Origin of the sequence: Pseudomonas sp. SJZ080 (genome assembly GCF_007828295.1) — a bacterium.
GTDB lineage: Bacteria > Pseudomonadota > Gammaproteobacteria > Pseudomonadales > Pseudomonadaceae > Aquipseudomonas > Aquipseudomonas migulae_A.
In genome coordinates, this window is record NZ_VIUK01000021.1 from 56,481 (window position 1) to 112,094 (window position 55,614).

General features: G+C 59.0%; 60 protein-coding genes (2 of these 60 running past the window's edge). 7 read left to right on the plus strand and 53 right to left on the minus strand.

Annotated features, from left to right (window positions below; genetic code table 11):
* On the plus strand, positions 1–555 hold the 3' portion of the coding sequence (gene tsaA, locus FBY04_RS23815) for a tRNA (N6-threonylcarbamoyladenosine(37)-N6)-methyltransferase TrmO (protein ID WP_145317298.1). It extends 144 nt beyond the left edge of the window; 555 of the gene's 699 nt are visible here — the last part of the coding sequence; its start codon lies beyond the left edge, outside the window; it ends in the stop codon at positions 553–555.
* Positions 556–737: 182 nt separating this feature from the next.
* Here the strand turns inward: tsaA and fpr are convergent, their stop codons facing one another.
* Positions 738–1,517 (minus strand): ferredoxin-NADP reductase, encoded by a 780-nt coding sequence (gene fpr / locus FBY04_RS23820; RefSeq protein ID WP_003443014.1) that lies wholly within the window; start codon positions 1,515–1,517, stop codon positions 738–740.
* A gap of 122 nt (positions 1,518–1,639) precedes the next feature.
* Here fpr and FBY04_RS23825 point away from each other — a divergent pair, with 122 nt between their 5' ends.
* Complete coding sequence (locus FBY04_RS23825) at positions 1,640–2,566, plus strand: LysR family transcriptional regulator (RefSeq protein WP_084322323.1); 927 nt, start codon at positions 1,640–1,642, stop codon at positions 2,564–2,566.
* Here FBY04_RS23825 and FBY04_RS23830 read toward each other — a convergent pair.
* The 3 genes from FBY04_RS23830 to FBY04_RS23840 all read right to left on the minus strand — a co-directional run bounded on the left by FBY04_RS23830 (position 2,563) and on the right by FBY04_RS23840 (position 4,616).
* On the minus strand, positions 2,563–2,925 hold the full coding sequence (locus FBY04_RS23830) for a diacylglycerol kinase (protein WP_008030027.1): 363 nt from the start codon (positions 2,923–2,925) through the stop codon (positions 2,563–2,565). The two genes, FBY04_RS23825 and FBY04_RS23830, sit on opposite strands and share 4 nt — an antisense overlap.
* Before the next feature lie 75 nt (positions 2,926–3,000).
* Positions 3,001–3,651: a response regulator transcription factor ErdR gene (gene erdR / locus FBY04_RS23835; RefSeq protein WP_017336764.1), complete on the minus strand. Its 651-nt coding sequence runs from the start codon at positions 3,649–3,651 to the stop codon at positions 3,001–3,003.
* 221 nt (positions 3,652–3,872) lie between these two features.
* Entirely contained in the window at positions 3,873–4,616 is a 744-nt protein-coding gene (locus FBY04_RS23840) for a tRNA-uridine aminocarboxypropyltransferase (RefSeq protein WP_084322322.1), read from the minus strand.
* 186 nt (positions 4,617–4,802) lie between these two features.
* Here FBY04_RS23840 and FBY04_RS23845 point away from each other — a divergent pair, with 186 nt between their 5' ends.
* Positions 4,803–5,228, plus strand: a complete 426-nt coding sequence (locus FBY04_RS23845; RefSeq protein WP_084322321.1) for a PA3611 family quorum-sensing-regulated virulence factor — start codon at positions 4,803–4,805, stop codon at positions 5,226–5,228.
* 1 nt (position 5,229) lies between these two features.
* On the opposite strand, the gene FBY04_RS23850 is transcribed toward FBY04_RS23845, so the two are convergent.
* The gene (locus FBY04_RS23850) at positions 5,230–5,430 is read right to left on the minus strand and encodes a hypothetical protein (RefSeq protein ID WP_145317301.1); all 201 of its coding nucleotides are present in this window, start codon (positions 5,428–5,430) and stop codon (positions 5,230–5,232) included.
* A gap of 366 nt (positions 5,431–5,796) precedes the next feature.
* On the opposite strand from FBY04_RS23850, the gene FBY04_RS23855 reads away from it, so the two are divergent.
* Complete coding sequence (locus tag FBY04_RS23855; RefSeq protein WP_145317304.1) at positions 5,797–6,915, plus strand: TIGR00730 family Rossman fold protein; 1,119 nt, start codon at positions 5,797–5,799, stop codon at positions 6,913–6,915.
* 43 nt (positions 6,916–6,958) lie between these two features.
* Here the strand turns inward: FBY04_RS23855 and recX are convergent, their stop codons facing one another.
* From recX to FBY04_RS23985, 24 genes are all read right to left on the minus strand, one after another.
* Positions 6,959–7,426: a recombination regulator RecX gene (gene recX, locus FBY04_RS23860; protein ID WP_084322318.1), complete on the minus strand. Its 468-nt coding sequence runs from the start codon at positions 7,424–7,426 to the stop codon at positions 6,959–6,961.
* An 8-nt stretch (positions 7,427–7,434) separates the two neighbouring features.
* The gene (gene recA / locus FBY04_RS23865; protein ID WP_017336758.1) at positions 7,435–8,487 is read right to left on the minus strand and encodes a recombinase RecA; all 1,053 of its coding nucleotides are present in this window, start codon (positions 8,485–8,487) and stop codon (positions 7,435–7,437) included.
* An 83-nt stretch (positions 8,488–8,570) separates the two neighbouring features.
* Positions 8,571–9,071, minus strand: coding sequence for a CinA family protein (locus FBY04_RS23870; protein WP_084322327.1), 501 nt, complete (start codon positions 9,069–9,071; stop codon positions 8,571–8,573).
* 79 nt (positions 9,072–9,150) lie between these two features.
* Positions 9,151–9,687, minus strand: a complete 537-nt coding sequence (locus FBY04_RS23875) for a lysis system i-spanin subunit Rz (RefSeq protein WP_145317307.1) — start codon at positions 9,685–9,687, stop codon at positions 9,151–9,153.
* Complete coding sequence (locus tag FBY04_RS23880) at positions 9,669–10,232, minus strand: glycoside hydrolase family 19 protein (RefSeq protein ID WP_145317310.1); 564 nt, start codon at positions 10,230–10,232, stop codon at positions 9,669–9,671. Before FBY04_RS23880 ends, FBY04_RS23875 begins: the two co-directional genes overlap by 19 nt.
* A 57-nt stretch (positions 10,233–10,289) precedes the next feature.
* On the minus strand, positions 10,290–11,306 hold the full coding sequence (locus tag FBY04_RS23885) for a phage late control D family protein (RefSeq protein ID WP_145317313.1): 1,017 nt from the start codon (positions 11,304–11,306) through the stop codon (positions 10,290–10,292).
* A 9-nt stretch (positions 11,307–11,315) separates the two neighbouring features.
* Complete coding sequence (locus FBY04_RS23890; RefSeq protein ID WP_145317316.1) at positions 11,316–11,528, minus strand: tail protein X; 213 nt, start codon at positions 11,526–11,528, stop codon at positions 11,316–11,318.
* Complete coding sequence (locus FBY04_RS23895; protein ID WP_145317320.1) at positions 11,521–11,904, minus strand: phage tail protein; 384 nt, start codon at positions 11,902–11,904, stop codon at positions 11,521–11,523. Before FBY04_RS23895 ends, FBY04_RS23890 begins: the two co-directional genes overlap by 8 nt.
* Positions 11,904–13,391, minus strand: coding sequence for a hypothetical protein (locus FBY04_RS23900; protein ID WP_145317323.1), 1,488 nt, complete (start codon positions 13,389–13,391; stop codon positions 11,904–11,906). The genes FBY04_RS23895 and FBY04_RS23900 overlap by 1 nt, the downstream gene beginning before the upstream one ends.
* A 128-nt stretch (positions 13,392–13,519) precedes the next feature.
* Positions 13,520–14,104 (minus strand): phage tail assembly protein, encoded by a 585-nt coding sequence (locus tag FBY04_RS23905; protein WP_145317326.1) that lies wholly within the window; start codon positions 14,102–14,104, stop codon positions 13,520–13,522.
* A gap of 162 nt (positions 14,105–14,266) precedes the next feature.
* Entirely contained in the window at positions 14,267–14,773 is a 507-nt protein-coding gene (locus tag FBY04_RS23915; RefSeq protein WP_084322310.1) for a phage major tail tube protein, read from the minus strand.
* Entirely contained in the window at positions 14,773–15,939 is a 1,167-nt protein-coding gene (locus tag FBY04_RS23920) for a phage tail protein (protein ID WP_145317329.1), read from the minus strand. The genes FBY04_RS23915 and FBY04_RS23920 overlap by 1 nt, the downstream gene beginning before the upstream one ends.
* A gap of 2 nt (positions 15,940–15,941) precedes the next feature.
* Positions 15,942–16,151 carry a hypothetical protein gene (locus FBY04_RS23925; protein ID WP_145317333.1) on the minus strand — a complete coding sequence of 70 codons (210 nt, stop codon included), beginning with the start codon at positions 16,149–16,151 and terminating at the stop codon, positions 15,942–15,944.
* A gap of 103 nt (positions 16,152–16,254) precedes the next feature.
* Entirely contained in the window at positions 16,255–16,668 is a 414-nt protein-coding gene (locus FBY04_RS23930; RefSeq protein ID WP_256667142.1) for a phage tail assembly chaperone, read from the minus strand.
* A gap of 2 nt (positions 16,669–16,670) precedes the next feature.
* Positions 16,671–18,743, minus strand: a complete 2,073-nt coding sequence (locus FBY04_RS23940) for a phage tail protein (RefSeq protein ID WP_256667143.1) — start codon at positions 18,741–18,743, stop codon at positions 16,671–16,673.
* On the minus strand, positions 18,744–19,379 hold the full coding sequence (locus FBY04_RS23945; protein WP_145317340.1) for a phage tail protein I: 636 nt from the start codon (positions 19,377–19,379) through the stop codon (positions 18,744–18,746). It lies immediately after the preceding gene.
* Positions 19,376–20,371 (minus strand): baseplate J/gp47 family protein, encoded by a 996-nt coding sequence (locus tag FBY04_RS23950; protein WP_145317343.1) that lies wholly within the window; start codon positions 20,369–20,371, stop codon positions 19,376–19,378. Before FBY04_RS23950 ends, FBY04_RS23945 begins: the two co-directional genes overlap by 4 nt.
* Complete coding sequence (locus tag FBY04_RS23955) at positions 20,368–20,700, minus strand: phage baseplate protein (protein ID WP_084322303.1); 333 nt, start codon at positions 20,698–20,700, stop codon at positions 20,368–20,370. The genes FBY04_RS23950 and FBY04_RS23955 overlap by 4 nt, the downstream gene beginning before the upstream one ends.
* 10 nt (positions 20,701–20,710) lie before the next feature.
* On the minus strand, positions 20,711–21,322 hold the full coding sequence (locus FBY04_RS23960) for a phage baseplate assembly protein V (RefSeq protein ID WP_084322302.1): 612 nt from the start codon (positions 21,320–21,322) through the stop codon (positions 20,711–20,713).
* 3 nt (positions 21,323–21,325) lie between these two features.
* Entirely contained in the window at positions 21,326–21,850 is a 525-nt protein-coding gene (locus tag FBY04_RS23965) for a hypothetical protein (protein WP_145317346.1), read from the minus strand.
* An 87-nt stretch (positions 21,851–21,937) separates the two neighbouring features.
* A complete protein-coding gene (locus FBY04_RS23970; protein WP_084322300.1) occupies positions 21,938–22,285 on the minus strand; it encodes a phage holin family protein in 348 nt (115 codons plus the stop codon).
* A gap of 96 nt (positions 22,286–22,381) precedes the next feature.
* A complete protein-coding gene (locus tag FBY04_RS23975; RefSeq protein ID WP_084322299.1) occupies positions 22,382–23,251 on the minus strand; it encodes a putidacin L1 family lectin-like bacteriocin in 870 nt (289 codons plus the stop codon).
* Positions 23,252–23,260: 9 nt separating this feature from the next.
* Positions 23,261–23,446: a Com family DNA-binding transcriptional regulator gene (locus tag FBY04_RS23980; protein WP_084322298.1), complete on the minus strand. Its 186-nt coding sequence runs from the start codon at positions 23,444–23,446 to the stop codon at positions 23,261–23,263.
* A 494-nt stretch (positions 23,447–23,940) separates the two neighbouring features.
* A complete protein-coding gene (locus FBY04_RS23985) occupies positions 23,941–24,675 on the minus strand; it encodes an XRE family transcriptional regulator (protein ID WP_084322326.1) in 735 nt (244 codons plus the stop codon).
* A gap of 199 nt (positions 24,676–24,874) precedes the next feature.
* Between FBY04_RS23985 and mutS the strand changes: the two genes are divergently transcribed.
* Positions 24,875–27,454: a DNA mismatch repair protein MutS gene (gene mutS / locus FBY04_RS23990; RefSeq protein WP_145317349.1), complete on the plus strand. Its 2,580-nt coding sequence runs from the start codon at positions 24,875–24,877 to the stop codon at positions 27,452–27,454.
* Between the two features lie 142 nt (positions 27,455–27,596).
* Positions 27,597–27,920 carry a ferredoxin FdxA gene (gene fdxA, locus FBY04_RS23995; protein ID WP_007908827.1) on the plus strand — a complete coding sequence of 108 codons (324 nt, stop codon included), beginning with the start codon at positions 27,597–27,599 and terminating at the stop codon, positions 27,918–27,920.
* 751 nt (positions 27,921–28,671) lie between these two features.
* Here the strand turns inward: fdxA and rpoS are convergent.
* The 8 genes from rpoS to FBY04_RS24035 all read right to left on the minus strand — a co-directional run bounded on the left by rpoS (position 28,672) and on the right by FBY04_RS24035 (position 35,794).
* Complete coding sequence (gene rpoS / locus FBY04_RS24000; protein ID WP_084322296.1) at positions 28,672–29,679, minus strand: RNA polymerase sigma factor RpoS; 1,008 nt, start codon at positions 29,677–29,679, stop codon at positions 28,672–28,674.
* Positions 29,680–29,784: 105 nt separating this feature from the next.
* On the minus strand, positions 29,785–30,642 hold the full coding sequence (locus tag FBY04_RS24005; RefSeq protein WP_145317352.1) for a peptidoglycan DD-metalloendopeptidase family protein: 858 nt from the start codon (positions 30,640–30,642) through the stop codon (positions 29,785–29,787).
* Positions 30,643–30,844: 202 nt separating this feature from the next.
* Positions 30,845–31,480, minus strand: coding sequence for a protein-L-isoaspartate(D-aspartate) O-methyltransferase (locus FBY04_RS24010; protein ID WP_174602683.1), 636 nt, complete (start codon positions 31,478–31,480; stop codon positions 30,845–30,847).
* Between the two features lie 38 nt (positions 31,481–31,518).
* Positions 31,519–32,268 carry a 5'/3'-nucleotidase SurE gene (surE, locus tag FBY04_RS24015; RefSeq protein ID WP_145317355.1) on the minus strand — a complete coding sequence of 250 codons (750 nt, stop codon included), beginning with the start codon at positions 32,266–32,268 and terminating at the stop codon, positions 31,519–31,521.
* Positions 32,256–33,314 carry a tRNA pseudouridine(13) synthase TruD gene (gene truD, locus FBY04_RS24020; protein WP_084322293.1) on the minus strand — a complete coding sequence of 353 codons (1,059 nt, stop codon included), beginning with the start codon at positions 33,312–33,314 and terminating at the stop codon, positions 32,256–32,258. Before truD ends, surE begins: the two co-directional genes overlap by 13 nt.
* The gene (gene ispF / locus FBY04_RS24025; RefSeq protein ID WP_084322292.1) at positions 33,311–33,784 is read right to left on the minus strand and encodes a 2-C-methyl-D-erythritol 2,4-cyclodiphosphate synthase; all 474 of its coding nucleotides are present in this window, start codon (positions 33,782–33,784) and stop codon (positions 33,311–33,313) included. The genes truD and ispF overlap by 4 nt, the downstream gene beginning before the upstream one ends.
* A 43-nt stretch (positions 33,785–33,827) precedes the next feature.
* Positions 33,828–34,673 (minus strand): S-formylglutathione hydrolase, encoded by an 846-nt coding sequence (fghA, locus tag FBY04_RS24030; protein ID WP_084322291.1) that lies wholly within the window; start codon positions 34,671–34,673, stop codon positions 33,828–33,830.
* Positions 34,674–34,681: 8 nt separating this feature from the next.
* Positions 34,682–35,794, minus strand: a complete 1,113-nt coding sequence (locus FBY04_RS24035) for an S-(hydroxymethyl)glutathione dehydrogenase/class III alcohol dehydrogenase (protein WP_145317358.1) — start codon at positions 35,792–35,794, stop codon at positions 34,682–34,684.
* A 106-nt stretch (positions 35,795–35,900) separates the two neighbouring features.
* Here FBY04_RS24035 and FBY04_RS24040 point away from each other — a divergent pair, with 106 nt between their 5' ends.
* Positions 35,901–36,797 carry a LysR substrate-binding domain-containing protein gene (locus FBY04_RS24040; protein ID WP_084322289.1) on the plus strand — a complete coding sequence of 299 codons (897 nt, stop codon included), beginning with the start codon at positions 35,901–35,903 and terminating at the stop codon, positions 36,795–36,797.
* Between the two features lie 79 nt (positions 36,798–36,876).
* Here the strand turns inward: FBY04_RS24040 and ispD are convergent, their stop codons facing one another.
* The 16 genes from ispD to rseP all read right to left on the minus strand — a co-directional run.
* Positions 36,877–37,584 (minus strand): 2-C-methyl-D-erythritol 4-phosphate cytidylyltransferase, encoded by a 708-nt coding sequence (gene ispD, locus FBY04_RS24045; RefSeq protein WP_145317361.1) that lies wholly within the window; start codon positions 37,582–37,584, stop codon positions 36,877–36,879.
* Positions 37,581–37,859, minus strand: a complete 279-nt coding sequence (ftsB, locus tag FBY04_RS24050; RefSeq protein WP_084322287.1) for a cell division protein FtsB — start codon at positions 37,857–37,859, stop codon at positions 37,581–37,583. The genes ispD and ftsB overlap by 4 nt, the downstream gene beginning before the upstream one ends.
* Before the next feature lie 171 nt (positions 37,860–38,030).
* Positions 38,031–39,320: a phosphopyruvate hydratase gene (eno, locus tag FBY04_RS24055; protein ID WP_008039408.1), complete on the minus strand. Its 1,290-nt coding sequence runs from the start codon at positions 39,318–39,320 to the stop codon at positions 38,031–38,033.
* A 153-nt stretch (positions 39,321–39,473) separates the two neighbouring features.
* Positions 39,474–40,319, minus strand: a complete 846-nt coding sequence (kdsA, locus tag FBY04_RS24060) for a 3-deoxy-8-phosphooctulonate synthase (protein ID WP_084322286.1) — start codon at positions 40,317–40,319, stop codon at positions 39,474–39,476.
* 5 nt (positions 40,320–40,324) lie between these two features.
* Positions 40,325–41,956 (minus strand): CTP synthase, encoded by a 1,632-nt coding sequence (locus FBY04_RS24065; RefSeq protein ID WP_084322285.1) that lies wholly within the window; start codon positions 41,954–41,956, stop codon positions 40,325–40,327.
* Between the two features lie 274 nt (positions 41,957–42,230).
* Positions 42,231–43,559, minus strand: coding sequence for a tRNA lysidine(34) synthetase TilS (gene tilS, locus FBY04_RS24070; RefSeq protein WP_084322284.1), 1,329 nt, complete (start codon positions 43,557–43,559; stop codon positions 42,231–42,233).
* Between the two features lie 131 nt (positions 43,560–43,690).
* The gene (locus FBY04_RS24075) at positions 43,691–44,638 is read right to left on the minus strand and encodes an acetyl-CoA carboxylase carboxyltransferase subunit alpha (RefSeq protein WP_084322283.1); all 948 of its coding nucleotides are present in this window, start codon (positions 44,636–44,638) and stop codon (positions 43,691–43,693) included.
* A gap of 140 nt (positions 44,639–44,778) precedes the next feature.
* The gene (gene dnaE, locus FBY04_RS24080; protein ID WP_084322282.1) at positions 44,779–48,300 is read right to left on the minus strand and encodes a DNA polymerase III subunit alpha; all 3,522 of its coding nucleotides are present in this window, start codon (positions 48,298–48,300) and stop codon (positions 44,779–44,781) included.
* Between the two features lie 76 nt (positions 48,301–48,376).
* Positions 48,377–49,003 carry a ribonuclease HII gene (gene rnhB, locus FBY04_RS24085; RefSeq protein ID WP_017336711.1) on the minus strand — a complete coding sequence of 209 codons (627 nt, stop codon included), beginning with the start codon at positions 49,001–49,003 and terminating at the stop codon, positions 48,377–48,379.
* A gap of 11 nt (positions 49,004–49,014) precedes the next feature.
* On the minus strand, positions 49,015–50,145 hold the full coding sequence (gene lpxB / locus FBY04_RS24090; protein WP_145317364.1) for a lipid-A-disaccharide synthase: 1,131 nt from the start codon (positions 50,143–50,145) through the stop codon (positions 49,015–49,017).
* 2 nt (positions 50,146–50,147) lie between these two features.
* The gene (gene lpxA, locus FBY04_RS24095; protein WP_145317367.1) at positions 50,148–50,924 is read right to left on the minus strand and encodes an acyl-ACP--UDP-N-acetylglucosamine O-acyltransferase; all 777 of its coding nucleotides are present in this window, start codon (positions 50,922–50,924) and stop codon (positions 50,148–50,150) included.
* A complete protein-coding gene (gene fabZ, locus FBY04_RS24100) occupies positions 50,921–51,361 on the minus strand; it encodes a 3-hydroxyacyl-ACP dehydratase FabZ (protein WP_017336708.1) in 441 nt (146 codons plus the stop codon). The genes lpxA and fabZ overlap by 4 nt, the downstream gene beginning before the upstream one ends.
* 108 nt (positions 51,362–51,469) lie before the next feature.
* On the minus strand, positions 51,470–52,525 hold the full coding sequence (gene lpxD, locus FBY04_RS24105; RefSeq protein WP_084322279.1) for a UDP-3-O-(3-hydroxymyristoyl)glucosamine N-acyltransferase: 1,056 nt from the start codon (positions 52,523–52,525) through the stop codon (positions 51,470–51,472).
* Between the two features lie 3 nt (positions 52,526–52,528).
* Positions 52,529–53,032: an OmpH family outer membrane protein gene (locus FBY04_RS24110; protein WP_008028980.1), complete on the minus strand. Its 504-nt coding sequence runs from the start codon at positions 53,030–53,032 to the stop codon at positions 52,529–52,531.
* 45 nt (positions 53,033–53,077) lie between these two features.
* The gene (bamA, locus tag FBY04_RS24115) at positions 53,078–55,453 is read right to left on the minus strand and encodes an outer membrane protein assembly factor BamA (protein WP_084322278.1); all 2,376 of its coding nucleotides are present in this window, start codon (positions 55,451–55,453) and stop codon (positions 53,078–53,080) included.
* A gap of 74 nt (positions 55,454–55,527) precedes the next feature.
* Positions 55,528–55,614: the 3' end of a sigma E protease regulator RseP gene (rseP, locus tag FBY04_RS24120; RefSeq protein ID WP_145317370.1), read on the minus strand. It continues 1,266 nt past the right edge of the window; only the last 87 of its 1,353 coding nucleotides appear in the window; its start codon lies off the right edge, out of view — the gene reads right to left on this strand; the stop codon is at positions 55,528–55,530.

The following is a 55,614-nucleotide window of genomic DNA, read 5'->3' on the forward strand; positions in this document are numbered from 1 at the left end:
GGACTGGAGCAAGTGAGTCACGTCTGGCTTCTGTTCCTGTTTCACCAGGCCCTGGAAGAAAAACCACGCCTGAAAGTCCGCCCTCCTCGCCTCGGCGGCAACAAGTCCATGGGCGTGTTCGCCACCCGCGCGACGCATCGGCCCAATGGCATCGGCCAATCCGTGGTGAAGCTGGACAAGGTTGAAGCCGATCGCCTGTGGATATCCGGTATCGACCTGCTGGATGGCACGCCGATTCTCGACATCAAACCTTACGTGCCTTACGCCGACATCATCGACACGGCCTCCAATAGCATCGCCAGCGCTGCGCCGCCGTTGATTCCCGTGCAGTGGACGGATTCGGCGCTGGAGCAGGCGCACGGGCATGCTCAGCGCCTTGAAGAACCGCTGGTAGAACTGATCGAGCAATGTCTGACACAGGATCCGCGCCCGGCGTACCAGACGCCTGCGCCTGAGCGAGAGTATGGGGCGCAGTTCTGGGATGTGGATGTGCGGTGGCATTACCCCGAGGCTGGCATGATCCGCGTTCTCGAAGTCATTCCCGCGAAAGTCTGAACACCGGAACGAAAAAGCCCGCATGACCTTCTCAGGCCATGCGGGCTTTTCTTTGCGCTACATATCTATTGTAGGAGCTGGCTTGCTAGCGATGAACTTGAACTCACCGCATTCAACCAGCAAGGAACGCGTCATCGTTAACGACCATCGCTAGCAAGCCAGCTCCTACAAGTGACCTACGGTCACTTTTCGACGAACGCACGCTCGATCAGGTAATCACCCGGCTCGCGCATCCGCGGCGAAACTTTCAGGCCGAAGCTGTTCAACACTTCGCTGGTCTCGTCGAGCATGCTCGGGCTGCCGCACAGCATGGCGCGGTCGTCCTGCGGGTTGATCGGTGGCAGGCCGATGTCGCTGAACAGCTTGCCGCTGCGCATCAGGTCAGTCAGGCGACCTTCGTTCTCGAACGGCTCACGGGTCACGGTCGGGTAGTAGATCAACTTGTCACGCAGTGCCTCGCCGAAGAACTCGTTCTGCGGCAGGTGCTCGGTGATGAATTCGCGGTAAGCGACTTCGTTGACGTAACGTACGCCGTGGCACAGGATCACTTTTTCGAAACGCTCGTAGGTTTCCGGGTCCTGGATGACGCTCATGAACGGTGCCAGACCGGTACCGGTGCTGAGCAGGTACAAATGTTTGCCAGGCTTCAAGTCGTCCAGTACCAGCGTGCCCGTAGGCTTCTTGCTGATGATGATCTCGTCGCCTTCCTTCAGATGCTGCAACTGGGAAGTCAGCGGACCATCCGGCACCTTGATGCTGAAGAACTCGAGATGCTCTTCCCAGTTAGGGCTGGCAATCGAGTAAGCGCGCATGAGCGGCCGGCCGTTGGGCTGTTGCAGGCCGATCATCACGAACTGACCGTTCTCGAAGCGCAGGCCCGGATCGCGGGTGCACTTGAAGCTGAACAGAGTGTCGTTCCAGTGGTGAACACTGAGGACACGCTCGTGGTTCATGTTGCTCATGTACGTGGGACTCCTGGAGATTTTGCCTGCGCCGATGATGTGCGCAATTGCATCGCATTCTAATGGCAGCGACAATATCTGTTAAATGGATTATTAAGATAAGGGTTATCGGTTATATAGATATGCGATTTACTCTCCGTCAACTTCAAGTATTCGTCGCCGTCGCCCAGCAGGAAAGCGTATCCCGTGCTGCCCTGACGCTCAACCTTTCGCAATCGGCGGCGAGCACCTCGATCACCGAGCTAGAGCGTCAGTGCAGCTGCCAGCTGTTCGACCGCGCCGGCAAACGGCTGAGCCTCAACGCCCTCGGCAAACAGCTGTTGCCCCAAGCGGTGGCGCTGCTCGACCAGGCCAAGGAAATCGAAGACCTGCTCAACGGCAAGTCCGGTTTCGGCTCGCTGGCGGTCGGCGCGACCCTGACCATCGGCAATTACCTGGCAACGCTGCTGATCGGCAGCTTCATGCAGCGCCATCCGGAAAGCCAGGTGAAGCTGCACGTGCAGAACACGGCCAACATTGTGCAGCAAGTCGCTCACTATGAAATTGATCTGGGTCTGATCGAAGGTGACTGCAGCCATCCGGACATTGAAGTGCAGAGCTGGGTCGAGGATGAGCTGGTGGTGTTTTGCGCGCCGCAGCACCCGCTGGCCATTCGCGGCACCGCGACCATGGATGAGCTGAGCCACGAGGCGTGGATCCTGCGGGAACAAGGCTCGGGTACGCGGCTGACCTTTGATCAGGCCATGCGTCACCATCGCAGCGCATTGAACATCCGCCTGGAGCTGGAACACACCGAGGCCATCAAGCGCGCGGTGGAGTCAGGATTGGGAATTGGCTGTATTTCGCGGCTGGCCCTGCGCGATGCGTTCCGGCGCGGCAGCCTGGTGCCGGTAGAGACGCCGGACCTGGACCTGGCGCGACAGTTCTATTTCATCTGGCACAAACAGAAATACCAGACGTCAGCGATGCGCGAATTCCTCGACCTGTGCCGCGCCTTCACCGCCGGGGTTCAGCGCAGCGACGAGATCGTGCTGCCCACCATCGCTTAAAGCAGGATCACCGCCCAGACCAGCGCGATCATGGTCAACGCCACGAGTTGTGCGGCGCTGCCCATGTCCTTGGCGTTCTTGGACAGCGGGTGCAACTCGAGGGAAATGCGGTCGATGGCCGCTTCCACTGCCGAGTTGAGCAATTCGACGATCAATGCCAACAGGCAGACGGCAATCAACAACGCTTGCTCGACGCGGCTGACGTTCAAAAAGAACGAAATCGGAATCAGGATGACATTGAGCAACACCAGTTGCCGAAAAGCCGCTTCGCCGGTGAAGGCTGCGCGTAGGCCGTCCAGCGAATAACCGGAAGCGTTGAGGATGCGTTTCAGGCCGGTCTGGCCTTTAAAAGGGGACATAGAAGTGGCAACTGACCAAAAAGGAGTGGGAAAGCTAGATCAACGAAAGTCAAAAAAGCGTGAAGACGCCAATCCTTAGTGGCTTGAAATTGACTCAAGTTGTTGCAGGAGCAAAGCCGCCTGGGTCCGGGTCCGCACATTCAGCTTACGGAAAATCGCCGTGACGTGTGCCTTGATTGTTGCTTCGGACACGCTCAGTTCGTAGGCAATCTGCTTGTTCAGCAGACCTTCACAGACCATGGTCAACACCCGGAACTGTTGAGGCGTCAGGCTGGCAAGGCCTTCGCTGGCGGCCTTGGCTTCATCGGAAACGCTGACAGCTTCGAACGCCTGGGGCGGCCAGAACACATCGCCATCCAGCACCGCACGTACGGCTTTCTGGATAACGCTCAGGTCACTCGATTTAGGAATGAAACCACTGGCCCCGAACTCACGGGACTTCACCATGATCGAGGCTTCTTCCTGGGCCGACACCATCACCACCGGAATCTGCGGGTACTGACCGCGTAACAGCACCAGCCCGGAAAAACCGTAGGCGCCCGGCATGTTCAGGTCCAGCAGCACCAGATCCCAGTCGGACTTTTCGTCCAGGCGGGTTTCCAGCTCGGCAATGCTCGCCACTTCCACCAGACGGACGTCCGGGCCAAGGCCCAGGGTCAACGCTTGATGCAGGGCGCTACGAAAAAGAGGGTGGTCATCGGCAATCAGGATTTCGTATGTGGCCATTTTTCAAATGATCCTGTTCTTCTAACAACTCAAGGCACAGCCAGGGAGCTGCACCGGCAGGGCACGTTCAACGCCAATCACGTGGCAATCCACGTAGCTTTTCACGTAAAGAAGCGGCGATTCAAACTGCGGCCGCGCCCTAATCGGCGCCAAGCATGCCCAGCGAAGCCGGGGTGGTCAAGGTGCTTGGCCGGTACAGTTCTTTGCAGTATGGGCGACAATCAGGCCGTGACGGTGGCGATGTTCTGCACGAAAGGCATCAGCTCGGCATGTGCCGGTGTTGCAACATTCATTTCCAGTTGGTGTTTGGCATCGAGGTAATGCTGGCTGAATACGTCGAAATAAGCGTCCAGTGCCGACGCGGCTTCCACATCTCCCGCCAGATCGAGGCACAGCGCCGCCACTTCGGCCGTGCACAAATGCTCGCTGCGGGTCGAGCGGCGCAGCCGATAGCGTGAAAGCTTATCGGGCAGCAGGCTCAGGATCGGCAGCGCATCAAAATAAGGACTTTTGCGAAATATCTTCCGGGCTTCGGTCCAGGTCGCGTCCAGCAGAATGAACAGCGGCCGCTTGGTGCCATCGACTTCGACCGTGTTAGTCACTCGCTCAGGCGCGACATACTCGCCGGGAAAGACCAGATACGGTTGCCATTGCGGGTCGGCGAGCAATGCCAGCAACTGCGGATCGGTTTCCGTACGCGACCAGATGAACGCATGGTTGTCGCGCACCACATCAGCGATCAACCACCCCGTGTTGCTCGGCTTGAACACTTCCTTGTTGGTCATGATCAGACACACGCCAGAGCGGGTCTCGACCTGCGGACGCCACGCGCACAGGCAGTGGCTTTCGATCACGCGGCAGGCACGGCAGCGGGTTGCCCTCCAGCCACGGGCCTGAATCGGCTTGATGCCTTCTTCTTCGCGCTGATCGCGCAGACGGGCTACGGCGTTGGGAGCGTGGTTCATCGTGGGCAACACCGGCAGACAGGAAAACTCGACACGAGTAGCACTCAGGGCAATAAAGGCCGGCAGTTTACCAGAGCGGCCGGCGCAAGCCTGTACCGTCCAGACGGGCTCCCCTATAATTCGCCACCACTGAACGCACAGTCATGTGACGGGTCGAACCACCAGTCACTGAACCAGGAGAGTTTCATGTTGCGCCTTATCGTTCCCACCGCTGCCATTCTGCTGGCGTCGTCCTTCAACGCTCAGGCTGCGTCCTTGAGTGAGCAGAATCTCAACAGAGAGCTGCGAAACGTCGCTGCCCAAAGCAGCGTCGGCACGCCACGGGCGATCAACGAAGACATCCTCGATCAGGGCTACACCGTCGAAGGCAATGTATTGATCAATCACCTGAGCGTGCAAAGCAGCCACGCCAACAAGATGCGGGCTGACCCGAAAGCCGTGTATTTCCAGCTTGGCGCCTCTGTGTGCAACAACCCCTCGTACCGCAAACTGATGGCCAAGGGCGCGGTCATGCGTTATGACTTCACGGAGGTGAAGACCAACCGCTCAGTCGGCTCCGCCAGCTATCAGGAATCGGATTGCCCGAAAGCCACACCGGCGAAGAAAAAGTAATTCAACGGGAATGGGAATTGGCGCGCCGCTGTTCATCCTCGGCGCGCAGTTCTGCCAGGAGCGCCTGCAAATAGCGCGAGCGCCGCTCGGCGCCCTCCAGACGCCGGCAGCACTCCTCTTCAAGACTCAAATGATTGGTCTCGGCCGATGACTTCAATAATCGATACAGTTGCGTATCGATCTCCAGAATGACTCTGGCCATAGCATCCCGCCTCCTTGCACCTCGCCCTTGTTTGAGCGACAAAATCCTTGAACCACTTGTGCCGTGCGCCCTGCCATTGACGCAAAGTTGTTGTGTTACACCTGTCATTCAGTAAATCAGAGTGTCGGGCACTCGGCGCGCGTTCAGACGAGCGGTGAAATCACCTTGCAAATCGTCAATAAGCGGTTGCCAGGAAAGACTTTGCAGCGCAATGATCAAGTCAGCGAAAAACACCGTGAGGGTCTAGATTCATAGTGTTCCCGTTCACTTTTCAGGGCAGAAAAGGGGCTGCCTGGTTTGCGTTTTCTGATGCGAATGTTTCCTTCATCCAAAGGAACAACAGAGCCTGTATGGAAGGAGAAGTTGATGCCTTACCAACCGAATGACCTCCTGAGCCGTCATTTCGAAGAAAGCGGCCACGACCTCATCAGCAAGGTCGAAGAACAACTCAACCTGGTTTCACCCAACAGCCCGAACATTCCAATTTACCGCGACATGATCCTGACCGTGCTGCGCATGGCCCAGGAAGACCACAACCGCTGGAACGCCAAGATCACCCTGCAAGCCCTGCGCGAACTCGAACACGCCTTCCGTGTGCTCGAACAGTTCCGGGGACGGCGCAAAGTCACGGTATTCGGGTCGGCCCGCACACCGATAGAACACCCGCTGTACGGCTTGGCCCGAGAACTCGGCGCCGCGCTGGCGCGCTCGGACCTGATGGTGATCACCGGTGCCGGCGGCGGCATCATGGCCGCCGCCCACGAAGGCGCCGGCCTGGAACACAGCCTGGGATTCAACATCACCCTGCCCTTTGAACAACATGCCAATCCCACCGTGAATGGCACCGCCAATCTGCTGCCGTTCCACTTCTTCTTTACCCGCAAGCTGTTCTTCGTCAAAGAAGCCGATGCGCTGGTCTTGTGCCCTGGTGGTTTCGGTACGCTGGACGAGGCGCTGGAAGTGCTGACGCTTATCCAGACCGGTAAAAGCCCGCTGGTGCCAGTGGTGCTGCTGGACGCTCCGGGAGGCAAGTTCTGGCAAGGCGCCCTGGACTTCATCCGCAATCAACTGGAAGAAAATCGCTACATCCTGCCCACCGACATGAAGCTGGTGAGCCTGGTCTATAGCGCCGAAGAGGCGGTGGAGCAGATCAATCAGTTCTACAGCAACTTCCACTCCAGTCGCTGGCTCAAGCATCAGTTCGTGATCCGCATGAATCACCAGCTCAGTGACGATGCGCTGGCACACATGCAGCAAGCGTTTGCCGACCTGTGCCTGAGCGATCACTTCCATCAGCATGTCTACAGCGGTGAGGAGCACGACGAGCCGCAGTTCAGCCATCTTGTACGTCTGGCCTTCACCTTTAACGCCCGTGACCATGGACGCCTGCGGGAACTGGTGGACTACATCAACTTGCCGGAAAACTGGGCGCAGCCCAAACCTCAGGCGCAGCAACGCACGCGGGAACCGTCAAAGGTTACGTGAGGCAAAAAAAACGGCCCGCTATCGAAATAGCGAGCCGTTTCAGTCAATCGTCCATCCCTCGGCCGCTGAACAAGCGGCTGATCATTTCCATGGAATAGCCCCGATAACTCAGGAACCGCCCTTGTTTGGCGCGCTCCCGGGCGTCTATCGGTAAATGCCCGGAAAACTTGCGCCGCCAGGTGTCTTCCAGTTGTTCCTGCCAGTTGATACCGCTTTCGCGTAATGCGAGTTCGATGTCGTTGCGTTGCAGACCACGCTGGCTCAACTCTTCACGAATACGCAAGGGGCCATAGCCGGAACGGGCACGGTAGGAAACGAAGCTTTCGAGGTAACGGGATTCGGACAACAGACCCTCTTCCGTCAAGCGGTCGAGTGCTGTGTCGATCATTTCAGGGAGGGCGCCGCGCTGACGCAGTTTACGCGTCAGCTCGACTCGACCATGCTCGCGTCGTGCGAGCAGGTCCATTGCGGTTCGCCGCACTGCGACGAGTGTATCGAGTACGGCGGTCATCGGATCAATCAGATATCAGCGTCAGCCAGGTCATCTTCAGTCTCTTTGACTGGCGATGCTTTGACGTCCGGCGCTGGAGTCAGCAGCTTGTCGCGCAGTTGCTTCTCAAGTTTCGCGGCGATTTCCGGGTTGTCCGCCAGGAACTTGGCCGAGTTGGCCTTGCCCTGACCGATCTTGGTGCCTTCGTAGGCATACCAGGCACCGGACTTCTCGACGAAACCGTGCAGAACACCCAGGTCGATCATCTCACCATTGAGGTAGATGCCCTTGCCGTAGAGAATCTGGAACTCGGCCTGGCGGAACGGCGAAGCGACCTTGTTCTTCACGACCTTGACGCGGGTTTCGCTACCGACGACTTCATCACCTTCTTTCACAGCGCCGGTACGGCGGATGTCCAGACGAACCGAGGCATAAAACTTCAGCGCGTTACCACCTGTGGTGGTTTCCGGGCTGCCGAACATCACGCCGATTTTCATACGGATCTGGTTGATGAAGATCACCAGGCAGTTGGCGTTCTTGATGTTACCGGTGATTTTACGCAACGCCTGGGACATCAGACGGGCTTGCAGGCCCACGTGCATGTCACCCATTTCGCCTTCGATTTCAGCCTTCGGTACCAGGGCAGCCACGGAGTCGACGATGATCACGTCAACCGCGTTGGAACGCACCAGCATGTCGGTGATTTCCAGGGCCTGCTCGCCGGTGTCCGGCTGGGAAACCAGCAGGTCGTCGACGTTGACGCCGAGTTTGCCGGCGTACTCAGGGTCGAGGGCGTGTTCGGCGTCGACGAATGCGCAGGTCGCGCCGGCTTTTTGAGCCTGGGCGATCACCGACAGTGTCAGCGTGGTTTTACCGGAGGATTCAGGACCGTAGATCTCAACGATACGACCTTTTGGCAGACCGCCAATGCCGAGCGCGATGTCCAGACCCAGAGAGCCAGTAGAGATAGCCGGGATCGCCTGACGGTCCTGATCGCCCATACGCATTACGGCACCCTTGCCGAATTGACGTTCGATCTGACCCAGGGCCGCAGCCAAGGCTTTCTTCTTGTTGTCGTCCATTAAAGTCCTCACGTAATCAATAAGGCCTGACGGCCAACACCTGTATAAGTAGCCAGTATTATTCCACAGCGATTCAGGATCGCCTACCCCTGATTTGAGATTTCTCCAGAGGCATGACGCAGCAGCCCCTCTAGCGCGGCCTTCACCGTTTGTCGGCGGACCTCGTCGCGGTTACCGGGGAAGTGCTGCACCTCGCTGAAGACCCGCTCCCCCACGCCCCATGCCAGCCAGACCGTGCCCACCGGCTTGCTCGGCGAACCGCCGTCCGGCCCTGCGACACCGCTGACCGCCACGGCAAAATGCGCCCGGCTTTTTTCCTGCGCGCCCCGCACCATGGCCTCGACCACCTCGCGACTGACCGCCCCCGCCGTCTTAAACAACTCGGCCGGGACATTCAATTGCTCGGTTTTCTGACGGTTGGAGTACGTGACATAACCAGCCTCGAACCACGCCGAACTCCCCGGAATACGGGTGATCGCCTCGCAAATGCCGCCGCCGGTACAGGACTCGGCCGCCGTGACGTGAGCATTGAGAACCTGCAGGCGCCGGCCAAGTTCAGCGGCCAGTTGGGTGATTTCTTTCACGGTCATCTCCTGAGCGGGCGGAATGGGACTACCGTACACGAGCGGATCGCGCTTGCAAGTTACAGGATCGATCAAAATGTTAGCGGCCGAGCGCCCGGATGTAGGCCTGACAAGCCTGCAAGGCAATCAGCGCACGGTCGCCGGCGTCGGTGATGGCGATAATTCGTTGAGCATGCGTCGGGTCAAGTCGGGCTCGTAGGGTGCCATGATCCACGCCGCTGGCACCGGGGGCGGTTGGCACTGTGCAGCCGATGGAAGTGTCGCTGGCATCGAGGAGGACTGACAGCCGCACATCAGCAGTGGCAAGACGATCGCGCAAGCGACCTTGATCACGTTGGGCATCGCTAAGCGCTCGATAATGGGTTTGTTCGCTGACCGACAGTTGTTGCTCCAGCGTCAGCCGCTTGTCCTGCTCGGCCTGTTGTCGGGCGGCGGCCGCCAGAGTCAGTTGGTTGAGCGTCTCGGCGTGCGCCCTGGCCTGTTCCGCCAGTTGCCGCCCGTAACGCCCCTCCTGAAATCGCCAGGCCAACGCCGCCGAGCCACCGGCCAACACAGCCAGTAACACAACAACGCCAATCACCCGCCAAGACACCGGGATCAAACCGAAGGCTGGCATAACACCGCCCTCGCCCGCGCCCACAGCTGCAGACGGTTCTGCAGTCCATTGAGGCCACCGTTGATCCGGCGGGTGATGCTGTTGAACTGGTCACGATCAGCCAGCTCGTTGAGGCCGTTTTGCGCCCAGAACCAGGCGGCGGATTCGGCGGCCCATTGCGGCTGTTCCAGCAGTTCCGGCGAAACCAGCAATCGCTCATCGCCGAACAAGCCCAGGCTGCATTGTCGATAGTTATGACGGCCAGTGATCTGGATGAGTCCACGACCGCGATACCTTTGTCCGTCACCATCGAGCACGGGGGTATTGCCCAGACGAGCAGCCAAAGTGCCCGTGTCGTACTTGCTCAAATATTCATCACCACCGAGTTCGCGCACATAATGCAACTGACCGGATTCGTGACCAATTTGAGCAAGAAACGCGGCGATACGTTTGGGCCTGTTGATCTCATGGTCATCCATGGCGTTGTTCAGGGCGGAAATGAAAACGCCCGCTTGGCGGCGGGCGTCTGGAAGGATTTGCTGAAGTTGCAGGACAGTAAGCGGCATGAGTGATGTTCCGTTCGCCAATGATCCGCCAGACCGGCGCCAGTGCATTTGATTGCGTTATTGCGTGGCGTCCGGACACTTCGCATCGATCACACAGCGATAGCTTTGATATTTGTCACCGGTGGCAGTGACCTTTTCGATGGACCAGTACCCGCGCATGAAGTCCGGCCACGACGGGTCGAGCAACAGGACCCCCTCGGCGGAAAGCGCTGGATTGCCCGGGCAACTGATTTTCACCTTGAGCTTTTCACGCAGCAATTTGCGTACTTCTCCCTCACCGACGTCTCTGGCCTCCGTTTCATTCTGGCAGAGCCGACCGATGACCTTGAACGGCGCGCTACCGGTTTCAATCACCCGCACCATCCCCGCTGCCGCGTCCCACCAACTCGTCTTGCAGCCCTGGTTTTTCGCCCGGGCGGTGTCATCGAGCGTGGCAGAAATGAAGGCGCGATCGCCGGGGCGATTGTTGGTGGTCACCGACAGTTTCACCTCGGGCAACACCTTGCCCGACAGTGACTTGGTCTGACTTGGGAGCGCCAGCACATACAGCTCATTCATCGGTTTGGCGATGGCCTGGTATATGCCGGCGAGGCGAGTCAAAAACGCCATGTCACTTTCGTTGGACTGATCGATGTGGTCGATTTTTTTCAGTGCCAGTTGGGGTGCCACCCGTGGCGAAAAACCGTGCCGCTTAGCGATCTCGCGAAACAGCGCACCCAGGGTGGTCGGCCCATGACTGGCCGATCGACGCTGCAGGAAGCCGGTCTTATCATCAGCACTGAACGGTGCCGCAGTGGCCACCAGCGTCAAGCGCAGCGGGAACAACGTCGGCGTCAGGCGAGACACCGTGAACTGGCCCTTATCCACCAGACCGGACTCCACGTAACCGACCTGCAGGCCAATCTTGCCGCCGAGGATCGGCAGCCCTTCGAGCCCTTCCAGATCGAGCGTCAAGGTCAATTGATCGGACTCGATACCGGCGGCATCGATGTGCTCCCAACTGATCAGGCGCTTGTTGATCAGGACCTCGTTGTCCCCGTAAATATGTACCGCTGGCGTGAAACCCAGTGTCATGGAACCTCCTTAATCCCACGCGGTAACCGGCGTGGTCACCATGGGTTTTGAATCAATTTCCGGCAGGACTACCCAGATACCCGCAGGCAATACCGGCCCCGGTTCCGCCAGCGAGGGGTTCAGCCGCCACAGTGCCTCTTCGACGGTATCGTCACAGCGCCCCAGTTCTCGGTACAGCAACAGGTTGACCGAGTCACCGGCCATACTTCGAACTCTACGCATGGATGAACTCCGATATGTCGACTGCCCAATTGACGACCATCGCCGTGCCGTCATCGATGACCACGCTCTGGGTCTCCGTGACCGTGTTGATTCGCCAAAGCCCCCAGTTGCGTCCGATGCCATCCACCAACGGCACCGGCTTGCGCTGTTCCTGTAGCGCGCGCAGCTCATTGAGCCGGTCCATGGCCACTGCGTACATCGAAGTCCCTGAAATCTTCATTGTTTGGACTTTCTGCCCGGTCTGACTGGATTTCGGCTTGCCCGTCACGATGTCCAGCTCCACCCAGCCACCGTCCGAGGTGTGCACGATGCCGCTGTACGCGAATTGGCGGGACAAGCCGAAAATGAAACTGCCCAGGATCATTTGCTGGCGCATTACCTGCCTCCATCAGTCAGGGCCGCACCACGTCGGGTGGCGAGGGCGTTGGTGGTCATCAGTGGAACAAACTCGCCGTGGAACTGCGTTTGCAGCTGCTGCGCCACGATCGTCCGGATGTGCTCGGAGCTCTCCCCACCGGTGCAGGTGACCTGAATCGACGGTGAGTAATTGATTTGCTGGTTTTGTGTCGGTGCGCTGGTCAGTTCTTTGTTGACCTGTTCTGGCGAGGCCAGGCGGTCTGCTGTCGGGGCGGCGAGTTTTTCGCCCAGTGTTGCACCCGACTCACTACCCAGCCAGCCTCCAATCAGGCCACCCAGAACGCCACCAATGGCGGTGCCGATCACAGGAACAACACTGCCTAACGTGGCGCCCACCGCAGAACCGGCGGTCGCACCCGCCCATCCGCCACCTGCCGCGCCAAGACCGGCACCGAGCATGCGACGATTGCCGGTCATTACGCCGCCGACGACGTCCATCGCCGCACCGACGGCTTTCAATGGTCCGGGTGCACGGCGGGTCAGCGAACGCATCGAGGCCCCCATCGCCATCAGACGTGAAGCGCCGCGCGAGCCTCGTGGACTGACACCCACGGTCGGGCCCGTCCTGATGTCCGGCTTGTTCGCCTGTTCCTTATCTCTGAAATCTTCGGAAAACACCTGACCGAACTGTTTTGGAAGCCGGGCAGATGCCGCTCCCAAAAACCGCTTGGCCATTTGATTTTTCATCTCTTCGTATACGGGTGTGAACAGGGCTGCCAAATACGGCATAACTGTTGTGAAAGCGTCCTTCAGACCACTGAGCCGCGGGCTGAGGGAGGCTGGTGTGCTTTCTGCCGCCACGGGCGGTGTATTGCCGGTGGCCACGGGTAAATGATTGTCGCGAACGCTGTCGATGTTCGACTGTGGCTCGCCGGATATTTTCCCAGGGCGATTGATGATCTGCGGCTGATCAATTACCTCGAGACTGTCGAGCTTCAAAGGTATCCGCCAGTCGACCTGCTTCTCTGCCTCCATCATGGCCGGCGTTCTGAACGCCGACGCAGAGATTGCGGCAGCCATCAGCGGGACACTGGCGACGCTCTGGTTTGACTCCATCACCGTCTCGCGCCGACGCTCGGGTGATCGATCAGCCTCACCAACGCTCTTCACGCCGACCGACTTGAGCAGCGTCGCCCTCTCAATGGCACCACCCGTTTCGCCCACGTTGTTTTGCCCGCTGGCCAACGCCGTCCTTGGGCTGGAACCTGTTGCCGGCATCAACGAGCGCGGCGAGGAAAACGTCAGGTTCAACGATTCCAGTGCCGTGGTCAGCAGACTGATTTTGAGACTCAGTGTGGCCAGCACCTGGCTGAAACCGGGCGCCAGATCCTCTGCGCCCTCCCCCGTCACCAGCGATGACACGGCACTGCTCAGGCCCACCTCGCGAAACTTCAGCCAGTCATCACTGATGGCTGTGTTCTTGAGCGAATATTTATCGTCCGCCATCCCCCTCTACTCCTGTTTCACGCCAAGGCGAGTGATCGCAATGTCGTAGCGGCGCAAGGCCTTGCCGACGTCCCATTCCAGAATGTCCGCTTCACTTATCGGGTAAATGAGCGGCACCACATCGAGGATTACTTCGATGTCGCGCTCCGAAAGAAGGCCGCCGGTTTGTTTAAAAAATCGTCGATGCGTACCTGAAGCTGTGTCCAGTCAGGCACGGTCAAACTGGCCAGATCGGGCAGCATCAGGCCGGTGCAATGGGCCGTGATGAATTCGGCGCGCTCCTTGGCGGTCTTGAGCTTTTTCATCGCCTTGGTCGCACGCAGCACCGGCATTTCCAGGGTCAGCGTGGTCAGGGTTCGACCCGCCACGGCGAGCGGTTGCAGCAAGCTCACTTCGTCGGGATCGGCCGACGGTTGTTCACCCTCGTCCGCATGCTCAAGGAAATGCGACGTCGGCAAGGTCGACATGTCATGCACGTACTGCGCGATGCTCACGTAGTCCGGGCGTTTGAGTTGATCGAGTTCCTTGACCGACAGTCCGGTGGCCAGCAGCGCCAGTTCGAAGAACTGATCGTCCTCATCATCGCCGGCACGGGCCAGGGCTTCTTTCTGTGCGGCGTAGTACAACGGTTTGAGCTGAATCTGCTCGATCGACGACTGATCGTCGGCGGTGATCGGCGACAACAAGGCGTGAACAGGAGGTGTCCAGGACATGAAATGAATTCCTTGGTGAATCATGAGAAGGCGTTACGCATTGCACCTTGTGGGAGCGGGCTTGCTCGCGAAGGCGGAGTGTCAGTCGACCTTTACTTTGACTATCAATCCGCGTTCGCGAGCAAGCCCGCTCCCACATGAGTTCGGTGCTCGCCGAGCGAATTAAGGGATCAACACCGCGCGACGGGCGTCGCCGAGAATGTCGATGCCGTTGAGCACGAACTTCTGCGTGCGCACGTCGATGTCGATCACCGGGATGCCGTTTTCCAGGCGGTTGTAGGTGCGGCAGGACAGCTCAAGCGTGGTGGTCGGTTTGTCATTCATTTTGAGCGCCGTCTCAGCCAGGGACTTCAGCTTGCCGCCGACGGTGTGGTAGGTGAACCAGGTGTTGCCATCCTGATCCTGACCGGCCTCACGGACGTTCAGCAAAATGTCGTCGCCCAGTTTCACGCCCAGGGCGAGCATGACTTCTGCGCCCACGCCTTGCAGCTTGAGCGTGGCGGTGAGGGCTTTGCCGCTCTTGGCCATTTCCTCGCCGATGAAGCGCCCGCCGACCATGTTCTCCATCTCGAACTCAATCTTCGGCGGGGTGAACTCTTCCACCGTCGCCGACAACGGCAGGCCTTGCAGGGTGGCCGCGATGGCCTGTCTTACGCGGTTGGTAAACATTAGAGAACGTCCTCCAGGAACTGCTCGATGATTTCATCGCGGGCATTGAGTTGATAAACCATGTGTTCGTTCGGCGCGTAGCGGCCGTAGTCGATGACCACGTACCAGGTGCCGTTCTTGTACTTCTCGACGCTGTTCAATTCCGGGTGCAGGTACACGCTGCCGCCGGGAATGGTTTCGTCGGCGACCAGGGTTTGCAGCCAATCGTTGATGCGCTTGACCTCCTGGTCCATGAACGACTTGGTGAGGTTCTTGGCCATGGCTTTCTGGCCGGCCTTGACCAGCTTGCGGCTGATCGCATCTTCGAGGCCGACGTAGCTGATGAACTTGCCGGTGATGGAGCGGTTACCCAGCAGCGAGAAGCCGCCGAGGATGGTGCGGGCGTAGTAGCTGATGCCGTAGCGGTTGAGCAGATCGCCCTCAGTGGAGGTGTCGAGGATGTTGTATTCCACGACCCGCGAAACGTCCTCGGCAAAGGTCACCTGATTGCCCGGGCTTTCCCATTGCCTGACCTTGGCCAGTGCTGCGATGGCCAGGCTCGACGGCGACAGGAACACGTTTTTCTTGGCCGCCTTGGAGTACACCGACGGCATGTTGTGCACCAGCAGGCAGCGGTCGAAACCCAGTTCCGCGCCGCCCAGTTCCTGGCTGTACGTCACCTGATCGGCGACCGCGGCATCCTTGCCGTCGAGCACCACACGGGCCTTGATGCGCTTGCCGAAAGACGCGAACTCACCGGCCACGGCTTTGGTGCTGGTGAAGCCCGGCGCGCCGATGATGGTCAGGTCTTCAGGCACGCTGCCCAATGCCGCGAGGCCGAGCTTGCGGCCGGTCAGCGGATCGACACCGCCGATGACGTTGTTCAGGGTGTCGGCCGGGGTCGCTCCCTCTTCGACGATGACCACGTAGACCGGCACCTTGACCACTTTCAGGATCTGGAAGACCGCGTGGTACAGCGTGCCCGCCTCGGTGCCGGTCGGATCGAGCAGCGCCTGGGTGGTGAAGCTGTTGATGCGGAACGGCGCGTTGCGTGGAATCAACGGATCAGCCTTCGGCGCGGTGCCGATCAGACCGATGACGTTGTCACCCAGGCCACCCATGGCCTCGGGAGATTCGGTGGCATTGACGGTAATGCCGTTGTGCTCGAAGTTCAAAACCTCAGCCATGGTTATTCAGCCTTCTTGGCAGCGGCTTTTTTTGCCGCGGTGGATGTAGAGGCAGTCTCGGCAGCCTCGGTTTTTTTCAGCTCCAGACGACCCGCGTTGCGCAACGCACTGGCCTCCACATCGAGCAGGTGCATTTCCTGGCCGATGCTCGACCAGTGACCACCGCCGGTGGGGAATGGGAGGAGCACGGTGTACGTTTGGCGTTCTGCCATTTCTGTTTCTCCTTGAACGAAAAAGCCCCTTGGGGAAGGGGCTGTCGGGTGTTGTGTGTGTGTTGTATTGCGGGAAAGAAAACGCCCCGGCGGTGCGGGGCGTTTATTGGGTTTGTTCGGCGATCCAGAGTGGGGGTTCCGGGCGGCTTTCCGGTGCAGGAAATCCATCGGCCAGAGGCCAGTCGCGTAGCGATTGCAGATACTCAAGCAATTCCCTGAATTGAACAGCACTTAACCTGGTGCCTAGTCCAAGATCGACTTCGTCCCGATGGCGCTCGCGCATCCATTTAACGCTTTCAATTGCTCCATCGCGCCAGGCTCGACCAGCCGCTGCTAACTCAATCGGCTCCTCGATCGGGGCGGTTGGCGCGACCAATTCCCCGCCAACATTCAGCCAGCCGACCGCCACCGCCGAATCGCACTCGACCCAGATCAGCGACACATGGAACGGCGGCAATTCATCAGCATCCAATCGCTCAGCAACTCGGCCTCCATCAAGGCGTGCAAAGCTCTTCATAGTCATCTCCATTTAATAACTACCATCCCAGCAGCGCCGACCCCGCCGGCATAACTTGGCCCATCGCCGCCACCGCCACCGCCACCTGGAGCGAAGCCCGCGCCACCAGCCGCAGCCCATCCACTAAGGCCACCACCGGCACCGCGAGCGGCCATGCCGCCGCCACCGCCAACCGTGACTTCGGAAGGTTCTCCACAATCGCCTGAAAAATTAAGATCCCCTCCCGCGCCAAGACCACCAAGTGAGCCTGGTCCACCACCGGAAACGACCTGACCAGCGCCCCCGCCTGTCGCGCTGCAATAGGTGTCAAATGAGCTTGTGCCACCAGTGCCACCGGGATACCCCCAAGCCCCAGCCGCTCCACCAGCCCCGACCGTAACTTTGATCACGGTTCCGGCAGCCAACCCTGTAAGACGCTTGTAAGAGTATCCTCCCCCACCACCACCGCCACCTGCGGCAGCTCCGTTTGACCCCCCGGCACCACCACCGCCACCGCCCCAAACTTCAACGTCGAAAACAGAGTCGGGCTTGGTACCTTGAGGAACGGTGAAGTTGGATACACCCGGCGCTGAAAAAGTCTGCCAACCGGGCTCCATCGGCCTTTGGTGCTGCATTTCAAGGACCAGCGCTGCGATGTCGATGTTTCCCTGATTGATCGGTGCGTTCCAGGCCTTGATGCACCACATCACCGCCACGTTTCGCGGGCGGGTTTCGCTCCCGCCGGCGTAGCCGATCAGCGCAGTGCGGTCGTAACCAATCGTCGTGTTTGCATTCAGGTCATAGGCGAAAGAGCCATCATGGATCGGTGTGTTATTGCCTGTGTCGTACTCATACTGAGGGTGGCGGTGCTTCTTGAACTCGTCCACCTGGTAGGAACCCAACACGCGCCCCGGATCCACTCCGCGCCCATGATCCCAGCCGCGCAGAAACTCACCACGCGACTCAGGCAGACGGAAATTACCCGCGCCCTCGCCGCCCGTATTGAAGGTAGTGCCCAGGTACGCGAACAAATCCGGGTAAGTCGCAATGCTCTTCACACTGCCATCAATTTCTAAGAAGCCCGGTGGCACTGCGGTCTTTGGAAAGGCGACCACAGCCCCAACCGGCAACGCCGAAGCCTGTGCAATCAACGCTTCGATTTCAGGCTTCGTATAAGTGTCCTTGATCCCAAAACCAGCCAGCGTTTCCGGATTGGTTCCCGCAATGGCGCGACCGTATTTATCAACCGTCAGACTCTTGTAAGTCCCCGCCTGAATCCCCGTTCTACCGGCAAGCATTTCAAAGCTCAGCGCAGTAGTGCCCAGCGTGATCGGACCATTCGTGACCAGGTGCCAAAGCGAATCACCGTTCGCCGTGCCCTCCTCGACCATCACGGTCAGCCCCGGCGTCACTTTGGCGCTGGTGTTCGAATCGACCGAGCGCACCCAGTCTCCATTGGCGGTAACGTAAATGCCGTTGTCTTTCGCCGTCGCCTGGCCCGCCACCAGCACCCGCTGACCAGACACCACCGCGACGCCATCAATCTGCTGCGCACTGTTTAATACGATGTTCCCAGTGGCAACCACGCGAACCGACGGCTTGCCATCAAGCTTGGCCAACTCATCGGCGAGATACCCCATCACCCATGCCCGGGACGCTTTGACCACAGTGTCGTCAATCAACAACGTCACCAGAGAGGCATTGCTCGTCTCGAAAATCGAGCGAATGTAAAACTCTTTCCCCGAGCCCGACGTTGCCAGCACAGGCTTGAACGACTCCGGGTATTTGACGATGGCGTACAAAATCCCGGTGTCAGTCCAGAGCCCCGCCTCACGCACATACCAACCGCCCTCTTCCGGCGGAATGGTCACTTCGGCCAATAACCAGCTCGGATTTTTCTCATCCTGGAACAGCGCATTCAGTGGCCCGCGCCACACTTCCCGTTTGAGCGCGGTGGCGGTCGCCGCCGGGTTGTAAACCGCGCCGCCGCCGTCACCGACCGAAATCTGCGACAACTTGATCGGCACGCCCGCCGCCTTGCAGGCGGTTTCGTAGGCAATCCCTGCATTCGTGAGCAGGGTGTAATAGTCAGCCATTCAGGCCCCCTGAGGATAAATAGTGGATGTTTCGACGGCGTAGAGCCCGGCAGCCATAAAGGCCTGACCCGAGGCTTCGAGCCCTTCGATGACAATCGGATACACCGTGGTGAGCTCGCCGCACACCGTCGCCGCGCCGATGACATGACTGCCAAATGCGCTCAAACCCACGGACACCGACAGGATGTCGCGTTCGCTTTTGGCGTCCGCCAGGCGCCGGTCGAGACGTGCGTCGATTTCTTCGCTGTAGGGCTGCTCGGTAAACGCCCTAACGGAAAAGCTGTAAGGCTGACCCGGTGGTGTCTGCTCGTACCAGGCCCGGATTTCGGGCATCAACCGCAATCCTTTCGCGGCGTTTTCCAGCGCCTGTCGCGTCCCGGCCTGCCGCGCCGTAGGCCAGGCGAATTCAACCGTCAGGCGCTTTTCCGCCTCGGCCGCCTCGGAGCTCCATTCGCTGACACCGCGATCCGCGGCGAGATACGGCAGAAACGCCCACGGCGTCGCCTTCGGGTTCATCAGCTCGGGAAATGGCGGCGTGATGCGATCAAGCAATGCGCCGAAACCGAGATCCAGCGCTTTTTCCAGCGGCGAGCTGTTGGACGGCAACAGGCTCGAACGAGGTGTCTGGTCACTCATAGCGTGAGCACCTCGACCTCGACACCCGTGCAGTACGGCGCTTCGAAGGCGGTCGTCACAATCGGCGCGACCGGTTCGAGAATCTCGAGTTGAACCGCGCCGGCGCTGTGCAGCGTGTAATCGATCCAGCTCGGGTCGACCCGCCCTTCCAGGCGATGACAACTCTGGGCATACGCTTGCAGTTGCTGTTGCGCGGCCACTTTGGTCAGCCCCGAATCCGGACCGGCGTTGATCCTCGCGACGACGCGGATTTTGTAGTTCTTGATGTGAGCGCCCTGCACCGTGACCCGATCCGTTTCCGGTCGGACGTCAGGCCGGGCGAAGTGCTGGCGCACACCGTCGAGCAGCTCTTCGGACGCGGTGCCATCGCCTTCCCTTGCAAGCACCGTGACCATCACCTCACCGGGCGCCGTGCGACGCCCGTTGCCGTCCTTGACCTGTGCGGCATGGCCGTCCGGATCGAAGGTGTACGTGACCGTCACCTCCCCCGGCGCCGCCGTTTCCACCTTCACCACAGGACGCTCGCCCAGGGTGAACACCTCGCGGCGATACTGCATGCGCGAACCGGCGGCCGGTGCATGCGGCGCCAGGTAGTAACGCAACCGGGCGTCATCGTCGCTCTCGTACACGGGGGCAATCGGCGGGAATGCCGCCGGATCGCCCGGGTCGAGCAGTTGACGCTCAAGCCCCATGTCGGCGAGGCGGGCATCCAGATTGCTGCCGGTCGCCCACCAGGCCAGCATCTGCATGATGCGGGCGTTGTATTTTCGTTCGTGGATTTGCAGGCGCACACAAAACGCCTCAAGGGCCAGGGTCAGCAACTCGCTTTCGTTTTCAAGACTGGCCTTGAGCTTCACCGCCGTCTCGGGAGACCGGGCGCCGACGTACTCGACGACAAATGTCTTGAACTCGGCGAGCAAATCCTCGAACGCTTCGACGGTGACGATCGACGGTTCGGCCAACTGGTTCTGGCCAGGGATCAACATGCTCATGTCACCACCTCGAAGGTCTGGCTGCGGTTTTTCCAGGTGCCGGCGAATCGCAACACCAGCCCGGCGCCTCGCCGGCCGGCGACAATGGCCTGCGGCTGGAAATCACTGATGCCGTTCTGCTCGTTGTAAAACGCCTGCGCCGCATGGCTCTGGGCAAGGATCAGCAGGTCGTCGCCGAGGTTGCGACCCAGCAGGTCCGGGATCATCGAGCCATACAAAGGACGCTTCTGACGTGTGCCCAACGGCGTGGTCAGCGCCCGGGTCGCGCGCTGCACAAACTGCGGCCAGTCGTCGACCGCCGCCCCGGTGTTTCTATCGATTCCGATCATGGGAAACTCTTTATGCGGTACTGATGACGCGTCCCTGGTGGTCCACCACCGGGCCGCTCAGGTGCACACCGGAAGCGTCGAGTCGCAAGCCGACCGCGCCCAGTTGCAGTTCGATGGCCTCAGGCGTGATCGCAAGGCTCGCCGGGCCGAGATTCAACTCGAGCGCTTCGCGAGAGCCAGTGAACGCAGCCGGGCCGTTCTTCCAGTGCAAGGCGTGACGGGCGTCGTCGTAACCGCTTTCAGTACCGTCCAGATAGAGGCGACGCGTCAGCGAGGCCTGTGTCGAGGCGGGGGGAAACTGATTGCCGTTAAGCCCGAACAACGCCACGGATTGAGCGCTGCCCTCGCCGCCGCCATGGTTGAGCAACAGGCATTGCTCGCCGACCGAGGGGATCCGCGACTCGCGTTGCGCCCCGGCGCTGGGGTTGAAAAAGCGGATCGCCGGGGACAGCAATTCACCGTGTCTGACCCGGCACGTGTTAGTGGCCGCATCGACTTCCTGGCACACGCCGATACGACACAGGCTGTCGGTTCGCCGGTGCAAGTCTTCAAGTTCAGCCTCCATCTCGGCCAGGCGCTCAATGATCGGGCCGAGTTGCTGACGTAAAAGCGCATCGAACATGGCTCAGCCCTCGAGTGCGGTGTATTGGTCCGGGTCGTCGATGTTCGAGACCTCCCAGGTTTTGGCGAATTTCGGGATGCCCAGCGGGTCCTCCAGCAGCAATGCGCCGAGGTAAATCGTCTGGGTAAAGGAGAGGGTCCAGGCGAGGTACTCCTGCGAACCGCTGATGAGCGTCGACGGCAAGGCATCAATGTTCATGGGCAGGTCGCACTGGCTACCCGACAAACCCCATCGCTTATCCGTCACCCATCCCTTGAGTACGGCGGCCAGATCGCAAGCGGCCACCCCGGGGTCGTCCAGCGTCGGCGACACAATGACTTGCAGCGAGAGCGTCAAAACATGGGCGATCCGCCCGTCATGGGCGCGCTCGCCGGGTGCATTGCGTTCGATGGCGATCAGGACCCACGCCTGATCGAACGTGCCGTCGAAGTCCTGACGACCTCCGACCTTCAAACCCAGGCCAGCCGAACGCAGCGCTTCGGCAATGGCAAACAACAGCCGCGACGGCTTATCGATGTCGGGGGACATAAGGGGCTTCCAGTTGAAATATTGAAGCGTTCCGCTGCGCGAGGGATGCAGCGTGTCGGCGTTGCCAGAACGGCAAAGGGGTTGGTGTTATTGATCCGGACGAGAATCACGCGGCGGCACTTCGCACACGCCGATCCGCTTGGCCGCCCAGCGTTCGTAAAGGCCGATGGCGACATCGGCGCCGGCCATCGCCGTGAGGCAACCGAACGCGCCGGCCGCCCAGATCGACATGCCGGCGGCGTACAGCAGCATGATGGCCGAGACCCCACAGATCATGCAGGCCCCGGAACGCAAGGCCAGACGCCGCAGCAATGACCAGCCACGGGCGCCCTCCTTATCGGCGCGCCACATTTCGCCAGACACCCCGCCCATCAAGGCGAGCACGATGACCAGCCAGATCGGCATGTCCAGCAACGCTTGTTGCTCGTTTGTCATGTCACGCCTCCTGGGGGGTGAATGGCCCAAAAATGAAAAAGTCCTGCGCAATAAAAAGACGCCCTGCCACCTGGCAGGGAGTCCTTGGCTCTACCCTTAAAACTCCCAACCGATATGACCGTAAGTTGGATACGGTGCAGTACCGTTATGCTCGGGACTTGTGGTGTCCGGATAATAGATTTTTCGGGCGCGAATGGTTGGCGTATAGCCGAAACGCGCCCAGACAGGCACATCCTGGACGACCGCCAGGCTGCCATTGGGTTGAAGGCGCAAAGAAGCTCCCGGACGGCCACCGGTTCCCGAGTTCCACAGCGGAACGTCATTCGCTGCATAAACAACGAAGTTGCCGTCCGCCTGGAACACTGCCTTCACCGCGCCTTTGTTCTGCGTGTAACTGGCCCAGCGAACACTCCAGTTCGGGCCGTAGTTCACAACGTTGCCATCGCCCTGGAAGATGATGGCGCCGTCACCGGCAAAGTAAGGCTGTCCTCTGACCAACTCCGATGGCCCAGGGAATATCACTGCGGCACTGCCCGTCACGACAGGAATCGACGGAGTGCCATTCCAGAGCGTCTGCGAGTCGATGATCACGATGTTGCCATCGTCCTGCACCTGAAGATAAGTGCGATTGGCGGCTGCCTCTACACTGTCCATTGCCGTTGTATTGACCGTGGTCCAGCAACGGTTACGGGTGTGGTCTACAAGAACACCGCTGTAATACACGTAGAAACAGTTGGGCACCGCTGCTACAGGATTCAGTGTGTTCGTGTAAGCGTTACCGTCAGCTACCCAGGCCAGTGCGCCATTATCGTAGAGCGCCAGGTTCATGTCCGGTTGCAGCAGCAGTTTGAACCGCTTGCTCGGCGATTCGAGATACTGCCCCGGGCTCATCGAGTTGCGCGGCGGCAACACCGGGCTGCCATTGTTTGTGAACTGGATACGGGGTGGTCCTAGTGGTCCTGCCATTTTTGTCACCTATTGAGTCGAATGGTTTTGTGCGCAGGATTGCGCGTTCATGTCGCTCAACGGCGATCGCTCATGGCTCGCGGCCTTCACGTGATTCAATGTTCCGCAGCGGGAACATTTGATCTGGAGCTCGGTGTACTCACCCACTCGGGCGAGAAGTCTTTTGCACTGCCCACATCTGCAATCTTTCAACATCGCGATGCCTCCTGGCTTCTGTCGAATCCTTGTTGTCGTCGAGGTCGACAGACCTCGGTCGAGGTAGGCATTCCAAAAAGCCCGGCGCTAACCGGGCTTTTCAGTAATGCGATCCTTCGCGTTGACCTTTCGGCGCTACTGGCGCGGTACGGGTCCATTCAGATTGTTTTTCCGACCGCGGTCCCTGCCCGCCGGATAACTGCTTCTGGTGCTTTACGCTGCACACCCGGGTCAGTTGCCAACCCTCTGAACCGTTGAGGCCGGTTCATCGCTGCCTTTGTGGTGGAACTAAAGAGCTTCGTTTCGAGCTGCTTTGTTGAGCGGCTTGAGACAAAGAATATGCATGGATGCATATACAGTCAATGCATAAATGTACTTATTTATGCACTGAAAATGCACTGGCGCATGAAAGCCCCACAGACAAAGGCGTTGGCGGTTTTCAGCAGGCGAAAAAAAACCCGCGCAGAGGCGGGTTTTATCTGACAGCGGTGAGGTTAACGGGCGTACATGCCCCACCAGAAGACGTGACCGAGGATGACGATTTGTTCTTCCTGGATTTCCTGGAAGGTGTAGTCCTCGTCCGGATGCTCATCGCGATTGAAGCTGCGCAGGCGAATCCCCGTCGGCAAACGATAAAGCTGTTTAACCCGCAGTTGACCATTGTGGTTGATCGCATACAGGTCGCCGTCGACGATATCGCCGATCCCGCATTTGCCGGCATTGACGCCCACCGTGGCGCCGTCGCGCAGTACCGGCAACATGCTGTTGCCACGCACTGTCACGCATTTGGCCTGGTCGAACTGCACACCGTTGTGGCGCAAGCTGCGTTTGCCGAAGCGCAGGCTAGAGCGCTCGCTTTCTTCGATGACGAATCTTCCTGATCCAGCAGCCAATTCAACCTCGCGAAGAAAGGGGACCGACACCTCGTCGTCATCGACGGGCGTATCGTCATCCCACAGGCTTATGTCCTTGAGTTCGGAATGCAATTCATCGCGACCGGAATTGACGGCGGGCGCGACATCCGCACGGCCTCGCAACTGGTCAGTGCTCACGGCAAAGTACTCGGCGATCTTCGAGATGTGTTTGTCCGAAGGATCGACGATCTTCCCGCTGAGGATTCGCGAGAGAGTGGATTGAGGCACGCCGGTGCGACGGTGAAGCTCCGTGGGGGAGATCCCGTGCTGATCGAGCAGCGCTCTTAATACGGTAGAAACATTGCGTTTTTGCATAACGCGCATAGTGCTTGATCTTTTTTCCGATGACAAATGCTGTTTTGCATAATTCGTGCATAAGCTGCAGAAATGTATCCCGCGGCTTTCATGCCTGCGTCGGGTGGACCGCCCATGTTAACCTTGCGCCCATCGCGGAAAAGCCGGGCCGATGTCCCTCCTTTGCCCTACACCTTTCAACGAATTTGCCTGATATCCGATGAATAAAGCACTCACCGATCTGTCCTCTCACACGCCAATGATGCAGCAGTACTGGCGCCTGAAGAACCAGCACCCCGACCAGCTGATGTTCTATCGCATGGGTGACTTCTACGAGATCTTCTATGAAGACGCGAAGAAGGCCGCCAAGTTGCTGGACATCACCCTGACCGCCCGTGGGCAATCGGCCGGTCAGGCAATTCCGATGTGCGGGATTCCTTACCACGCCGCGGAAGGTTACCTGGCGAAACTGGTCAAGCTCGGCGAGTCCGTGGTGATCTGTGAGCAGGTCGGCGATCCGGCGACCAGCAAGGGGCCGGTGGATCGTCAGGTGGTGCGGATCATCACGCCGGGCACGGTCAGCGATGAAGCGCTGCTGGATGAGCGTCGGGATAACCTGATCGCGGCGGTGCTGGGTGACGAGCGTCTGTTCGGGCTGGCGGTGCTGGACATCACCAGCGGCAACTTCACCGTGCTGGAGATCAAGGGCTGGGAAAACCTGCTGGCGGAACTGGAGCGGGTCAATCCGGTGGAGCTGATGATCCCGGATGACTGGCCGAAAGATTTGCCGGCGGAGAAACGCCGCGGGGTTCGTCGTCGTGCGCCGTGGGATTTCGAGCGCGACTCGGCGCTGAAAAGTCTCTGCCAGCAATTCTCGACCCAGGACCTGAAAGGTTTCGGATGCGAGAACCTGACCCTCGCCATCGGCGCCGCCGGTTGCCTGCTCAGCTACGCCAAGGAAACCCAACGCACCGCCCTGCCCCATTTGCGCAGCCTGCGCCATGAGCGTCTGGACGACACCGTGGTGCTGGATGGCGCGAGCCGTCGCAACCTGGAACTGGACACCAACCTGGCCGGCGGTCGCGACAACACGCTGCAATCGGTGGTCGATCGTTGCCAGACCGCGATGGGCAGTCGTCTGCTGACCCGCTGGCTGAACCGGCCGTTGCGCGACCTGAAGGTTTTGCTCGCGCGTCAGACCTCGATCACGTGCCTGCTCGACGGCTACCGCTTCGAAAAGCTGCAACCGCAGCTCAAGGAAATCGGTGACATCGAGCGGATTCTCGCGCGAATCGGTTTGCGTAATGCCCGTCCTCGCGACCTCGCTCGTCTGCGCGATGCGCTTGGTGCTCTGCCTGAGCTGCAAGTGGCGATGACCGAGCTCGAAGCGCCGCACATCATTCAACTGGCCAAGACCACCAGCACCTACCCGGAACTGGCGGCACTGCTGGAAAAAGCCATCATCGACAACCCGCCTGCGGTGATCCGCGATGGCGGCGTGTTGAAAACCGGTTACGACAGCGAACTCGACGAGTTGCAATCGCTGAGCGAAAACGCCGGGCAGTTCCTGATCGATCTGGAAGCACGCGAAAAGGCCCGCACCGGTCTGTCGCACCTGAAAGTCGGGTACAACCGCATTCACGGTTACTTTATCGAGCTGCCGAGCAAGCAGGCCGAATCAGCGCCGGCCGACTACATCCGCCGCCAGACCCTGAAAGGCGCCGAGCGTTTTATCACGCCGGAACTCAAAGCATTCGAAGACAAGGCACTGTCGGCCAAGAGCCGCGCCCTGGCTCGCGAAAAGATGCTTTACGAAGCGCTGCTCGAAGACCTGATCGCCCAGTTGCCACCGCTGCAGGACACCGCCGCGGCACTGGCCGAACTGGATGTGCTGAGCAACCTTGCCGAACGCGCGCTGAACCTCGACCTGAACTGCCCGCGCTTCGTCGATGAGCCGTGCATGCGTATCAGCCAGGGTCGTCACCCGGTGGTCGAGCAAGTGCTGACCACGCCGTTCGTGGCCAATGACCTGAGCCTCGACGACAGTACTCGCATGCTGGTGATCACCGGTCCGAACATGGGCGGTAAATCCACCTACATGCGTCAGACCGCATTGATCGTGTTGCTGGCGCACATCGGCAGTTTCGTACCGGCGGCCAGTTGCGAATTGTCGCTGGTGGACCGGATCTTCACCCGGATCGGTTCCAGCGATGACCTGGCCGGTGGGCGCTCGACCTTCATGGTCGAAATGAGCGAAACCGCCAACATTTTGCACAACGCCACCGAGCGTAGCCTGGTGCTGATGGACGAAGTCGGTCGCGGCACCAGCACCTTCGACGGCTTGTCCCTGGCGTGGGCCGCGGCCGAACGCCTGGCGCACCTGCGAGCCTACACGCTGTTCGCCACCCACTACTTCGAGTTGACGGTGTTGCCGGAAGCGCAACCGCTGGTGGCCAACGTGCACCTCAACGCCACCGAGCACAACGAACGCATCGTGTTCCTGCACCACGTGCTGCCCGGGCCTGCCAGCCAGAGCTACGGCCTGGCCGTGGCGCAACTGGCCGGCGTACCGAGCGAAGTGATCGTGCGTGCTCGCGAGCACCTGGGTCGACTGGAAGCCACCGCGCTGCCCCATGAAGTGCCCAAGGTAGCCAAAGGCAAACCGGCCGCGCCACAGCAGAGCGACATGTTCGCCAGCCTGCCGCATCCGGTGCTCGATGAACTGGCCAAACTGGATCTGGATGACTTGACGCCGCGTCGCGCGCTAGAAATGCTCTATACACTAAAGACACGGATCTAACGCACTTGCCTGCAAGCTGTTAGAATCTCGCGCGGTTTGGGATGCTGCAGGCTAATAGCCTGGTCTGCAGACTATCGCTCCCAAACCTGGCGACCCCAACGTGAAGGGGCTCCGCTGCCGCCGCCTGAGGAGAAAATTAGAAATGACCTTCGTCGTCACCGACAACTGCATCAAGTGCAAGTACACCGACTGCGTAGAAGTCTGTCCGGTGGACTGCTTTTACGAAGGCCCGAACTTCCTGGTGATTCACCCGGATGAGTGCATCGACTGCGCACTGTGTGAACCAGAATGCCCTGCCGTGGCCATCTTCTCTGAAGATGAGGTCCCGGAAGAGATGCAGGAATTCATTCAGCTGAACGTTGAGTTGGCCGAAATCTGGCCAAACATCACCGAGAAGAAAGAATCGCTGCCCGATGCCGAAGAGTGGGATGGCGTCAAAGGCAAGATCAAAGACCTCGAACGCTGATTTGCCCCGCGTTCCCGAAAAGGCCCCTTGCGGGCCTTTTTGCTTTTCTACAGGCGGAAAAGGTTCTTCATAGCCCCCTGGAAACACGGATAACGCAAAACCCGTAGGAGCCGGCTTGCTGGCGATGGACTCAAATACGCCGCGTTGATTCAGACATCACGTGTTATCGTTAACGATCTTCGCCAGCAAGCCGGCTCCTACAAGAGACCGTACCCACGCTGAAAATGAAGCGGCATCCCAACCAAAAAAAAGGCAAAAAAAAGGGGCGGTTTGACCCGCCCACATTTTTTCCCTATTCCCTGTGTTCCTTTTCATCGTCCTGATGAATCGCGTCCTGCAATGTCCTTTCCCCTCATCCTTGAAGGGCGTGTCTGTCCGTCGACACAACCTGAATACTAGAGAGTTCCCGGGCAAGCGCAATCGCCTTCCCAGGCAAAAACCGGCTGTCATATGCGCTTAACTTTTATAAATATCTATAAATATCAGTAAGATAAAGCAAGATCAGACAAACAATAGTCGTCTGCCAAGGTGTAAAAATAACGAACACTTACGAAAGAGTAAGCAAAGACTTACAACGCGAAACTACAAACCTGAGGTCCCCCCCTGTAGGAGCCGGCTTGCTGGCGATGAACGATCACGCGGATTATCTGGTTAACCGCGGGGTCTGGATCGCCAGCAAGCCGGCTCCTACAGGGACAACAAAAAGCCCCGAACCAGTCGGGGCTTTTTACTTGCGGCTCAAGCGATTTTCTTATTGAAACAGCGACTCGCTGGACAGACCATTTTTCTCCAGAATCTCCCGCAGCCGCTTCAGGCCTTCAACCTGGATCTGTCTGACGCGCTCACGGGTCAGGCCGATTTCCAGACCTACATCTTCCAGCGTGCTGCTCTCATGACCGCGCAGACCGAAGCGGCGTATCACCACCTCGCGCTGCTTGTCGGTCAGTTCCGAGAGCCATTGATCGATGCTCTGAGACAGGTCGTCATCCTGCAGCAGTTCGCACGGATCGGTTGGACGGTCGTCGGTAAGGGTATCCAGCAGGGTTTTATCCGAATCCGGACCCAGCGAGACGTCGACCGAAGAAACCCGCTCGTTCAAGCCGAGCATGCGCTTGACCTCCCCCACCGGTTTTTCCAGCAGGTTGGCGATTTCTTCGGGTGAGGGTTCGTGATCGAGTTTTTGCGTCAGCTCCCGTGCAGCCCTCAGGTACACGTTGAGTTCTTTGACCACATGGATCGGCAACCGGATGGTCCGGGTCTGATTCATGATCGCACGCTCGATGGTTTGACGAATCCACCAGGTTGCGTAGGTCGAAAAACGGAAGCCACGTTCGGGGTCGAACTTCTCTACCGCCCGAATCAGCCCGAGGTTGCCCTCTTCGATCAGGTCCAGCAGCGACAAGCCACGATTGACATAGCGTCGGGCGATTTTCACCACCAGCCGCAGGTTGCTTTCAATCATGCGTTTGCGCCCGGCCGGATCGCCACTTTGCGACAAGCGTGCAAAGTGAACTTCTTCTTCGGGGGACAGCAGAGGGGAAAAGCCAATTTCATTGAGGTACAGCTGCGTCGCATCGAGTGCACGCGTGTAGTCAATGTACTTGTGTTGCTTTAACGAAGCGGAGTGTTTGGATTTGGCACGAACGGAAGGTGGAGCAGCCCCTTCATCATTCGACATCGAATCCGTATCGATACCGGCCTCCATCAGGAGAACCTCATCGTCGATGTCAAACTCCGGCACTTCTTTACTGAGAGCCATTGTTATAGTCCTTTGGTGAGTTCGACCTCAAGCTCAAGCGGCGCCTCTATCCTTGGCAACGCTGGAGCCTGTTCCCTCTACGTGACGGAACAGGCTGGTAACAAATCAACGACGTGGCAGGAACTGCAGCGGATCTACAGGTTTACCTTGTCGGCGAATCTCAAAATGCAGTTTCACCCGGTCTGTACCCGTTGACCCCATTTCGGCAATTGTCTGTCCGACCTTGACCTGCTGCCCCTCCCGAACCAACAGCCTGCGGTTGTGACCGTAGGCACTGACGTAGGTATCGCTGTGTTTGATGATGACTAATTCGCCGTAGCCCCTTAAGCCACTCCCGGCGTATACCACCGTCCCATCAGACGCAGCTAAAACAGGCTGTCCCAAATCTCCGGCGATATCAATTCCTTTATTCAAACTACCGTTTGAAGAGAATTTTCCAATAAGAATGCCATTAGAAGGCCACCCCCAGCCGGTCGGGGCCGGGCCTGCAGGAGGCATCGGAGCAGGCGCTGGCTTGTTGGCGACGGACGGTGCTACCACCGTTGTCGTCGTAGTTGCGCCATTTGGCTGGCGCCGGATTACCGTGGTTTTACTCGACGATGAAGGCGCCGAATTGGCCGGGCTGACCACCGCCGTCGGCGTTGAACCGGTGCGACCGTCAAAGCGAATCGTCTGACCCGGATGTATCGTGTAGGGCGCAGGAATGTTGTTGCGCGCCGCGAGGGCTTTGTAGTCCCAGCCGTAGCGAAAAGCGATCGAGAACATCGTGTCTTTAGGTCGAACCATGTACTGACCCGTGGTCACTGCCGGACGCTGGGCGACGGCGTTGTTGCGATCGACGACGCGCACGTCGCTCGATTTGGTGCTGGAACAACCGACCAGCAAGGTACTCAAGACAAGGCCAGTCACCAGGCGCTGAAAGCTCGTTATACCCATTCGCTGCGCAATGACTGTGAGACTCACCCGCCGCTCCCTTTGTGGTGGCTGAAATATTGAATTGCCGTGTTCCCGGCATGAAGTGTCGCAAGTATAACGGGCGGTGCAGGCTTTACCTTTAATGAAGCGAAGCACACGTTTGCTACCTGACGATGAATCCCGTTTAACTGATCGACGCCGCTGTAAGACAGGGGCAATCGAAGAGAATTCACCGGGACGAAACAAATGCTCAGGCCAGTGGCCCGTTGAGCAATGGAACGAAACGCACCGCCCCCAGAACACGCCTGGAAAACCCGTGCTCTTCACGGATGATCAGCATCAACTGTTGAACCTCACCCGACCCGACCGGTATCACCAGTCGCCCTCCAGGGGCCAACTGGTCGAGCAATGCCTGGGGCACATCGGTCGCCACCGCCGTCACGATGATGCCGTTGTACGGTGCCAGCGCCGGCCAGCCTTCCCAGCCATCGCCCCAGCGGAAGACCACGTTGCGTAGGTTGAGGTCGACCAGACGTTCCTTGGCCCGGTCCTGCAAAACCTTGATGCGCTCGACGGAAAAAACCCGCTCGACCAATTGCGACAGGATCGCGGTCTGATAACCCGAACCCGTGCCGATTTCCATCACCTTGTCCAGCGGCCCCGCCTCCAGCAGCAGCTCGCTCATGCGGGCCACCATGTAAGGCTGGGAGATCGTCTGGTTGTTGCCGATCGGCAGCGCCGTGTCTTCATAGGCACGGTGCGCCAGCGCCTCGTCGACGAACAGGTGTCGCGGCGTACGGCGAATCACTTCCAGCACCTTGGCGTTGGAAATGCCCTCCTCATACAATCGCTGGATCAGACGCTCGCGGGTGCGTTGCGAGGTCATCCCGATACCGCGATGCATCGGGTCTTGTTCACGAGCCATTAGCGCAATCCCTCCAGCCAGCCATCAAGGCTTCGGAAGGCATCATTGAAGGTGCGATCCAGTTGCAGTGGCGTGATGGACACATAGCCTTGCATCACCGCATGGAAATCGGTGCCCGGACCGCCGTCTTCGGCATCGCCCGCCGCAGCGATCCAGTAACCGGCCTTGCCACGCGGGTCGACCACTTTCATCGGTGCCGCTGCGCGAGCGCGATGACCGAGGCGAGTGAGCTGGATTCCGCGGATGTGGTCCAGCGGCAAATTGGGAATGTTCACGTTCAATACCGTGCGCGGTGGCAGGTCAAGGTCGGCGTGGGCCTCCACCAGTTTGCGCGCATAGTAAGCGGCTGTGGGAAGGTTCTCGACTTGCCGTGAGACAAACGAAAAGGCAAACGAAGGACGCGCCAGGAAACGTCCTTCGAGGGCCGCTGCCACGGTGCCGGAATACAACACATCGTCGCCCAGGTTCGCGCCCAGGTTAATACCGGAAACCACCATGTCCGGTTCGAGCTCCAGCAAGCCGTTGAGACCCAGGTGCACGCAATCGGTCGGTGTGCCATTAAGGCTGATAAAGCCGTTGGTCAGGGTTTGCGGGTGCAACGGACGGTCGAGCGTCAGCGAACTGCTGGCGCCGCTTTTGTCCTGGTCCGGGGCGATAACCACGCATTCGGTGTAATCCGCCAGCGCAGCATAAAGCGCGGCGAGACCGGGTGCGGTTACCCCATCGTCGTTAGAAATCAGAATACGCATGGGCTGTCCGTCTGCCCCACCGGCACCAGATCGACGAGTTCACGCACCAATACGGTGGCGAAGCATCCGGCCGGCAGGACGAATTCCAGTTGCAGAATGTCAGGCTCGGGATAATGCCACGTCAACCCACCAATGGGCAGTCGCAGGATGCGACGTTCGTGGCTCATACCGGCGTTAATCAACCAATCACGCAGATCCGCTTCGCGCGCGGCGATTGCCTGCTCCAGTTCATGGACAGCGCCCGTCGCCGGCGAGTCACCTTCTCCCCACTGCGGGCCGGTCGGGTGCAGGTCGAGAATCGCCAGTCGCGGGTCGCTGCACTCGGCCTCACCGGCCGGAAAGAAGCTTCGGCTGTCGGTGAACGCCAGCAGATCACCGACCTGCGCCTGCTGCCAGGTACCATCAGCCACACGCGCCGCCAATACCTGGTTGAACAGAAAACTGCGCGCGGTGGAGAGCAACCGCGAACGAACGTTGCGTTGCTCCGGCAAAGCCTTGCGCGCCGCCCAGGCTCGGGCGTCGACCACATTGCCGCCGTCGAACCCGAACCGCTGGGCGCCGAAATAATTGGGGATACCTTGTTTGGCGATCAGTTGCAGGCGCGCTTCGATGGCCGCTTTGTCGCCCGCGAACTGTGTCAGGCGCAAGGTGAAACCGTTGGCCGAATGGGCACCGCGTTGCAGCTTGCGTTTATGTCGACCGGTCTTGAGGATTTTCAGCGTATCGTTTTCCGCCGCCGACAAATCAGGGTCGGCCTTGCCCGGCAGTTGCACGCTGAACCACTGGCGGGTAAGCGCCTGACGATCCTTGAGGCCGGCGTAGCTGACGGTGCGCAATGGCACACCCGCTGCCTTGGCAATTCGCCGTGCCGCTTCTTCGGTATTCAGTCCGCGCTTTTCCACCCAGATCCACAGATGTTCGCCATCGCCACTGAGCGGGATGTTGAGCACTTCATCGACCTGGAAATCTTCCGCCGTGGCTTTCAACACTGCGGTGCCGAGGGCTTCACCGTAGGCACGCGGGCCGAGCAATTGCAGTTCGTTCATGCGCGCAGCAACAAGGCAACGGAATGCACGGCGATACCTTCTTCGCGACCGACAAAGCCGAGTTTTTCGGTGGTGGTAGCTTTCACGTTCACTTGATCCAACTCAACTTGAAGATCCGCGGCAATCAGCGCGCGCATCGATTCGATATGCGGGGCCATTTTCGGCGCCTGGGCGACGATGGTGTTATCGACGTTGCCGACTTTCCAGCCCTTGGCGTGGACCAGTGCGACGACGTGACGCAACAGCACACGGCTGTCGGCGCCCTTGAATTTCGGGTCGGTGTCCGGGAAGTGCTTGCCGATATCACCCAGCGCAGCAGCGCCGAGCAAGGCATCGCTCAAGGCGTGCAGCAGGACGTCACCGTCGGAGTGAGCGAGCAGCCCGAAGCCGTGTGCAATGCGCACGCCGCCCAGAGTAATGAAATCGCCTTCAGCGAAACGGTGCACATCATAGCCGTGGCCAATACGCATAAAAAAACGCCCCGATTTTTGTCAGGGCGTGATTCTACCTGCATTAGACGCCTAGGGCGCGTGCGTGATGCTGCAAGTGTTCATCAATGAAGCTGGCGATGAAGAAATAGCTGTGGTCGTAGCCCGGCTGCAGGCGCAACGTCAGCGGATGTCCGGCCAGTTTGGTCGCTTGTTGCAAGGCTTCAGGCTTGAGCTGCGTGGCGAGAAAATCATCACGATCACCTTGGTCAACCAACAGCGGCAGCTTCTCGTCGGCCTCGGCAATCAACGCGCAGGCATCCCATTCGCGCCATTTCGAACGGTCCTCTCCCAGGTAACGGGAAAAGGCTTTCTGACCCCAAGGGCAGTCCATCGGGTTGTTGATTGGCGAGAACGCCGACACCGACTGATAGCGCCCCGGATTGCGCAATGCGCAGACCAGCGCGCCGTGACCGCCCATGGAATGACCACTGATGCCGCGCTTGTCCGATGCAGGGAAATGAGCCTCGACCAATGTCGGTAATTCCTGCACGACATAGTCATGCATCCGATAGTGGCGGGACCAAGGTTCCTGCGTGGCATTCAGATAAAACCCGGCGCCGAGACCGAAGTCCCAGGCGCCATCCGGGTCACCCGGCACATCCGGACCGCGAGGACTGGTATCCGGTGCGACGATGATCAGCCCGAGCTCCGCGGCCATGCGCAGGGCGCCGGCCTTGTGCATGAAGTTCTCGTCGGTGCAGGTCAGCCCGGACAACCAGTACAGCACCGGCAGTTTGCCGCCCTGCTCCGCTTGCGGAGGCAAGTACACGGCAAACACCATGTCGCAACCGAGCACCTCGGAGCGGTGCCGGTAGCGTTTGTGCCAGCCGCCGAAGCTTTTCTGGCAGGAGATATTTTCCAGGCTCATGGCGGACCTCAGAAATGGATGACGGAACGGATGCTTTTTCCTTCATGCATCAGGTCGAAAGCCTTGTTGATATCTTCTAGGCCCATGGTGTGAGTGATGAACGTGTCCAACGGGATTTCGCCGGTTTCGGCCATTTCGACATAGCTTGGCAATTCGGTGCGACCACGCACACCGCCGAACGCCGAACCGCGCCAGACGCGCCCCGTCACCAACTGGAATGGGCGGGTGGAGATTTCCTGACCAGCGCCAGCCACGCCGATGATCACCGACTCGCCCCACCCCTTGTGGCAGCATTCAAGTGCGGCACGCATCAATTGCACGTTGCCGATGCACTCGAAGGAAAAGTCGACGCCGCCATCGGTCATGTCAACGATAACTTCCTGAATCGGGCGGTCGAAATCTTTCGGGTTTACGCAGTCGGTTGCACCGAGCTGCCTGGCGATCTCGAACTTGGCCGGGTTGATGTCGATGGCAATGATCCGCCCAGCCTTGGCTTTGACCGCACCGATGATCGCTGACAGACCAATACCGCCAAGACCGAAAATCGCCACGGTATCACCCGGTTTCACCTTGGCAGTATTCAGCACGGCACCGATGCCGGTGGTGACACCACAGCCCAGCAGGCAAACTTTTTCCAGTGGCGCTTCTTTCTGGATTTTGGCGACGGAGATTTCCGGCAACACGGTGTACTCGGAAAACGTCGAGGTGCCCATGTAGTGGAAAATTGGCTGGCCCTTGTAGGAAAAACGCGTAGTGCCATCCGGCATCAGGCCTTTGCCTTGAGTGGCGCGAATCGCCTGACACAGGTTGGTCTTGCCCGACAGGCAGAATTTGCACTGGCGGCATTCCGGGGTGTACAGCGGGATGACGTGATCGCCGACCGCCACTGAGGTCACGCCCTCACCGATGGCTTCAACCACCGCGCCACCTTCGTGACCGAGGATCGACGGAAAGATGCCTTCCGGATCAGCGCCCGACAGCGTGTACGCATCGGTATGGCAGACACCTGAGGCAACTACACGCAACAAAACTTCACCGGCCTTGGGCATGGCGACATCGACTTCAACGATCTCGAGGGGTTTCTTGGCCTCGAAGGCAACGGCAGCGCGCGACTTGATCATGTGGATTCTCCAGTGCATAAAAACGAGACAGGAAGTGTAATACGGCGCCCGACGATGAATAATCAAGACGAAAGCAAAACATTATTGCCACACAGGGATAATCTCGATGCTCGAGAACCGCTGGGAAGGTATCGACGAATTCGTCGCCGTTGCCGAATGCAGCCAATTTACGGCGGCTGCGGAGCGTCTGGGGGTTTCTTCCTCCCACATCAGTCGCCAAATAGTACGCCTCGAAGAGCGCCTTCACACGCGACTACTTTATCGCAGCACCCGTCGCGTGACGCTGACCGAAGCCGGCCAGACTTTTTTGCAGCATTGCCAGCGTTTGCAGGACGGTCGTGAAGAAGCGCTCAGAGCAGTCGGCGATCTGACCAGCGAGCCCAAAGGCATGTTGCGCATGACCTGCGCAGTGGCGTACGGCGAGCGCTTCATCGTGCCGCTGGTAACGAGATTCATGGGGCTTTATCCACAACTTCGAATCGATATCGAACTGAGCAACCGGCAATTGGACCTGGTGCATGAAGGCCTGGATCTGGCGATTCGCCTCGGTCGTCTTCAGGATTCGCGATTGGTGGCAACGCGACTGGCGCCGCGGCGCATGTACCTGTGTGCATCTCCTTCCTACCTGGAACGGTATGGTCGCCCACACAGCTTGTCGGAACTGAGCCGCCACAACTGCCTTATCGGCAGTTCGGACCTCTGGCAACTGGAACAGAACGGGCGAGAGTTTTCCCAGCGAGTACAGGGAAACTGGCGCTGCAACAGCGGGCAAGCGGTGCTGGATGCGGCGTTACAGGGTGTCGGCTTGTGTCAGTTGCCGGACTATTACGTGCTGGAGCATTTGAAAGCCGGCTCTTTGATTTCATTGCTCGAGGCGCATCAGCCACCGAACACGGCGGTGTGGGCGCTTTATCCACAGCAACGACACTTGTCGCCCAAGGTGCGCAAGTTGGTGGACTATCTGAAGGAAGGTTTGGCCGAGCGGCCGGAGTATCGGACTTAAGGTCAAAAGATCGCAGGCTGCGATAGCTCCTACATTAGAAATGCGGTCTCTTGCAGGAGCTGCCGCAGGCTGCGATCTTTTAGCGGCGGTTAGCCCAACGCTGGCGCAACCATTCGAGGTCTTCGGGGCGAGTGACTTTCAGATTGTCCGCGCGCCCCTCGATCAGCCGTGGCGCCAGCCCTGCCCATTCCATGGCCGAAGCCTCATCGGTGATGACCGCATCAGCCACCAGGCTGTCGGCCAGGGCCCGATGCAACGCACCCAGTCGAAACATCTGTGGCGTATACGCTTGCCAGATCACACTGCGATCCACGGTTTCAACAACACGACCGAGCTTATCGACCCGCTTGAGGGTATCGCGCGCCGGAACCGCCAGCAGACCACCGACCGGATCGTCAGCCAGTTCAATCAGCAACTTGTCCAGATCATCACGGCTAAGGTTGGGCCGAGCGGCATCGTGCACCAGCACCCAATCCTCATCGCCAGCCCCCAACGCATGCAAATGCAGCAAGGCATTGAGCACCGACCCGGAACGCTCGGCACCGCCGTCAACGCGTTGAATACGCGAATTGCCAGCGCACGCCAGATTTGGCCAGTAAGGGTCGTCCACAGCAAGACTGACCACCAACCCCTTCAGGGAAGGATGATCAAGGAAACAGCCGAGGCTGTGTTCAAGAATAGTGCGCCCGCCCAGTTGCAAATATTGCTTGGGACGGTCCGCGGCCATACGGGCACCAACACCCGCGGCAGGAATCACGGCCCAGAAGGCCGGTAACGAGGAATTCATTGAGCCAACTGGTAAAGGGTTTCACCGTCCTTGACCATGCCCAACTCATGGCGAGCGCGCTCTTCAACGGTCTCCATGCCTTTTTTCAATTCACTGACTTCGGCGTCCATCACCCGATTACGTTCCAGTAACCCTTGGTTCTCAGCCTGTTGATCCGCGATCTGCTGAGTCAGCTCGGCCACTTGCGCCAGACTGCCATTACCCACCCACAGGCGGTACTGCAGGCCAGCCAGCAACAAGAGCAAGACGAGGAACAACCAATTGGGACTGCGCATCGAATATCAGGTATCCAGTGAAAAAAGACAGCCATGCCAAAACTTTGAAGCGACTGATAGCACGAAGCCTGGAATATCCAGGCTTGTGCTAGTAAGGCATCAGATTAGTGGCAAATCCGCCGCTGTCGCGACTTTTCCGACACAATCCGCTGACTTTTTACCATCTACAGCTTAACCGCGAAACTCGCTGCGGCCGTTGTACTTGGCTTTGCCATTCAACTGCTCTTCGATACGCAGCAGTTGGTTGTACTTGGAAACACGATCGGAACGGCACAGGGAGCCGGTCTTGATCTGGCCAGCCGAAGTGCCCACGGCCAGGTCGGCAATGGTCGAATCTTCGGTTTCGCCGGAACGGTGCGAGATCACGGCGGTGTAACCGGCAGCCTTGGCCATCTGGATGGCTTCCAGGGTTTCGGTCAGGGTGCCGATCTGGTTGAACTTGATCAGGATCGAGTTGGCGATCTTTTTATCGATGCCTTCTTTCAGGATCTTGGTGTTGGTCACGAACAGGTCGTCGCCTACCAGCTGGGTTTTCTCGCCGATCTTGTCGGTGAGGATTTTCCAGCCAGCCCAGTCGGACTCGTCCAGGCCATCTTCGATGGAGATGATCGGGTAACGCTCGGTCAGACCCTTGAGGTAGTCGGCGAAACCTTCAGCAGTGAACACCTGGCCTTCGCCGGACAGGTTGTACTTGCCGTCTTCGTAGAATTCGCTGGCCGCGCAGTCCAGTGCCAGGGTCACGTCGGTGCCCAGCTTGTAACCGGCGTTGGCCACGGCTTCGGAGATCACTTTCAAAGCGTCTTCGTTCGACGCCAGGTTCGGCGCAAAACCACCTTCGTCACCGACAGCAGTGCTCAGGCCACGGGCCTTCAGAACGGCTTTGAGGTGATGGAAAATCTCGGTACCCATGCGCAGACCTTCCGAGAAAGACTTGGCGCCAACCGGCTGAACCATGAATTCCTGGATGTCGACGTTGTTATCGGCGTGCTCGCCACCGTTGATGATGTTCATCATCGGAACCGGCATCGAGTAGACACCCGGGGTGCCGTTCAGGTTGGCGATGTGTGCGTACAGCGGCAGGTCCTGGTCCTGAGCTGCTGCCTTGGCCGCGGCCAGGGAAACGGCGAGGATCGCGTTGGCGCCCAGGGAACCTTTGTTTTCAGTGCCGTCGAGCTTGATCATTGCGTGATCGAGGGCTTTCTGGTCGCTTGGGTCTGTACCTTTCAACAGGTCGCGGATCGGACCGTTGATGTTGGCGACGGCTTTCAGAACGCCCTTGCCCAGGTAACGGCTCTTGTCGCCATCACGCAGCTCGAGCGCTTCACGCGAGCCAGTGGAAGCACCGGACGGCGCGCAAGCGCTGCCGATGATGCCGTTATCGAGAAGCACGTCCGCTTCCACGGTGGGGTTGCCACGGGAGTCGAGAACTTCACGACCTTTGATGTCGACGATTTTTGCCATTGTTGTAAACACTCCAAAGTTGACGAAAACGCTTTGTGCTCGATTTATAACTTGTGGGTCGCACTGCTTTTGTAGGAGCCGGCTTGCTGGCGATGGCGTCTGTAAAGGCCCCATCGCCAGCAAGCTGGCTCCTACAACAACCGAATTCCGATGTTACGCGGTTTCTACCGTCGGAAAACTCTTCACCAGTTCGTCCAATGCTTTGAGCTGGGCCAGGAATGGCTCCAGTTTGTCCAGACGCAAGGCGCAAGGGCCATCGCATTTGGCGTTGTCCGGGTCCGGGTGCGCTTCGAGGAACAGACCGGCCAGCGACTGGCTCATGCCTGCCTTGGCCAGGTCGAGGACCTGGGCGCGACGACCGCCGGCGGAATCCGAGCGACCACCAGGCATTTGCAGCGCGTGGGTCACGTCGAAGAACACCGGGTATTCGAACTGCTTCATGATGCCGAAGCCGAGCATGTCGACGACCAGGTTGTTGTAGCCGAAGCTCGAACCGCGCTCGCAGAGGATCAACTGATCGTTACCCGCTTCCACGCATTTGTTCAGGATGTGTTTCATTTCCTGAGGCGCGAGGAACTGGGCTTTCTTGATATTGATCACCGCACCGGTCTTGGCCATCGCGACCACGAGGTCGGTCTGACGCGACAGGAAGGCCGGCAGCTGGATGATGTCGCAGACTTCAGCGACGACCGCCGCCTGTTCAGGCTCGTGGACGTCGGTGATGATCGGCACGCCAAAGGCTTGCTTGATGTCCTGGAAAATCCGCATGCCCTCTTCCAGGCCGGGACCACGGTACGAGGTCACGGAGGAACGGTTGGCCTTGTCGAAGCTGGCCTTGAACACGTAAGGGATACCGAGTTTCTCGGTAACCTTCACGTACTCTTCGCAGACCTGCATCGCCATGTCGCGGCTTTCCAGCACGTTCATGCCACCGAACAGCACCATTGGCTTGTCGTTGGCAATCTCGATATCGCCTACGCGGATGATCTTCTGGGCCATCGGATTTACGCCTTCTTCTGGTGTTGAACCAAAGCTGCTTTGACGAAACCGCTGAACAACGGGTGACCGTCGCGTGGTGTCGAGGTGAACTCAGGGTGGAACTGGCAAGCGACGAACCATGGATGATCCGGCGCTTCGACCACTTCAACCAGCGCGCCGTCACCGGAGCGACCGGAGATTTTCAGGCCGGCTTCCATGATTTGCGGCAACAGGTTGTTGTTCACTTCGTAGCGATGACGGTGACGCTCGACGATAACGTCCTTGCCGTAGCAACCGTGAACCAGGGATCCAGGTTCCAGCAGGCAATCCTGCGCGCCGAGGCGCATGGTGCCGCCCAGGTCGGACGTTTCGGTACGGGTTTCGACCGCGCCGGTGGCGTCTTCCCACTCGGTGATCAGACCCACGACCGGGTGACCGCTTGCACGATCGAACTCGGTGGAGTTGGCGTCTTTCCAGCCCATGACGTTACGAGCGAACTCGATCACGGCGACTTGCATGCCCAGGCAGATGCCAAGGTACGGAACCTTGTTTTCGCGAGCGTACTGAACGGCGGTGATCTTGCCTTCCACGCCACGCAGACCGAAGCCGCCTGGAACCAGGATCGCATCGACGCCTTCCAGCAGCGCGGTGCCCTGGTTTTCGATGTCTTCGGAATCGATGTAGCGCAGGTTGACCTTGGTGCGGTTGCTGATGCCGGCGTGACTCATCGCTTCGATCAGCGACTTGTAGGCGTCCAGCAGTTCCATGTACTTGCCGACCATGGCGATGGTGACTTCGTGCTCAGGGTTGAGCTTGGCGTCGACCACGGCTTCCCACTCGGACAGATCCGCGCCGCCACATTGCAAGCCGAAACGCTCGACCACAAAATCATCCAGGCCCTGGGAGTGCAGGATGCCCGGGATCTTGTAGATGGTGTCGGCGTCTTCCAAGGCAATCACCGCACGCTCTTCAACGTTGGTGAACTGCGCGATTTTGCGACGCGAGGAGATGTCGATCGGGTGATCGGAGCGGCAAACCAGCACATCAGGTTGCAGGCCGATGGAACGCAGTTCCTTGACCGAGTGCTGGGTTGGCTTGGTTTTGGTTTCGCCGGCAGTGGCGATGTACGGCACCAGCGTCAGGTGCATGAGCATCGCGCGCTTGGCGCCGACTTCGAAACGCAATTGACGGATCGCTTCGAGGAACGGCTGGGATTCGATGTCACCCACGGTGCCACCGATCTCGACCATCGCCACGTCGGCGTCGCCGGCGCCCTTGATGATCCGGCGCTTGATTTCGTCGGTGATGTGCGGGATCACCTGGATGGTGGCGCCCAGGTAATCACCACGGCGCTCTTTGCGCAGGACGTGCTCGTAGACACGGCCGGTGGTGAAGTTGTTGTTCTGGGTCATGGTCGTGCGGATGAACCGCTCGTAGTGACCCAGGTCCAGGTCGGTCTCGGCGCCGTCGTGGGTGACGAACACTTCACCGTGCTGGAACGGGCTCATGGTGCCCGGGTCGACGTTGATGTACGGATCCAGCTTCAGCATGGTGACCTTAAGTCCCCGCGCCTCCAGGATGGCCGCCAATGAAGCCGATGCAATGCCTTTCCCCAATGAAGAAACAACACCGCCCGTGACGAATATGTAGCGCGTCATGAAAAACCCTAGAAGTCTGCGTTAAAGCGGTCCGAGCCGCCGGGGAAAGCGAAGGAAGGCCGAAGCCCCCGATCACCTGCATTAATCACAGTGCACCTTTCAAAAAAACCGCCGCGTTGGGACAGACCGGGAGATGAAACACCGGTACGTTGCTCGCTACACATTTTTTGGAATCGCCCAGCAAAGACTGCTTGGTAATCGGCAACTCCTGCAATTCAGGCGAATCCACAGAAGTTGTATCAAGAAGGGAGCGTAGTCTACCGGAAAGCCCCTTTCAGCTCAAACCTTGATCTTCGTTCGGTGGCTGCCAATGCAAATTCCAGCCGTCCTGCTCACACCCATTCAAGCCCCGAAGGTTGGCCACCGCCAGCAATTGCTCGCCCCGGTACAGCAGCGGCAATCTGCCACGGACGAACCCTGGAACCCCGCGCTCATTGAGCAAACGCTTCAGGTCCCGATGGCCACGATCGGGCAGGTTCATGGTCTCGCCTCCCTCTCGATAGCGGATATGCAGCGGGCCTTCGGGGGGTTGTCCGGTGAACGTGAGCACGCCATTGTCAGGCAAAACCAATGCTTGCGAGGGGTCAGCCCACCTTCCCACGTCGAGTGCAGGACGTCGCCAACGGCCGGATAACCACCAGATGCGTCCGCCCGCCCGATGCAGTTCGCCATCCGCCAACCGCCAGATCGGACGGGCATCGCCGGTGGCATCACGCAGATCCTCCCAACCCGACCAATGGTCGCTGTCCGGCAGACGCGTCAGCGCAGCGAGCCAGTGACTCATTGCATTTCGCTGGCGAGCGGCGGACAGCTTTGCAATCGGCGACAACTCGAGGGACGGCACACCTAACCAATCGAATTCACTGTCAGTAAGGGCATGCGCCAGATCAATGTGCGCCAGCTCATCAAGCAATCCACGGGCTTCACTCAGATGGGCCGCGCTGCGGGCCATGCTCGCCACGGCTTGAGGCCAACGTGCGGTCATGACCGGCAACACCTGATGCCGCAGGTAATTGCGCGAGAATTGATGATCCTGGTTCGAAGGGTCTTCTATCCACCTCAACTGATGCCCGGTCGCGTAAGCCTCAAGCTCTGCGCGCGAGACATCGAGCAGCGGTCGCAGCAGATGCCCCCGCCCCAACGCACGCTGGCTCGGCACCCCCGACAAGCCTCTTACCCCTGCCCCACGCAGCAATCGGAACAACAGGGTTTCGGCCTGATCATCGCGGTGTTGGGCGGTCAGCAGCACTTCATTGGCTTGAGTGGCCTCGATGAACGCGCCATATCGCGCATCACGGGCTGCGCGCTCAAGGCTGGCGCCGGGCTGAACCTGGACGTGAACGACCTGCAAAGGTACACCCAGCCCATCACAGACAGACTGGCAGTGCTCCGGCCATGTATCAGCCACAGCCTGTAGGCCGTGATGAATGTGTATAGCCTTGAGCTCGGGGAGGTGTTCGTTTTTTGCGAGATTGGCGAGAAGGTGCAGAAGGACCGTGGAATCGAGGCCCCCGGAGAAAGCAATGCGCCAGGTTGTGGCGTTGCGCCAAGGCTTGAGATTCAGCAAGAGCCTGACAGGCAGATCAATCATGGGCTGGCTCATATCGACCCCTTTGCACAAAACAAATGTGGGAGCGGGCTTGCTCGCGAAGGCGGCTCAACATTCAACACATCAGTTGACTGTTATACCGCTTTCGCGAGCAAGCCCGCTCCCACATTGAAGCCAAGGTCAGATCAGAGACCGTAGCTCATCAGACGCTCGTAACGGCGGGCCAGCAGCGCTTCGTTATCGAACTTCTTCAACATCGCCAGCTGCGAACTCAGCTCGGCACGGATCGATGCAGCGGCTGCAGCCGGATCACGATGAGCGCCGCCCAAAGGCTCGCCGATCACTTTGTCGACGATGCCCAGGCCTTTCAGGCGCTCGGCAGTGATGCCCATGGCTTCGGCGGCATCCGGTGCTTTTTCTGCGGTTTTCCACAGAATCGAAGCGCAACCTTCCGGCGAGATCACTGCGTAGGTCGAATACTGAAGCATGTTCAACTGATCGCACACGCCGATTGCCAGAGCGCCGCCGGAACCACCTTCACCGATCACGGTGGCGATGATTGGGGTTTTCAGGCGGGCCATGACGCGCAGGTTCCAGGCAATCGCTTCGCTCTGGTTGCGCTCTTCAGCGTCGATGCCAGGGTAGGCGCCCGGCGTATCGATGAAGGTCAGGATCGGCATTTTGAAACGTTCAGCCATCTCCATCAGGCGGCAAGCCTTGCGGTAGCCTTCCGGGCGCGGCATGCCGAAGTTGCGGCGAACTTTCTCGCGCACTTCACGGCCTTTCTGGTGGCCGATGATCATCACCGGCTGGTCATCCAGACGGGCCACGCCGCCAACGATGGCAGCGTCGTCGGAGAAGTGACGGTCACCGTGCAGTTCGTCGAACTCGGTGAAGATGTGTTCGATGTAGTCCAGGGTGTATGGACGTTTCGGGTGACGCGCCAGACGCGCGATCTGCCAGCTGGTCAGCTTGCCGAAGATGTCTTCGGTCAGCGTGCTGCTTTTGTCCTGCAGGCGGGAGATCTCATCGCCGATATTCAGCGAATTGTCATTACCGACCAAGCGCAACTCTTCGATCTTGGCTTGCAGGTCGGCGATCGGCTGTTCGAAATCTAGAAAATTCGGGTTCATAGGCGTCCGTCTAGGGTCGACGTCCAAGAGAGCTTGGGCCGGCCGGTTGTCTATTCGCGCCCTACCTTAAGGGACAGGCGCGTTTAGGTCGAGATTAAAAATTCAGGTCGAGATCAAGGCCTATGGAAGGCACCTGACCGTCAACGGTATTGGAGGAAGACGTTGTCTCGCCCGAACTGGTCACGCAGGGCTTGAATCAACGCATCCGCCGGGTCGATTCGCCAGGTCTCGCCGAACTGCAGCAAGGCCTTCGCATCGGGGCTCGTGTATTCCATGGTGATCGGGCACGCGCCGCGGTGACGCTTGAACAACTCACCCAGCCAGCGTAGCTGATCGCCCTTCAAATCCTTGGTCTGCAGCTTCAATCGCAGGCTTTCGGCCAGGTTGGTGCGCGCGTCCTCCATGCTCATCACCCGTTTGACCCGCAGACGCAAACCGCCGGAGAAGTCGTCATTGCTGACCTCGCCTTCGACCACCACCATCGCGTCAGTCTGCAACAGCGACTGCGCGGAATGGAACGCGTCGGCGAACAGCGAGGCTTCGATCCGGCCAGAACGGTCGTCGAGGGTGATGAACCCCATCTTGTCGCCCTTTTTGTTCTTCATCACCCGCAGGGCGATGATCATGCCTGCGACGGTCTGGGTATCCCGAGCCGGCTTCAAGTCGATGATGCGTTGACGAGCGAAACGGCGGATTTCACCTTCGTATTCGTCGATCGGGTGACCGGTCAGGTAAAGGCCCAGGGTGTCTTTCTCCCCTTTCAGGCGTTCCTTCAGGGTCAGCTCTTTCGCCTTGCGGTTATTGGCGTAGACGTCGGCATCTTCCTCGACAAACAGCCCGCCAAACAGGTCGGCGTGGCCACTGTCGTGGGTGCGGGCGGTTTGTTCGGCGGCCTTGATCGCCCCTTCCATCGCGTTCAACAAGACCGCGCGGTTCTGGTCGATGCTCGCTTGATAGGCTTTCGGTTCGTCATGGAAATAGGGCCCCAGACGATCCAGCGCACCGCTGCGGATCAAACCGTCCAGCGTGCGTTTATTGATGCGTTTGAGGTCAACCCTGGCGCAGAAATCGAACAGGTCCTTGAACGGACCGTCCTGGCGCGCCTCGGTAATCGCCTCAACAGGGCCTTCGCCCACACCCTTGATCGCGCCGAGGCCGTAAATAATCCGGCCTTCTTCATTCACCGTGAACTTGAATTCGGAGGTATTCACATCCGGCGCGTCGAGACGCAGCTTCATGGTGCGAATTTCTTCGATCAAGGTCACGACCTTGTCGGTGTTGTGCATATCCGCTGACAGTACCGCGGCCATGAACGGCGCCGGGTAGTGCGTTTTCAGCCACGCGGTCTGGTACGACACCAGGCCGTAAGCGGCGGAGTGGGATTTGTTGAAGCCGTAACCGGCGAATTTTTCCACCAGGTCGAAAATGTTACCGGCAAGGTCAGCGTCGATATTGTTGGTCTTGCAACCTTCAATGAAACCGCCGCGCTGCTTGGCCATTTCCTCGGGCTTTTTCTTACCCATGGCCCGACGCAGCATGTCCGCACCACCAAGGGTGTAACCGGCCATGACCTGGGCAATCTGCATCACCTGTTCCTGATACAGGATGATGCCGTACGTCGGTGCCAGTACTGGCTTCAAGCCTTCGTACTGGTAGTCCGAGTGCGGGTACGCGAGTTCGGCGCGACCGTGCTTACGGTTGATAAAGTCGTCAACCATGCCCGATTGCAAAGGGCCCGGACGGAACAGAGCCACCAGTGCGATCAAGTCTTCCAGGCAGTCGGGCTTGAGCTTTTTGATCAGCTCTTTCATGCCGCGCGACTCGAGCTGGAACACCGCAGTGGTTTCGGCTTTTTGCAGCAGCGTGTAGGTCGGCTTGTCGTCCAGCGGAATGAACGCGATGTCCAGCGGTGGCTCGTTGACCTTGGCGCGATCGCGGTTGATGGTTTTCAACGCCCAGTCGATGACCGTCAGGGTCCGCAGACCCAGGAAGTCGAACTTCACCAGGCCCGCAGCTTCAACGTCGTCCTTGTCGAACTGGGTTACCAGGCCATCACCGGCTTCGTCACAATAGATCGGCGAAAAGTCAGTCAGCTTGGTCGGCGCGATCACCACACCACCGGCGTGCTTGCCGACGTTGCGCACAACACCTTCGAGCTTGCGCGCCATTTCCCAGATTTCGGCGGCTTCTTCATCGACCTTGATGAAGTCACGGAGGATTTCTTCCTGCTCGTAGGCTTTTTCCAGGGTCATGCCGACTTCAAACGGAATCATCTTCGACAGACGATCCGCCAGACCGTAGGACTTGCCCTGCACCCGCGCCACGTCCCGGACCACAGCCTTCGCGGCCATGGAACCGAAAGTGATGATCTGGCTTACCGCGTTGCGGCCATACTTTTCGGCCACGTAGTCGATGACCCGATCACGACCGTCCATGCAGAAGTCGACGTCGAAGTCGGGCATCGATACCCGTTCCGGGTTGAGGAAACGTTCGAACAGCAGGTCATATTCCAGCGGATCGAGGTCGGTGATCTTCTGCACATAGGCCACCAGCGAGCCGGCACCCGAACCACGGCCAGGACCTACCGGCACGCCGTTGCTCTTGGCCCACTGGATAAAGTCCATAACGATGAGGAAGTAACCCGGAAACCCCATCTGGATGATGATATCCAGCTCGAAATTCAGCCGATCGACGTAGACCTGACGCTTGGCTTCGTAGTCTTGCGTCGTGTCCTTGGGCAGCAGAACGCTGAGGCGCTCTTCCAGGCCATCGAAGGACACCTTGCGGAAATACTCGTCGATGGTCATGCCATCGGGAATCGGGAAGTTGGGCAGGAAGTGAGTGCCCAGCTTCACTTCGATATTGCAGCGTTTGGCGATCTCGACGGTGTTTTCCAGCGCCTCGGGAATGTCGCTGAACAGCTCGGCCATTTCCTCGGCGCTTTTGAGGTATTGCTGATCGCTGTAATTCTTCGAACGCCGCGGATCGTCGAGGGCGCGGCCCTCACCGATGCAGACGCGGGTCTCGTGGGCGGCGAAGTCTTCCTGCTTGATGAAGCGCACGTCGTTGGTTGCCACGAGTGGCGCGCCGATTTTCTCCGCCAGGGCCACGGCGCCGTGCAGTTGTTCTTCATCGTTGGGGCGATTGGTGCGCTGGATTTCCAGGTAAAAGCGATCCGGGAACACCGCCATCCATTCACGCGCGAGCTTTTCCGCTTCTGCCGGATTGCCGCTGAGCATGGCCAGGCCAATCTCGCCTTCTTTCGCTGCCGACAGCATGATCAAGCCTTCGCTGGCCTCGGCCACCCACTCACGCTCGATGATGACCGAACCATTGCGCTGGCCGTCGATGAAGCCGCGGGAGATCAGCTCAGTCAGGTTGCGATAGCCGACAGCGTTCATTGCCAACAGGCTGATCCGGCTCAGGGCGTTGTCCGGATCCTTGTTCGACAGCCACAGGTCGGCGCCGCAGATCGGCTTGATGCCTGCACCCATGGCCGCTTTATAGAATTTGACCAGGGAACACATGTTGTTCTGGTCGGTGACCGCGACGGCAGGCATGTTCATGCCGACCAGGGTCTTGACCAGCGGTTTGATCCGCACCAGACCGTCGACCAGGGAATATTCAGTGTGCAGGCGTAGATGAACGAATGAAGCCGGCATAGTGATCCTGTCTAGAAACGTGAAGACAACAAGGCCCGGATTGTACCGGGCCTTGGCAAAAACATCAGCCTTGCAACTAACTCTCGATCAGGCTTTCCCGAGCTTCGTATGCCAACCGCACCGGGGCAAACGAGCGGCGATGAATCGGTGTCGGGCCCAGACGCGCCAAGGCTTCCAGATGAACGGGCGTCGGATAGCCTTTGTGACCACCGATGCCGTAACCCGGGTAAATCAATTCGAAAGCAGCCATTTCACGATCGCGACTGACTTTGGCCAGTATCGACGCCGCAGCAATTGCTGGCACCTTGCCATCACCCTGCACCACCGCTTCAGCACGCATGGACAGCTTCGGGCAGCGGTTACCGTCGATCATCGCCAGTTTTGGCTGAATGTGCAGGCCTTCGATCGCACGCTGCATGGCCAGCATGGTGGCATGGAGGATGTTCAACTCGTCGATTTCTTCGACTTCCGCGCGCGCGATGCACCAGCTCAGGGCCTTCTCGCAAATTTCGTCGTAAAGCTTTTCGCGGCGGGCTTCGGTGAGTTTCTTCGAATCGTTCAAGCCCAGGATCGGACGGTTCGGATCAAGGATCACAGCTGCGGTTACCACGGCGCCACAAAGCGGGCCGCGACCGACTTCGTCAACACCGGCAACCAGATCTTCGACTTCAGCGACCAAGGTGAAATCCAGCCCCATTTGCATGCTTGTTTTACTCATTGTACTTGGCCGATCAGTTTCAGCACTGCATCCGCAGCCTGGTTGGAGGCATCCAGACGAAGGGTCCGGTGAATCTGGTCGAAGCCGCGTGTCTGTTCCTCGCCACCCTCGATCAGTGGCGACAAGGTCTGGGCCAGCGCTTCAACCGTCGCATCGTCCTGCAGCAATTCGGGCACCAACAGGCGCTGGGCCAACAGGTTCGGCAACGAGACGTAGGGGCTCTTGACCATGCGCTTGAGAATCCAGAACGTCAGCGGTGCCAAACGATAGGCAACGACCATCGGCCGCTTGTACAACAAGGCTTCGAGGGTAGCCGTTCCGGAGGCGATCAACACCGCGTCGCAAGCTGCCAGCGCCAGATGGGATTTGCCGTCGAGCAGGGTCAGCGGCAGATCGCGACCGATGAGCAACTCTTCAAGCTGCGCGCGGCGCTGAGGACTGGCGCACGGCATGACGAACCGAACGCCAGGACGCAGGGCGCGCAGACGCTGGGCGGTATCGAGGAACAACGCCCCCAGACGACCTACTTCGCCACCGCGACTGCCGGGCATGAGCGCGACCAACGGCCCGTCAGGCAAACCGAGTTCAGCCCGTGCGGCGGCGCGGTCGGCTTCAAGCGGGATCGCATCGGCCAGGGAATGCCCGACAAACCGCACCGGCACACCCTTCTCTTCATAGAATTTTGCTTCGAATGGAAACAGCGTGAGCATCAGGTCGCAGCCTTCGCGAATCTTCAGCACCCGCTTCTGCCGCCACGCCCAGACCGACGGGCTGACGTAGTGCACGGTCTTGATCCCGGCCTGGCGCAGCTTGAGTTCGATATTCAGGTTGAAGTCCGGGGCATCGATACCGATGAACACATCCGGCTTCTCGGCGATCAGGTCAGCGACCAGTTTCTTGCGGCGCTTGAGCAACTCGCGCAGTCGACCCAGCACTTCCACCAGGCCCATGACCGAGAGACGCTCCATCGGAAAGTACGAGGTCAGGCCTTCGGCCTGCATCAGCGGACCACCGACACCGATGAACTCGACTGCCGGATGCTGTGCCTTGAGCGCACGCATGAGACCGGCGCCCAGAATGTCACCGGAAGCTTCACCCGCCACCAGCGCAATACGCAGATTAGCCATGATTAACGCGTGATGCCGCGGGTCGAAGACTGGATGGAATCACGGAACACCGCGACTTCCGGAAACTGCGCCGAAGGTTCGGCCAGTTCGGCGAGCGCTTGTTCGACGGTCAGGCCCTGGCGGTAAACCACCTTGTAGGCTCGACGCAGGGCGTGGATCGCGTCTTCGCTGAAACCACGGCGACGCATGCCTTCGAAGTTCATGCTGCGCGCTTCGGCCGGGTTGCCGAACACCGTCACGTACGCTGGAACGTCCTTGCCGATGGCGGTGCCCATACCGGAAAAGCTGTGGGCGCCGATATGGCAATACTGGTGGACCAGGGTGAAACCGGACAGGATCGCCCAGTCTTCAACGTGCACATGGCCCGCCAGCGCGGTGTTGTTGACCAGGATGCAGTGGCTGCCGATGACGCTGTCGTGGCCGATGTGGGCATAGGCCATGATCAGGTTGTGATCGCCCAGGGTCGTTTCCGAACGGTCCTGAATGGTCCCGCGGTGAATCGTCACGCCTTCACGGATGACGTTATGGTCGCCGATGACCAGACGGGTTTCTTCACCTTTGTATTTCAGATCGGGAGTGTCCTCGCCTACCGAAGAAAACTGGTAGATGCGATTGTGCTTACCGATTCGGGTCGGGCCTTTGAGAATCACATGCGGCCCGATCACTGTCCCCTCGCCGATTTCCACACCTGCGCCGATGATCGACCAGGGGCCGACCTCAACGTCGTCAGCCAGAATGGCCGACGGATCGATGATTGCGCGAGGGTCAATCAAACTCATAGTTTGCGTTCCGCGCAGATGATTTCAGCGGAGCAGACTGGTTTGCCATCGACCGAAGCCTGGCATTCGAACTTCCAGATCTGACGCTTGCAGCTGATGAAGCGGGCTTCAAGGATCAATTGGTCACCCGGGGTGACGGGCTGGCGAAAACGAAGCTTGTCGGAGCCGACGAAGTAGTAAAGCGTGCCGTCGGCGGGCTTCACGTCAAGCATTTTGAAGCCAAGGATACCGGCAGCCTGAGCCATCGCTTCGATGATCAGCACGCCCGGCATGATTGGATGCGCGGGAAAGTGACCATTGAAGAACGGTTCGTTGATGCTGACATTCTTGTAGGCGCGAATGCGCTTGCCTTCCACGTCCAGTTCCACGACCCGGTCCACCAGCAGGAACGGGTAACGGTGAGGCAGGTATTCGCGAATCTCGTTGATGTCCATCATTTCGGGGGGAAGCCTATGTAGAGATTGGAAACGCGCGACTGACGCGCGTTCCTCTAGCAAATCAAGGAGGCAGTCTAGCGGCTGTGCACACTTGATATGGAAATGGTATCAGCCATCTGATGAAGCATTACCGTCAGGGGTCACTTCCCCTGCCCGCTTTTCCAGCTGTCGCAGCCGCCGCGCGATGTCATCGAGCTGACGGATGCGTGCCGCGCTTTTGCGCCATTCGGCAGCCGGTTGCATGGCCGTACCGGAAGAGTAGGAGCCCGGCTCGGTAATCGAGTGGGTCACCATGGTCATCCCGGTGATGAAAACCTTGTCGCAAATTTCGATATGCCCCACCAGCCCAACGCCACCGGCGAGCATGCAGTGCTTGCCGATCTTGGTGCTGCCGGAAATGCCCACGCACGCGGCCATGGCGGTGTGATCACCAACCTGGACGTTGTGAGCGATCTGAATCTGATTGTCGAGCTTGACGCCATTCCCGAGGACGGTATCGGCCAGCGCACCGCGGTCGATGGCGGTATTCACGCCGATCTCCACATCGTCACCGACCAGAACACCACCGATCTGAGCGATTTTCTGCCAGATGCCTTTCTCGTTGGCAAAGCCGAAGCCTTCGCCACCCAGTACCGCACCGGATTGAATCACCACCCGCTTGCCGATGCGCACGTCGTGATACAGCGTGACGCGCGGTGCGAGCCAGCCACCTTCACCAATGACGCTACGGGCGCCGATGAAGCAGTGCGCGCCGATGGTCGTACCCGCATCAACTCGCGCCCCGCTTTCGATAACCACAAATGCACCGATACTCGCCGCCGGATCGATCACCGCGTCCTCCGCCACTACCGCTGTCGGATGAATACCGGCAGCCGCCTTGGGCTTGGGATCGAACAGGTGGGAAATGCGTGCATAAGCAAGATACGGGTCGGGCACGACCAGCGCATCCCCGTCAAACCCTTCGGCGTCAGCGGCTTTCAGCAACAGGGCTGCAGCCCGGCTGTCAGCCAGGTATTTACGGTATTGGGGATTTGCCAGAAAGCTCAACTGAGCTGGGCCAGCCTCTTGCAAAGTGGCTAGCCCAGTAATTTCCTTCTCCGGGTTGCCACGCAGGGTGGCGCCGAGGAACTCGGCCAACTGGCCGAGTTTTATGGTCGCTGTCATGGATTACTTCAGCTGATTCATGCGCTCGATAACCTGGCGAGTGATGTCGTACTGAGGCTTGACATCAATCACTGCACCACGCTCGAAGACCAGGTCAAAAGCACCTTTCTTGATGACTTCTTCCACAGCGCTGTCCAGTTTCGGCTTGAGCTGCTTCAGCATTTCACGGTCAGCAACGGCTTTGGCTTCGTTCAGTTCCTTGGACTGGAACTGGAAGTCACGGGCCTTTTGCTTGAATTCAAGTTCCAGACGCTCACGCTCGCCTTGCTGCATCTTGTCGCCGCCCGCCATCAGGCGGTCCTGAATACCCTTGGCGCTGCTTTCCAGCGTCTTGAGCTTGGTCAGCTGCGGGCCGAACTTCTTCTCGGCATCGACGGCGTATTTCTTGGCCGCGTCGGATTCCAGCAGAGCCATCTGATAGTTCAGAACGGCGATTTTCATGTCGGCAAAAGCCGGGCCTGCTACCAGTACGGTCGCCAGGAGAACCAATTGAGTCAACTTACGCACGATGCACTCCTACAAAATCCATTGTCGTTATCTTGGGTCAGACGCTTAGAACGTCTGGCCGAGGGAGAATTGGAACACTTGAGTTTCAGCCTCATCCGGTTTCTTGATCGGCATGGCCAACGCGAAACTCAGAGGACCCAGTGCGGTAACCCATGTCACACCTACACCGACAGAGCTGGCCATGTTGCTCAGACTGATGTCGTTGCATTGCGTATTGGACTTCGAACCGTCTGCATTGGTCGGCGTCTTGCACTGCGAGTCGAACACGTTACCCACGTCCCAGAATACCGAGGTACGCAGGGAACGCTGATCCTTGACGAACGGCAGAGGGAACAGAACCTCCACACCGCCCTGGATCAGGACGTTACCACCGAATGGCAGCGGATCCTGATCCGGATCGAGCGCGGTGCCCGGATTGCGGCCGGTACTCGGTGTACTGCGAGGACCCAGGGTGCTGTCCTTGAAGCCACGAACCGAGTTGAAACCACCAGCATAGTAGTTTTCATAGAACGGCAAGCCATCGGTCGAACCGTAGCCATCGCCATAACCCAGTTCGGTATGCAGGCGCATGGTGTAGTTTTCGCTCAGTGGCTGGAACAACTGACCACGGTAGTCGAGCTTGAAGAACGACAGGTCACTGCCCGGCGTCGTGGATTCCAGCACCAGGCTTTGGGAATGACCACGGGTCGCCAGCACACCTTTGTTCAGGGTCGACTCGGACCAACCGGCCGACGCCTTGAAGTTCAGGTAGTTGTCGCCTTCCTTGTTAACGAAGTCGAAGATCTCGTCAACGGTGTACAGGCCAGTCTTGATCTTGTCCTGTTGCGCGGTCAGACCGAAGGTCAGACGCGACGTTTCGCTGATCGGGTAACCGACGCTCACGCCTGCACCCAGGCTGTCTACGGCATAGCTGGCTACGTCGACGTCGAGGTCTTTGTAGTCAGTGGTGCGATAGAAAGCGTTGTAACCCAGGCTCACGCCATCAGCAGTCCAGTACGGGTCGACATAACCGAAGTTATAGCGGCTCTGGTATTCACTGCGGGTCAAGCCGACGCTGACCTTGTTACCGGTACCCAGGAAGTTGTTCTGGGTGATCGAACCACCGAGGATCAGACCAGCACTCTGTGCGAAGCCGACGCTGGCGGTAATCGAACCGGAAGCTTGCTCTTCAACGCTGTAGTTCACGTCAACCTGGTCATCGACACCCGGAACGGCCGGGGTTTCGACGTTGACTTCCTTGAAGAAGCCCAGACGCTCAAGACGGGTCTTGGACTGGTCGATCAGATAGGTCGAAGCCCAGCCACCTTCCATCTGACGCATTTCACGGCGCAGCACTTCGTCTTCGGACTTGGTGTTGCCACGGAAGTTGATGCGGTTGACGTAAGCACGCTTGCCCGGATCGACAGCGAAAGTGATATCGACAGTGTGGTCTTCATCGTGCGGCTGAGGTACGCCGTTGACGTTGGCGAAGGTGTAGCCCTCGTTACCCAGACGGCGGGTGATCAGTTCGGACGTGGTGGTCATCAGCTTGCGCGAGAACACCTGGCCTTTCTGCACCAGAAGCAACGACTTGACCTGGTCCTCAGGGACTTTCAGGTCGCCGCTCAGCTTGACGTCACGAACGGTGTACTTCTCGCCTTCGTTGACGTTGACGGTGATGTAGACGTGTTTCTTGTCCGGGGTGATGGATACCTGGGTCGAAGCGATATCCATGTTGATATAGCCGCGGTCCAGGTAGTAGGAACGCAGACGTTCCAGGTCACCGGAAAGCTTTTCACGGGCGTACTTGTCGTCGTTCTTGAAGAACGACAGCCAGTTGGTAGTCTTGAGTTCGAACAGGTCGATCAGGTCTTCATCAGGGAAGACCGTGTTACCCACCACGTTGATGTGCTGGATAGCAGCGACGGTGCCTTCGTTGATGTTGACCTTCAGCCCGACGCGGTTGCGCGGCTGCGGCACCACTTCGGTGTCGACGGTAGCCGAGTAGCGGCCCTGCGCGACGTATTGGCGCTGCAGTTCGTTACGTACACCTTCGAGGGTGGCACGCTGGAAGATCTCGCCTTCGGCCAGACCGGATTGTTTGAGGCCTTTCATCAGGTCTTCAGTGGAGATCGCCTTGTTGCCCTCGATCTCGATACTGGCGACTGACGGACGCTCGACTACCGTAATGACAAGAACATTGCCATCGCGGCCCAGCTGGATATCTTGAAAGAACCCGGTTTTGAACAGCGCACGAGTGGATTCCACCAGGCGACGATCATCCGCCTGTTCACCGACGTTCAACGGCAAGGCACCAAAGACGCTACCCGCGGAGACCCGCTGGAGGCCATTGACGCGAATATCAGAGATAGTGAAGGACTCGGCGTGAACTTCGGCGATCATCAATACGGTGAGAACCGCAGTTAGCAGCAGACGTTTCATGAAGTCCTTTCTTATTCCAACTGGCAATAAACAAACTGCCGCAAAATGCGGCAGATTCGCAATTCAGCGGAGTGTTACAGACGGCCCAAATCATTGACCAGAGCAAGCAACATCACCCCGACCACCAAACTGATACCGATCTGTATCCCCCAACCCTGCAC

What these genes read in the sequence shown, in the direction of transcription:
- FBY04_RS23855 (WP_145317304.1), top strand. Translation starts at nt 5,797, where the DNA reads ATGCCTTACCAACCGAATGACCTCCTGAGCCGTCATTTCGAAGAAAGC.
- FBY04_RS23985 (WP_084322326.1), bottom strand. Translation starts at nt 24,675, where the DNA reads ATGCAAAAACGCAATGTTTCTACCGTATTAAGAGCGCTGCTCGATCAG.
- FBY04_RS23940 (WP_256667143.1), bottom strand. Translation starts at nt 18,743, where the DNA reads ATGGCTGACTATTACACCCTGCTCACGAATGCAGGGATTGCCTACGAA.
- truD (WP_084322293.1), bottom strand. Translation starts at nt 33,314, where the DNA reads ATGAACGAACTGCAATTGCTCGGCCCGCGTGCCTACGGTGAAGCCCTC.
- FBY04_RS23960 (WP_084322302.1), bottom strand. Translation starts at nt 21,322, where the DNA reads ATGTTCGATGCGCTTTTACGTCAGCAACTCGGCCCGATCATTGAGCGC.
- FBY04_RS23915 (WP_084322310.1), bottom strand. Translation starts at nt 14,773, where the DNA reads ATGTTTACCAACCGCGTAAGACAGGCCATCGCGGCCACCCTGCAAGGC.
- tilS (WP_084322284.1), bottom strand. Translation starts at nt 43,559, where the DNA reads ATGAGCCAGCCCATGATTGATCTGCCTGTCAGGCTCTTGCTGAATCTC.
- ispF (WP_084322292.1), bottom strand. Translation starts at nt 33,784, where the DNA reads ATGCGTATTGGCCACGGCTATGATGTGCACCGTTTCGCTGAAGGCGAT.
- FBY04_RS23845 (WP_084322321.1), top strand. Translation starts at nt 4,803, where the DNA reads ATGTTGCGCCTTATCGTTCCCACCGCTGCCATTCTGCTGGCGTCGTCC.
- FBY04_RS23980 (WP_084322298.1), bottom strand. Translation starts at nt 23,446, where the DNA reads ATGTTGAAAGATTGCAGATGTGGGCAGTGCAAAAGACTTCTCGCCCGA.
- FBY04_RS24065 (WP_084322285.1), bottom strand. Translation starts at nt 41,956, where the DNA reads ATGACGCGCTACATATTCGTCACGGGCGGTGTTGTTTCTTCATTGGGG.
- surE (WP_145317355.1), bottom strand. Translation starts at nt 32,268, where the DNA reads ATGCGTATTCTGATTTCTAACGACGATGGGGTAACCGCACCCGGTCTC.
- FBY04_RS23895 (WP_145317320.1), bottom strand. Translation starts at nt 11,904, where the DNA reads ATGCGCCAGCAAATGATCCTGGGCAGTTTCATTTTCGGCTTGTCCCGC.
- FBY04_RS23880 (WP_145317310.1), bottom strand. Translation starts at nt 10,232, where the DNA reads ATGCCGCTTACTGTCCTGCAACTTCAGCAAATCCTTCCAGACGCCCGC.
- FBY04_RS23875 (WP_145317307.1), bottom strand. Translation starts at nt 9,687, where the DNA reads ATGCCAGCCTTCGGTTTGATCCCGGTGTCTTGGCGGGTGATTGGCGTT.
- fabZ (WP_017336708.1), bottom strand. Translation starts at nt 51,361, where the DNA reads ATGATGGACATCAACGAGATTCGCGAATACCTGCCTCACCGTTACCCG.
- lpxB (WP_145317364.1), bottom strand. Translation starts at nt 50,145, where the DNA reads ATGGCTAATCTGCGTATTGCGCTGGTGGCGGGTGAAGCTTCCGGTGAC.
- FBY04_RS23885 (WP_145317313.1), bottom strand. Translation starts at nt 11,306, where the DNA reads ATGACACTGGGTTTCACGCCAGCGGTACATATTTACGGGGACAACGAG.
- FBY04_RS23825 (WP_084322323.1), top strand. Translation starts at nt 1,640, where the DNA reads ATGCGATTTACTCTCCGTCAACTTCAAGTATTCGTCGCCGTCGCCCAG.
- bamA (WP_084322278.1), bottom strand. Translation starts at nt 55,453, where the DNA reads ATGAAACGTCTGCTGCTAACTGCGGTTCTCACCGTATTGATGATCGCC.
- FBY04_RS24040 (WP_084322289.1), top strand. Translation starts at nt 35,901, where the DNA reads ATGCTCGAGAACCGCTGGGAAGGTATCGACGAATTCGTCGCCGTTGCC.
- rpoS (WP_084322296.1), bottom strand. Translation starts at nt 29,679, where the DNA reads ATGGCTCTCAGTAAAGAAGTGCCGGAGTTTGACATCGACGATGAGGTT.
- lpxD (WP_084322279.1), bottom strand. Translation starts at nt 52,525, where the DNA reads ATGACAGCGACCATAAAACTCGGCCAGTTGGCCGAGTTCCTCGGCGCC.
- FBY04_RS23900 (WP_145317323.1), bottom strand. Translation starts at nt 13,391, where the DNA reads ATGGCGGACGATAAATATTCGCTCAAGAACACAGCCATCAGTGATGAC.
- mutS (WP_145317349.1), top strand. Translation starts at nt 24,875, where the DNA reads ATGAATAAAGCACTCACCGATCTGTCCTCTCACACGCCAATGATGCAG.
- FBY04_RS23905 (WP_145317326.1), bottom strand. Translation starts at nt 14,104, where the DNA reads ATGTCCTGGACACCTCCTGTTCACGCCTTGTTGTCGCCGATCACCGCC.
- FBY04_RS23945 (WP_145317340.1), bottom strand. Translation starts at nt 19,379, where the DNA reads ATGAGTGACCAGACACCTCGTTCGAGCCTGTTGCCGTCCAACAGCTCG.
- FBY04_RS23965 (WP_145317346.1), bottom strand. Translation starts at nt 21,850, where the DNA reads ATGTCCCCCGACATCGATAAGCCGTCGCGGCTGTTGTTTGCCATTGCC.
- FBY04_RS23840 (WP_084322322.1), bottom strand. Translation starts at nt 4,616, where the DNA reads ATGAACCACGCTCCCAACGCCGTAGCCCGTCTGCGCGATCAGCGCGAA.
- FBY04_RS24075 (WP_084322283.1), bottom strand. Translation starts at nt 44,638, where the DNA reads ATGAACCCGAATTTTCTAGATTTCGAACAGCCGATCGCCGACCTGCAA.
- FBY04_RS23920 (WP_145317329.1), bottom strand. Translation starts at nt 15,939, where the DNA reads ATGGCTGAGGTTTTGAACTTCGAGCACAACGGCATTACCGTCAATGCC.
- FBY04_RS23830 (WP_008030027.1), bottom strand. Translation starts at nt 2,925, where the DNA reads ATGTCCCCTTTTAAAGGCCAGACCGGCCTGAAACGCATCCTCAACGCT.
- rnhB (WP_017336711.1), bottom strand. Translation starts at nt 49,003, where the DNA reads ATGCAAATGGGGCTGGATTTCACCTTGGTCGCTGAAGTCGAAGATCTG.
- FBY04_RS24035 (WP_145317358.1), bottom strand. Translation starts at nt 35,794, where the DNA reads ATGATCAAGTCGCGCGCTGCCGTTGCCTTCGAGGCCAAGAAACCCCTC.
- ftsB (WP_084322287.1), bottom strand. Translation starts at nt 37,859, where the DNA reads ATGCGCAGTCCCAATTGGTTGTTCCTCGTCTTGCTCTTGTTGCTGGCT.
- FBY04_RS23850 (WP_145317301.1), bottom strand. Translation starts at nt 5,430, where the DNA reads ATGGCCAGAGTCATTCTGGAGATCGATACGCAACTGTATCGATTATTG.
- FBY04_RS23950 (WP_145317343.1), bottom strand. Translation starts at nt 20,371, where the DNA reads ATGAGCATGTTGATCCCTGGCCAGAACCAGTTGGCCGAACCGTCGATC.
- eno (WP_008039408.1), bottom strand. Translation starts at nt 39,320, where the DNA reads ATGGCAAAAATCGTCGACATCAAAGGTCGTGAAGTTCTCGACTCCCGT.
- FBY04_RS23890 (WP_145317316.1), bottom strand. Translation starts at nt 11,528, where the DNA reads ATGCGTAGAGTTCGAAGTATGGCCGGTGACTCGGTCAACCTGTTGCTG.
- dnaE (WP_084322282.1), bottom strand. Translation starts at nt 48,300, where the DNA reads ATGCCGGCTTCATTCGTTCATCTACGCCTGCACACTGAATATTCCCTG.
- kdsA (WP_084322286.1), bottom strand. Translation starts at nt 40,319, where the DNA reads ATGGCCCAGAAGATCATCCGCGTAGGCGATATCGAGATTGCCAACGAC.
- FBY04_RS23975 (WP_084322299.1), bottom strand. Translation starts at nt 23,251, where the DNA reads ATGGCAGGACCACTAGGACCACCCCGTATCCAGTTCACAAACAATGGC.
- FBY04_RS23970 (WP_084322300.1), bottom strand. Translation starts at nt 22,285, where the DNA reads ATGACAAACGAGCAACAAGCGTTGCTGGACATGCCGATCTGGCTGGTC.
- fdxA (WP_007908827.1), top strand. Translation starts at nt 27,597, where the DNA reads ATGACCTTCGTCGTCACCGACAACTGCATCAAGTGCAAGTACACCGAC.
- erdR (WP_017336764.1), bottom strand. Translation starts at nt 3,651, where the DNA reads ATGGCCACATACGAAATCCTGATTGCCGATGACCACCCTCTTTTTCGT.
- lpxA (WP_145317367.1), bottom strand. Translation starts at nt 50,924, where the DNA reads ATGAGTTTGATTGACCCTCGCGCAATCATCGATCCGTCGGCCATTCTG.
- fpr (WP_003443014.1), bottom strand. Translation starts at nt 1,517, where the DNA reads ATGAGCAACATGAACCACGAGCGTGTCCTCAGTGTTCACCACTGGAAC.
- FBY04_RS23925 (WP_145317333.1), bottom strand. Translation starts at nt 16,151, where the DNA reads ATGGCAGAACGCCAAACGTACACCGTGCTCCTCCCATTCCCCACCGGC.
- FBY04_RS24010 (WP_174602683.1), bottom strand. Translation starts at nt 31,480, where the DNA reads ATGACCTCGCAACGCACCCGCGAGCGTCTGATCCAGCGATTGTATGAG.
- recA (WP_017336758.1), bottom strand. Translation starts at nt 8,487, where the DNA reads ATGGACGACAACAAGAAGAAAGCCTTGGCTGCGGCCCTGGGTCAGATC.
- FBY04_RS23955 (WP_084322303.1), bottom strand. Translation starts at nt 20,700, where the DNA reads ATGATCGGAATCGATAGAAACACCGGGGCGGCGGTCGACGACTGGCCG.
- fghA (WP_084322291.1), bottom strand. Translation starts at nt 34,673, where the DNA reads ATGAGCCTGGAAAATATCTCCTGCCAGAAAAGCTTCGGCGGCTGGCAC.
- FBY04_RS23930 (WP_256667142.1), bottom strand. Translation starts at nt 16,668, where the DNA reads ATGAAGAGCTTTGCACGCCTTGATGGAGGCCGAGTTGCTGAGCGATTG.
- ispD (WP_145317361.1), bottom strand. Translation starts at nt 37,584, where the DNA reads ATGAATTCCTCGTTACCGGCCTTCTGGGCCGTGATTCCTGCCGCGGGT.
- recX (WP_084322318.1), bottom strand. Translation starts at nt 7,426, where the DNA reads ATGACCGCCGTACTCGATACACTCGTCGCAGTGCGGCGAACCGCAATG.